We start from the raw sequence: 57,478 nt of genomic DNA, 5'->3' as shown, positions 1-57,478 counted from the left end.
GATCATCGCGTCCTGGCCGCGCCGGGTGCGCGAGCGCGGGCCGCGCTGCGACGCCGTACCGAAGAACGCGTCCATGATGTCGGAGAAGTTGCCGAAGCCGCCGGCCCCGAAGCCGCCCGCGCCGGCCCCGCCCGACTGGGAGAGCGGGTCGCCGCCGAGGTCGTAGACCTGCTTCTTCTGCGGGTCCGACAGCACCTCGTAAGCGGCGTTGATCTCCTTGAACCGCTCCTGGGTCTTCGGATCCGGGTTGACGTCCGGGTGCAGCTCGCGCGCGAGCCGGCGGAACGCCTTCTTGATCTCATCCTGCGACGCGTCGCGGCGCACGCCGAGAACGGCGTAGTAGTCCGTGGCCACCTACGACTCCGCCAGGATCTGTCCGACGTACCGTGCCACTGCGCGTACCGCTCCCATCGTTCCCGGGTAGTCCATGCGGGTCGGTCCGACCACGCCGAGCTTGGCAACCGCCTCGCCGCCCGAACCGTAGCCGACCGACACGACGGAGGTGGAGTTGAGTCCCTCGTGGGCGTTCTCGTGGCCGATGCGCACCATCACGCCCGGATCCTTCGCCTCGCCGAGGAGCTTGAGGAGCACCACGTGCTCCTCCAGGGCCTCCAGGACGGGGCGGATCGTGAGGGGGAAGTCATGTCCGAAGCGGGTGAGATTGGCGGTACCGCCGATCATCAGCCGCTCCTCGTTCTCCTCGACGAGTGTCTCCAGGAGAGTGGAGAGCACCGAGGAGACCGTACCGCGGTCCTCGGGCTCGAAGGCCTCCGGCAGGTCCTCGACCAGCTTCGGCACATCCGTGAACCGGCGGCCCGCGACCCGGCTGTTCAGCCGCGCCCGCAGATCCGCCAGCGAGGACTCGCCGAACGGCGCCGGGCAGTCGACCATCCGCTGCTCGACCCGGCCGGTGTCCGTGATCAGCACGAGCATCACGCGCGCCGGGGCGAGCGAGAGCAGCTCCACGTGCCGCACGGTGGACCGGGTCAGGGACGGGTACTGCACGACGGCGACCTGCCGGGTCAGCTGCGCGAGCAGCCGTACCGTACGGGCCACGACGTCGTCGAGGTCGACGGCGCCCTCCAGGAAGTTCTGGATCGCGCGGCGCTCGGGCGCGGTCATCGGCTTCACGCCCGCGAGCTTGTCCACGAACAGCCGGTAGCCCTTGTCGGTGGGGATGCGCCCGGCGCTGGTGTGCGGCTGCGCGATGTACCCCTCGTCCTCCAGGGCCGCCATGTCGTTGCGGACGGTCGCCGGGGAGACGCCGAGGCTGTGCCGCTCGGTCAGGGCCTTCGACCCGACCGGCTCCTCGGTGCCCACGTAGTCCTGGACGATGGCGCGCAGTACCTGAAGCCTGCGTTCACTCAGCATTCGCGCGCACCTCCAGCATGTGTTCCCCTCGGGCCTCAGGTCGTCCGCCTGGCACTCCTCCCATGCGAGTGCCAGCCTTCCCCGGCCCAGTGTACGGCTGTCGGGTACACACTGGGCAAGGTCGGGCCGCCGTACCGGGTCGTACCGCTAGCGTCGCGGGTATGACCGTGACTTGGGAAGAGCTGGGGTGGGAACGGCTGGCGACCGGGGTGGGACGGTGCCGGCTGCCCGGCTGGGACTGCACCGCGGGCCTGGTGCTGGGCGCGGGTACGGCGCTGGCGGTGGACGCCGGATCGAGCCTGGCCGAGGGGGCCCGGCTACGGGCGCGGGCGGAGGAACTGGCCGGCGGCCGTGTGACCCATCTCGCTCTGACCCACCCCCACTTCGACCATGTCCTCGGGACGCCCGCGTTCGCCGGAACGCAGGTGTACGCGGCGGTGGGCCTGGACGCGGTGCTGGCGTACGAGCGCGAGGAGCTGCGCCTGGACGCGATCAGGAACGGGCTGGCGGTGGCGGACGCGGACGAGTCGGTGGCGGCGCTGGTCCCGCCCGGCCATCTGGTCTCCGGCGAGTGGACCCTCGACCTGGGCGACGGCCGGCAGGCGCTGCTGGCCAACGTGGGCCCCGGCCACACCGCGCACGACCTGGCGGTCCTGGTGCCGGGGGATCCGGAGGTGGTCTTCTGCGGCGACCTCGTCGAGGAGTCCGGCGAGCCCCAGGCGGGCCCGGACGCGATCCCCTCCCGCTGGCCGGACGCGCTCGACCGGCTGCTGGCGCTCGGCGGCGAGGACGCGCTGTACGTACCCGGTCACGGCGCGGTGGTGGACGCGGGGTTCGTGCGCCGCCAACGCGAGCAGCTGGCGGCGCGGTTCGGCGTGTCGTGAGCACGACTTCCCCGGTTCTCCTATCGTCATCCGAATGCGCCAGTACTCCGCCGACCTGACCCCGCCGTGGAAGAAGCCGAAGCCCGTGCCGGAGGTACCGGCCGAGCCGGGCCTGGTGGTGGAGGAGCCCGGCACCGGGTTCTGCGGCGCGGTGATCCGCTGCGAGGCGGGCACGGTGACGCTGGAGGACCGCTTCGGCAAGCACCGGGTGTTCCCGCTGGAGCCGGGCGGCTTCCTGCTGGAGGGGAGGGTGGTGACCCTCGTCCGGCCGTCCTCGTCGGCTCCGTTACGTCCCGCCCGTACGGCCTCCGGTTCGATCGCCGTCCCGCAGGCACGCGCGCGGGTGGCCCGGGCCGGGCGCATCTACGTGGAGGGCCGGCACGACGCCGAGCTGGTCGAGAAGGTCTGGGGCGACGACCTGCGCATCGAGGGCGTGGTCGTGGAGTACCTGGAGGGCGTGGACGACCTGCCGTCGGTCGTTTCCGACTTCTCTCCCGGTCCGGACGCCCGCCTGGGGGTGCTGGTGGACCATCTGGTGCCGGGTTCGAAGGAGTGGCGGATCGCGGAGTCGGTGACGAGCGAGCACGCGCTGGTGGTGGGCCACCCGTTCATCGACATCTGGCAGGCGGTGAAGCCTGCGTCGCTGGGCATCGAGGCGTGGCCGGTGGTGCCGAGGGGGCAGGACTGGAAGACGGGCGTGTGCCGGGCGCTGGGCTGGCCGTCGGAGAACACCGGGGCGGTGTGGCAGGCGATCCTGAAGCGGGTGGGGTCCTACAGGGACCTGGAGCCGGAGTTGCTGGGGAGGGTGGAGGAGCTGATCGACTTCGTCACGGGTAGCGGTGGGGCCTGACCTTCTCGTACGTGGCGAATTCGCTGGTGTCCAGTTCGACGCCAAGGGGCTCCAGTGGCGTGAGGTCGCCGAATTTGGTGATCCGCTGGCACCGATAGTCCGCGTACTCTCCATCGCCCGTCGGCTCGGTGAGCAGAACGCACTGGCCCATGATCGGGTCGATGATGAAGTAGGCGGGGATTTTTGCCGCTGCGTAGATCGAACGTTTGACTTGGTAGTCCCGGTCCACGCTCGTCTTGGAGACGACCTCCACAAGCAAGGTGATGACCTGGGGCGGCATCAGCCTTCCGTGACCGGGTCCGGCACCTCGCTCGATCACCACAAGATCGGGCTGCGGCTCGCTGGTCTCTTCAAGGATGGCGATGTCCTGGGTCTGAAGCCGCCGCCAGTGCCGCCGGGGGATCTGGTCCTGAACCGCCTCGACGATGTCGTTGTGGGCCACGTCTGGCCCCGCCATCATCACAATTACCCCCCGGAGGAGCTCGACTTTGAAGCCGTCGGGAACCTCAAGGTTCTCGAAGACCTTCACGATGCCGGTGGTCATCGGTCGGTCGTCCACAGCGGTCATCTCCGCAGCCCTCCGGTTTCCGCCACCGTGCGCTTACGGCGGCAGCCTACGAATCAGGTTAGGTACCGAACCGACGTTCCGCACCGATTCACTCGCCGGAGTGATCAGTCCACCAGGTCCCGCACCACCGCGTCCGCCAGCAGCCGTCCCCGCAGCGTCAGCACGGCCCGCCCCTCCTCGTACGGCCCTTCCTGGAGCAGCCCGTCCGTCAGCGCCCGGCGCGACGCCGCCAGCCCCTCCTCCTTCAGCAGGGACAGCGGCACCCCCTCCCGCAGCCGCAGTTCCAGCAGGATCCGCTCCACCCGCCGGTCCTCGTCGGACAGCAGCTCGCGGCCCGCGCCCGGGGACTTCCCCGACGCCAGCGCCGCCGCGTACGCGCCCGGGTGCTTCACGTTCCACCAGCGCACCCCGCCCACGTGCGAGTGCGCCCCGGGACCCGCGCCCCACCAGTCGGCGCCGCGCCAGTACAGCTCGTTGTGCAGGCAGCGGCCCGCCTCGGAGGTGGCCCAGTTGGAGACCTCGTACCAGTCGAAGCCCGCCGCGCCCAGCATCTCCTCGGCGATCAGGTACCGGTCGGCGTGGACGTCGTCGTCGGTCATCGGGATCTCGCCCCGGCGGATGCGGCGGGCGAGCTGGGTGCCCTCCTCCACTATGAGCGCGTAGGCGCTGACGTGGTCGGGGCCGGCGCCGAGGGCCGCCTCCAGGGACGCCCGCCAGTCGTCGTCGCTCTCCCCCGGCGTGCCGTAGATCAGGTCCAGGTTGACGTGCTCGAAGCCCGCCGCCCGCGCCTCCGCGACGCAACGCTCGGGGCGGCCGGGAGTGTGGGTGCGGTCCAGGATCCTCAGCACATGCTGCCTGGCGCTCTGCATGCCGAAGGAGATCCGGTTGAAGCCGCCCTCGCGGAGCGTGGCGAGGTACGCGGGGTCGACGGACTCCGGGTTCGCCTCCGTGGTGATCTCCGCGTCCGGGGCGAGCCCGAACTCGTCGCGGATCGCCCCCAGCATCCGTACGAGATCGTCCGCGGCCAGCAGCGTCGGCGTACCGCCCCCGACGAAGACCGTACGGACCTCGCGCGGGTCGTCGCCCAGCACCTTCCGCGCCAGCCGGATCTCGTCGGCCAGCGTGTCCGCGTAGTTGTCCCTGGAGGCGAGCACTCCGCCGGTGCCGCGCAGCTCGGTCGCGGTGTAGGTGTTGAAGTCGCAGTAGCCGCAGCGGGTGGCGCAGTACGGGACGTGCAGGTAGAAGCCGAGCGGGCGGGCGGTGGCCCCGGCGAGCGCGGACGCGGGCAGCGCGCCGTCGGCGGGGACGGGCTCGCCGTCGGGGAGTGCGGAAGGCATGCCTTCCATTGTCCAGCACCGGGGGCGTTACTCCGCCTGGAGCACCAGCAGGGCCAGATCGTCCTCGGGCAGGCCGCCGCCGAAGTCGTGGACCAGGCGGCGGATCCTTTCCGCGATCAGCTCGGCGCTGAGCCCGGCGCAGCCGGACAGGGCGTGGGCGAGCCCGTCGCCGTCGTCGAACTGGCGGGAGCCGGAGCGCCGCTCGGTCACCCCGTCGGTGACGCACAGCAGGCTGTCGCCGGGCCGCAGCTCCAGCGTCTCGCTGGTGTACGTCTCGTCCTCCACGACGCCGAGGAGGGTCTGCGGGCGGGCCGCGGTGCGCACGGTGCCGTCGGGGGCGAGGACCAGCGGCAGCGGGTGGCCGGCGGAGGCGAGGGTGCAGCGGACGCCGCCCTCGTGGGGGGTCAGCTCGCCGTAGAGGAGGGAGAGGAAGCGGGTCTGCGGGTCCGCGGAGGCCAGGGGGCGGCCGCCGGCCGCGACCAGGGCGCGGGCGGCGGCGTCGGCGGCCTCGGTGGCGTCGTCCAGGAGGAGCTGGTTGAGGCGGTCCAGGACGTCGGCGACCCGGTAGCCCTCACGGGCGAGCAGGCGCAGCCAGGGGCGGGCGAGGCCGATGACCACGGCCGCCTCCGGGCCCTTGCCCTGGACGTCGCCGACGGCGAAGCACCAGCGGCCGTCGCCCGCCGGGAACAGGTCGTAGAAGTCACCGCTGGGGCCGCCCTTGTCGCAGGGCTCGTAGACGAGCGCGCTGCGCATGCCGGGGATCTCGGCGACCGCGCCGGGCAGCAGGCCGCGCTGCAGGACGGCGCTGATGGTGGCCTGACGGGCGTACTGGCGGGCCGCGCCGATGGCCAGGGCGACCCGTCTGCTGAGGTCCTCCACCAGGCCGGTGACCTCGTCCGGAAAGCCCCCGGGGGCGCACCGGCCGATGACCAGCGTGCCGAGCGGCCGGCCGCCCGCGATCAGCCGGTACGACAGCGCCGTCCCGTCGGCGCCCTGCGGGCCGAGCGCGTGGCCGGGCCAGGGGTAGGGCTCGGGCCCGGAGCGCAGTCCGTCCGGCGGGCAGGGCGGCTCCTTCTCCAGGGCGCACCGCAGCTCCTCGATGCGGGTCTCGCTGGCGTGCCAGACCCGGGCGGGGCCGCCGCCGTCGCCACCCCGCACGGACGCCTCGTCCTCCAGCCAGATCGCGCACCAGTCGGCGAGCCGGGGCACGATCAGCTGGCCGGTGAGCGCGGCGACCAGGTTCTCGTCCAGCTGTCCGGCGAGCAGGTCGGATGCCTCGGCGAGGAAGGACAGGGCGCCCCGGCCGAGCCAGTCCCGGTCGCCCGCGGCGCGGTGCGGCTGCGGGGCGAGGTCCTCGGCGACCTCCAGGGCGGGGTCCGCGGCGGGGCCGTCGAGGGCCTCGCTGCCGCCCGGGGGCAGCCGCGCCCACACGGTCTTGGCGCCGGGGCGGTAGGTGACCCCCCAGGACTCGGCGAGCGTGGCGACGAGGCGCAGGCCGCGCCCGTACTCGGGGGTCTCGTACGGCCCCTCGCCGTTCAGGGCGTCCCGCGGGGCGCGGGAGGGGTGCTGGTCGCGCACCTCGACCACGAGCGCGCCGGTCTCCTCCAGCCGCCAGTCGACCTGCACATCGGTGCCGGCGTGCACGACGGCGTTGGTGACCAGCTCGCTCACCACGGCCATGGCGTCGTCGGCCAGCCGGGCCGAGACCCCGGGCACCTTGTCCAGCGCGGCCCGCAGCAGCGCGCGGGCCGAGCCCGGGGCGAGGGGACTCCCGGGCAGCATGGCCTGGCCCTGGGTCTCGCCGGGCTGGGTCGCGCTCTCCCGCTGCGTCGGTATGGCCGCCATGGCGCCAGAGTGACAGACCGAGGGCACTTATAAGCGGTGAGTCACGGAAGTGGGCAGAAGAGAGAACCTTTCGAGCACCGGCGAGCAGGAAAAGGGGCGCGGGGAACTGCGCGACAAGCCACAGGCAACCCGCGGCCGCCGGCACTCCCCCAGCCGCCCCTCCGAAACCGCGCTAGCCCTCCCGTGTCCCGGCGTACATCTCCTCGATGAGGTGCTTGTACTCACGCTCCACCACGGGCCGCTTCAGCTTCAGGCTCGGGGTGATCTCGCCGTGCTCCACATCGAGGTCCCGCGGCAGCAGCCGGAACTTCTTGATGGTCTGCCAGCGCTGGAGCCCGGCGTTGAGCTGCCGCACGTACCCGTCGACCATCTCGACCGTCTGCGGGGCGGCGACGATCTCGGCGTACGGCCTGCCCTCCAGGCCGTTCTCCTTGGCCCACTCCTGGATCGCGAGTTCGTCCAGGGCGATGAGGGCGGTGCAGTAGTTCCGGTCGGCGCCGTGCACGAGGATGTTGGACACGTACGGGCACACCGCCTTGAACTGGCCCTCGACCTCGGCCGGCGCGACGTACTTGCCGCCGGAGGTCTTGATGAGGTCCTTCTTGCGGTCGGTGATGCGCAGATAGCCGTCGGGGGACAGCTCGCCGATGTCCCCGGTGTGGAACCAGCCGTCGCTCTCCAGCACCTCGGCGGTCTTCTCGGGCTGCTGGTGGTAGCCCTCCATGACGCCGGGGCCGCGCAGCAGGATCTCGCCGTCGTCGGCGATGCGCACCTCGGTGCCGGGCAGCGGCTTGCCGACGGTGCCGGTGCGGTAGGCCTCGCCGGGGTTGACGAAGGAGGCCGCGGAGGTCTCGGTGAGGCCGTAGCCCTCCAGGATGTGGATGCCGGCGCCGGAGAAGAAGTAGCCGATCTCCGGGGCGAGCGCGGAGGCGCCGGAGACGCAGGCGCGCAGCCGGCCGCCGAAGGCCTCGCGGAGCTTGCCGTAGACGAGGGTGTCGGCGACCTTGTGCTTGGCGGCGAGCCCGAACGGCACCGAGGCGGTGCCGGTGCGCCGGAAGTTGTCCTGGCTCGCCTTGGCGTACTCGCGGGCGACCTCGGAGGCCCACTGGAAGATCTTGTACTTCGCCCCGCCGCCCTCGCGGGCCTTGGCCGCGACGCCGTTGTAGACCTTCTCGAAGATGCGGGGCACGGCCGCCATGTACGTCGGCTGCACCACCGGCAGATTCTCGATGATCTTGTCGACCCGGCCGTCCACGGCGGTGACGTGCCCGACCTCGATCTGCCCCGAGGTGAGCACCTTGCCGAAGACGTGCGCCAGCGGCAGCCACAGGTACTGCACGTCCTCGCCGCTGATCAGCCCGGTCGCGGCGATCGCCTTCGCCATGTACGACCAGTTGTCGTGCGGGAGCCTGACCCCCTTGGGGCGGCCGGTGGTGCCGGAGGTGTAGATGAGGGTGGCGAGCTGGCCCTTGGTGATCGCGCCGACCCGCTCCTTGATCAGCTGCGGGTGCTGCTCCAGATAGGCCGCACCACGCCGCTCCAGCTCGGCGAGGGTGATCACCCAGTCGCCGGACTCGACACCGGCCGGGTCGATCACCACGACCTTGGTCAGTTCGGGCAGTTCGTCGCGCTTCTCCACGGCCTTGGCGAGCTGGGCCGCGTCCTCGGCGATCAGCACCCGGCTCTCGGAGTCGGAGAGGATGAACGCGGACTCGTCGGCATTGGTCTGCGGATAGACGGTGGTGGTGGCACCGCCGGCGCACATGATGCCGAGGTCGGCGAGGATCCACTCCACGCGGGTGGAGGAGGCGAGCGCCACCCGCTGCTCGGGCTGGATGCCCAGCTCGATGAGCCCGGCCGCGATCGCGTACACCCGCTCGGCCGCCTGGGCCCAGCTGAGCGACTTCCAGTCGTCGGGGCCCTGGCCCGCTGCTGGTGGAACCGGGTAGCGGTAGGCCTCGCCCTCCGGTGTGGCCGCCACGCGCTCCAGGAAGAGGGCCGCCACGGACGGCGGACGGTTCTCGATCAGGGTCTGTGTGTCGCTCACGACATCCTCCGGGGCCCGCGACAGTGCGGCTGACTCGGTGCGGCTGGGTTAACTCACGGTGGGGATTCAGGCTGTTGTTTAACTCGCGAGTAACTATCGAGCAGGGATCAGGGTAAGGGGCGACCGCCCGCTGCGTAAGGGGCTTCGGCCTGTCACTTTCCACGCAGAGCGACACTACGCACGCGTAGGGCCCGCCACGCTTTCGCACGACGGGCCCCCGCATGCCCGGTTTGCGGACGTCGCCGGTTGTTACCCCCGGTTACTTCTTGCCCTTGCCCGACCCCGCGCTGTCATCGCTGGAGAGGACGGCGATGAAGGCTTCCTGCGGAACCTCCACGGAACCCACCATCTTCATCCGCTTCTTGCCTTCCTTCTGCTTCTCCAGCAGCTTGCGCTTACGGGAGATGTCACCGCCGTAGCACTTGGCGAGGACGTCCTTGCGGATGGCGCGGATGGTCTCGCGGGCGATCACCCGGGAGCCGATGGCGGCCTGGACCGGCACCTCGAAGGCCTGGCGCGGGATCAGCTCCTTGAGCTTGGCGACGAGCCGTACGCCGTACGCGTACGCCTGGTCCTTGTGGGTGATCGCCGAGAAGGCGTCCACCTTGTCGCCGTGCAGCAGGATGTCGACCTTGACCAGGGAGCTGGTCTGCTCGCCCGTGGGCTCGTAGTCCAGGGACGCGTAGCCGCGGGTCTTGGACTTCAGCTGGTCGAAGAAGTCGAAGACGATCTCCGCGAGCGGCAGGGTGTAGCGGATCTCGACCCGGTCCTCGGAGAGGTAGTCCATGCCGAGCAGGGTGCCGCGCCGGGTCTGGCACAGCTCCATGATCGAGCCGATGAACTCGGTCGGCGCCAGGATCGTGGCGCGCACGACCGGCTCGTACACCTCGTTGATCTTGCCCTCGGGGAACTCACTCGGGTTGGTGACGGTGTGCTCGCTGCCGTCCTCCATGACCACGCGGTAGACCACGTTGGGCGCGGTGGCGATCAGGTCGAGGCCGAACTCGCGCTCCAGTCGCTCCCGGATCACGTCTAGGTGGAGCAGGCCGAGGAAGCCGACGCGGAAGCCGAAGCCGAGGGCCGCGGAGGTCTCCGGCTCGTAGACCAGCGCGGCGTCGTTGAGCTGCAGCTTGTCCAGGGCCTCGCGCAGCTCCGGGTAGTCGGAGCCGTCCAACGGATACAGACCGGAGAAGACCATCGGCTTCGGGTCCTTGTAGCCGCCGAGCGCCTCCGTGGCGCCCTTGGCCTGGCTGGTGACCGTGTCACCCACCTTGGACTGCCGGACGTCCTTCACACCGGTGATGAGGTACCCCACCTCACCGACGCCGAGGCCGTCCGCCGGCAGCATCTCCGGCGAGTTGACGCCGATCTCCAGCAGCTCGTGCGTGGCGCCCGTCGACATCATCCTGATGCGCTCGCGCTTGTTGAGCTGGCCGTCGATGACACGGACGTACGTCACGACACCGCGGTAGGAGTCGTAGACCGAGTCGAAGATCATCGCGCGGGCGGGTGCGTCGGCGACCCCGACCGGCGCCGGGATCTCCTTGACGACCTTGTTCAGCAGCGCGTCCACGCCGAGACCGGTCTTCGCGGAGACCTTGAGCACGTCCTCCGGGTCACAGCCGACCAGGTTCGCCAGCTCCTCGGCGAACTTCTCCGGCTGCGCGGCCGGCAGGTCGATCTTGTTCAGCACCGGGATGATCGTGAGGTCGTTCTCCATCGCCAGGTACAGGTTGGCGAGGGTCTGCGCCTCGATGCCCTGGGCGGCGTCGACCAGGAGGATGGTCCCCTCGCAGGCGGCCAGCGACCGCGAGACCTCATACGTGAAGTCGACGTGCCCCGGGGTGTCGATCATGTTGAGGATGTGGGTCGTGCCCTGGTCGGGGCCCTCGGTCGGGGCCCAGGGCAGACGCACCGCCTGGGACTTGATCGTGATGCCGCGCTCGCGCTCGATGTCCATCCGGTCGAGGTACTGAGCACGCATCTGCCGCTGCTCGACCACACCGGTCAGCTGGAGCATCCGGTCGGCGAGCGTGGACTTGCCGTGGTCGATGTGCGCGATGATGCAGAAATTGCGGATCAGAGCCGGGGCGGTACGGCTCGGCTCGGGCACATGGTTAGGGGTCGCGGGCACGCAGGGTCCTGTCTCTTGAGGCGCCTTATGCCTCGGGTCGGATCGTTACGTAGTCTCCATGGTCCCACGGGCAGGGACCGGGGGCCGTTTTGGGCCGTCCGGAGGGCCACTGGTACTGTAGATGGCTGTGCCTCATGCCCTCTCAGCGCGAGGCACGACAGGAAATTTTGGATCACCGGTACGGGACCCGAGCGGCCCCGCACCAGAACCTGAAAAGGCTCCTTCGTGGCGAACATCAAGTCCCAGATCAAGCGGATCAAGACCAACGAGAAGGCTCGGCTGCGCAACAAGGCCGTCAAGTCCTCCCTGAAGACCGCGATCCGCAAGGCCCGTGAGGCCGCTGCCGCGGGTGACGTCGAGAAGGCCACCGAGCTGCAGCGCGCTGCCGCGCGTGCGCTCGACAAGGCCGTCTCGAAGGGCGTCATCCACAAGAACCAGGCCGCCAACAAGAAGTCGGCGCTTGCTTCCAAGGTCACGTCCCTCAAGGGCTGAACTCCTTTCTGATCTGACCGCCGGAAGGACCCAGAGCGGGCCCTCTCTCATCCGTTCCCGTCCGGCACCCACGAGCCTGTTCGCGGCCTGCGTTCGCCACGCGGGAACGGGCTCACCAGCTTGATCCGAAGGCCTCGGTACCTCTCCTTCCCCAAGGCAGGTACCGGGGCCTTCGGCATGCGCCCGGCTCAGCCCCAGAACCTGTCCCGCTCGTCGATGTCCTCGACGCACTCGTCGAGGTCCGTGATCTTGTCTCCCACGATCCGGAAGACCAGGCAGCCGTCCCCGTGGAACCGCCTGCCCTCGCGCTCCGCGGTGACGCGGTGCAGGGCCACGGCGTGCCCCCGGCCGTCGACATACACGCTGCGCAGATCGACACGGAAGCTGCCGCCGGTCTCCTGGAAGATCCGGTGGTACATGCCGATGACCGCGTGCTGGCCCTTGAAGTCGCCGGCCAGCGAGTGGCTGCCGGGCACGTGGTGGGTGACGTCCGCCGTCATCAGTGCCCGCAGGGCGTCCATGTCGGAGCGGAGGAAGGCCTCGTAGCCCCTGCGGACGAGGGTCGCGTGCGGGTGCTCAGCCATGATGATCGCCACCTTCCCGGTGCGTCGGCGATGTACGGCTGACACGTACGATTCTCCTCGCCGGCGACCGCCGGTCGACCGGATCAGCCGCGGCCTCTGGACCGCGCGGCCCGGGCGATCGTCACGACCGCCTTCTCCAGCGCGTACTCGGGATCGTCACCGCCGCCCTTCACTCCCGCGTCCGCCTCGGCGACCGCTCTGAGCGCCACCGCGACCCCGTCCGGCGTCCAGCCCCGCATCTGCTGCCGCACCCGGTCGATCTTCCACGGCGGCATGCCCAGCTCACGCGCCAGATCGGCGGGCCGGCCGCCCCGGGCCGAGGACAGCTTCCCGATCGCCCGCACGCCCTGCGCCAGCGCACTGGTGATCATCACCGGCGCCACGCCCGTCGCCAGCGACCATCTGAGCGCCTCCAGCGCCTCCGCCGTACGCCCCTCCACGGCCCGGTCGGCGACCGTGAAGCTCGACGCCTCGGCGCGCCCGGTGTAGTACCGCCCGACGACCGCCTCGTCGATCGTCCCTTCCACGTCGGCGACCAACTGCGAGACCGCCGAGGCCAGCTCCCGCAGATCGCTCCCGATGGCGTCGCAGAGCGCCTGGCAGGCCTCGGGGGTGGCCGACCGCCCGAACGAGCGGAACTCGCCCCGCACGAAGGCCAGCCGGTCCGCCGGCTTGGTCATCTTCGGGCAGGCCACCTCCCGCGCCCCCGCCTTGCGCGCGGCGTCCAGCAGCCCCTTGCCCTTGGCGCCGCCGGCATGCAGCAGCACGAGCGTGATCTCCTCGGCGGGCGAGCCGAGGTACGCCTTCACGTCCTTGATCGTGTCGGCGGACAGGTCCTGCGCGTTGCGTACGACCACGACCTTGCGCTCGGCGAAGAGCGACGGGCTGGTCAGCTCGGCGAGGGTGCCGGGCTGCAGCTGGTCCGGGGTCAGGTCACGTACGTCCGTGTCGGCGTCGGCGGCCTTGGCGGCGGCCACCACCTCCTGCACGGCACGGTCGAGCAGGAGGTCCTCCTGGCCCACGGCAAGGGTCACCGGGGCGAGAGGGTCGTCATTCGCAGTCTTCCTGGCCATCACTCAAAGCATCCCACGCGGCACTGACAACCAAGCGGCCCCGGCACCCTGACCGGTCCCGGAGCCAACCCCGAGTCCGCCTCGGGGTCACGGCTCCTCGCGCCAGCCGTCCCACTCCCCCGCGAACGCGTCCAGGTCGGCGGGGTCGAGCCGCTCGTGCTCGTCCCGCAGGACCACCAGCCACTGGGCGTCCTCGGCATCGTCCTCGCCGGCCAGCGCGTCCCGGACGAGCCGGGGCTCCTCGTCGATCCCGAACCGCTCCCCGAGCGCCTCGGCCGCCTCCTCGGCGGCGTCGCGGTCGGGCAGCACCAGCACGTGTCTCACATCGCTCACGGGTCCATTCTCCGGCACCGGGGACCGGGCGAAGGGCCAGGTCGGGGCGGGCGTGAGACGGCGGGCGCAGATCTATTCGGTCATGCCGGGACCGACCCTCATCAGCCCTTCCTGTCAGGGTTTCGCACAGTCGGCACACTGCTCAACTCGATCCCGAAACACTCCCGGTAGACCTTCAGCACCTCCTCGTCCGTCTCCAGCTCCCGCGTCTCCTTCGCGCCGTCCCCGGTGGTCGTCTTCAGCTTCCGGCCGCTGAGCGTGATCCGTCCTCCGTCCTCGGTGACCCGGGAGCAGACCAGCGACTGGGTGAAGTGCGACAGCGGCGACGTGCTGTGCCACCAGGCGCCGGCCGCGAAGTCCCCGAGCGCCCTGGCGCGGGTCTCCAGCCGGTACTGCGGCTTGCCGCCCTGCAGGACGTCCAGGTCCCCGGCGCCCTGCCCGGCCGGATCCGGTCCGGCCTCCACCACCTGGAACCTGCCGGCGGGATCGTCCTGCTCCCCGCGTTCCGCATAGGCCAACGGACAGTGGCTGTGCGCCCCGAACCCGACGTCGGCGAGCCAGGTGTCCCCGTCCGCCGTCCGCACCCGCAGCGCGAGATGGTCGTAAGGGATCCCGAGCCGCCCTTCCTCGTTGTACACGCGCCCCGCGAGCAGCTCCACCTCGTAGCCGAGGGCGGCGAGCAACGTGCCGAACGCGCCGTTCAGTTCGTAACAGAATCCGCCCCTCCGCGCCTCGGTCACCTTGTCCAGCAACCGCGTCTCGTCCAGCACGATCTCCTCTCCGAGATGGACCGACAGGTTCTCGAAGGGGACGGTCCGCAGATGGCGCAGGTGCAGCTCGCGCAGCGCCTCGCTGGTGGGCTTCTGGGGGCGTGTGATCCCGAGTCGGCGGAGATAGGCGTCGACCTGTGCTGATGTCATGGGCCCAGTCTGGGCGTCCGCCGGGATTCACGCTCTCGGTATACGCGGTCAGGCGTCGCGTCGACACCTGGGCTCCCGGTGCACGTGGCTAGTCCTCTCTCGTCACCCGCAGTTCCGCGTTCTTCTCTCCTGTCCCGCTGACCGCGAGCGACCCGTCCCGGTCGGTGCGCAGGACCACCGCGCCTCCGGTCCGCAGCGCGGCCACCGTCGCCGGCGCCGGGTGGCCATAGGGGTTGCCGGCACCGGCGGAGACAAGCGCCACCCGGGGTGCCGCGAGGCGTATCAGCTCCGGATCCTGATAGGCCGAGCCGTGATGGGCCACCTTCAGTACGTCCACTCCGGCCAGCTCGGCCACCGCTGGAGACCGCAACAACGCCTGCTGGGCCGGCGGTTCAAGATCTCCGAGCAACAGCAGCCGCAGCCCGCCCGTGCGCACGAGCAGCGCGACACTGGCATCGTTCGGCCCCTCCGGCTCGAAGGGGCCGCCAGGCCGGACCGGGAGCATCCGCGTGCCGGAGGGCGGCGCTGTGCCGGAGGACGGCAGCGTGCTGGTGGACGGCAGCGTGCCGGCGGATGGCAGCGTGCCGGAGCCGTTGGGCGGCTGTGTGCTCTGTGGCGGGGGCCACAGGACTCGCCAGCTGAGTGGTCCGGTGCGCCGTTCCTCTCCCGCGACGGCCGTCGTGACCGGGATGTGCCGTTCGGCCGCCGCTCTTCGGACGAACTCCGCCTGGTCCGCCGGTTCCGCGAACCCCGTGGTCTCGATGGCGGCCACCGAGCGGCCCCGCAGGACGCCGGGGAGGCCCGCGACATGGTCGGCGTGGAAGTGGGTGAGGACCAGGAGGGGGATGCGGGTGATGCCCAGCCTCCGCAGGCACTGGTCGACCAACGCCGGATCAGGTCCGGCGTCCACGACCACCCCGGCCCCCTCGCCCGCCGCCAGCACGGTCGCGTCGCCCTGCCCGACATCGCACATCGCGAACCGCCAGCCCGGCGGCGGCCAGCCCGTGATCACCCGGGTCAGCGGGGCCGGCCGCATCACCAGCAGCACGATCAACACCCCGAGCAGCCCGCACCATCCCGGGTGCCGCAGCAGCCTCCGGCCGGCCAGGACCACGGCCACGGTGACTGCCGCGAGCGCCAGCGCCCCCGGCCAGCTCCCCGGCCAGTCGACTCCCGCACCGGGCAGCGCCGCACCGGCCCGGGCGACCCCGGCGATCCACCCGGACGGCCAACTCGCGCACCAGGCCAGCCCTTTGGCCAACGGCATCGCAACCGGCGCAGTCGCGAGCGCCGCGAACCCCAGCACCGTGGCCGGTGCCACCGCCATCTCGGCCAGCAGGTTGCACGGCACCGCCACCAGGCTCACCCGGGCCGACAGCACCGCCACGACCGGCGCGCACACCACCTGCGCGGCGGCTGCCGCCGCCAGCGCCTCGGCGAGCCGTGGGGGAACCCGGCGGCGCCGCAGCGCCTCGCTCCAGCCCGGCGCCAGCACCAGCAGGGCGCCGGTGGCCAGCACGGACAGCAGGAAGCCGAAACTGCGGGCCAGCCACGGGTCGTACAGCACGAGCAGCAGCACGGCCGTGGCCAGCGCCGGGACCAGGGATCTGCGGCGTCCGGTGGCCAGGGCGAGCAGCGCGACCGCGCCGCAGGCGGCGGCCCGCAGAACGCTGGGGTCGGGACGGCAGACGACCACGAAGCCCAGCGTCAGCGCTCCCGCGAGCAGGGCCGTCGCCCGCAGCGAGAGCCCCAGGCGTGGGGCCAGGCCACGGCGCTCGGCCCGTTGGGCCAGGCCGGGCGGCCCGATGAGCAACGCGAGCAGGACGGTGAGATTGCTGCCGGAGACGGCGAGCGTGTGCGCCAGGTCCGTCTCCTCGAAGGCGTGGTCCAGCTCGGGTGTGATCCGTGAGGTGTCTCCGACGACCAGCCCGGGAAGCAGCGCCCGCGCGTCTCCCGACAGGTCTTCGGTCGCTTCCCGCAGCCCGGCTCTGAGCCGCCCCGCCAGCCGTTGCGGCCCGTTCGGCCTCGCCGCGATCCGTGGCTGCGGCCAGTCGCGCACGCGCAGCACGGCCGCGGTCCGGTCGCCACCCGCCATGGCGGGCGCCAGCCGTCCGGCCACCCGTAGCCGAGTGGACGGCAGCAGCCCGAGCCAGCCGGCTCGCCCATCCTGTCTCCGCCTTTCGGCGCCCGCGGTCAGCGGCTCCGGACTCCGGTTCCCCGGTGCGCTCCCCTCCGGTGCCGGGACCTCCATGTCGACGATCATCAGCACGGGCGTCCGGGTCCGCACACGCCTTCCGTCGGGCTCCTCGACGTTCCGCAGCTCGGCCCGCGCCAGCACCGCCACGGGCGCCGCGTGGTCACCGCGCACCCGTGGCCTGCTCAGCCAGGGATCGCCGCTCAGCTCGACCTCGGCGGTCACGGTCGCGAACCGCCGGGCCAGGTCGGGCACCGGCCCGCGCCGCACGTCGGCCCCGTGCAGCCCGGCGGAGACGGCCCCGGCGGCGACACAGAGCAGCACCGCGGCGACGGCGGAACGCGCCCAGCCGAATCGACCGCCCACCCACCCGGCTCGCTCCGCACGTCCGGCTGTTGCCGCTCTCCTGGCCGTCGGCACCTGTCCCTCTCGCCCGGCCCGCCCCGGTCGCCGCACCGACAGCAGGAGAACCCCGCCGACCAGGCAGACGACGGCCGTCCAGGCGGTCCACGCCGGCGGTGCGTCCAGGGTCAGAGCCGCCGTGGCCCAGGCCGCGAGCGCGGGCGGCACCAGGCGCAGGTCCATGGGGCCGCTCCGCTCGGCCTGCGCGGTGCCGTCCTGCGCGGTGCCGTCCTGCGCGGTCCCGTCCTGCTCGGGCTCGGAGCGCGAGGAGACCTCGTCGAGGGCGCGGCTCATGGCCGTACCAGCTCGCGCAGATCGGTGAACCGGCGATCACCGATGCCATTGACCTCGCGCAGTTCGTCCACCGAGCGGAAACCGCCGTGCTGGGTGCGGTAGTCGATGATGTGCTGGGCCAGCACCGGACCGACGCCGGGCAGGGTGTCGAGCTGGTCCGCGGTGGCGGTGTTGAGGGAGACCGGCGCCGCCGGGCCCGGGCCGGCGGGACCGGAGAGCGGGCCGGCTGCCGGGCCGGGCGGAGCGGCGGCGCCGGCGGGGGTGCCGACGACGACCTGTTCGCCGTCGACCAGGAAGCGGGCGCGGTTGAGTCCTTCCGTGCTCACGCCCGGCCGGACCCCGCCCGCCGCTCGCAGCGCGTCGGCCACCCGGGCACCGGCCGGCAGCCGCCGGATCCCCGGCTTGCGGACCTTGCCGCTGACGTCCACGACGATCTCCGCGCCGGGTGTCGCCGATGGACTCACGGCCGCCGCGGCCGTGGCTCCCTCACTCTTCTTGGTGAAGGGCCCCTGCGCACGCACCACCTGAGGAGCGCTCACGGACTGGGGCCGACCCGCCCAGAAGTGCTGTACGGCGAACACGGCGGCGGCCACGAGCACCACGGCGAGCGCCACGACACCCCGCCGCTCCACTCCGTACCGCACCTGCAGCCACACCGGCATCCGCTCCCGCAGCGCCAGCCCGGCCCGCTCCCGCCAGTCCGGGGCTGCCGGTTCCTGCGGTTCCTGCGATTCCTGCGATTCCTGCGGTTCCTGCGGTTCCTGCGGTTCCGACAGCTCCGTGGTCACCGCCCTCGCAGCACTCAGGCCAGGCGCCGAGCCCGTGCCCGCTGCCGTCGGCGTCGCCGTGTTCGCCGCCCCGTCCAGGCCCGGCGGGGCGTTCCCCGATTCGCGCCACTGCACGGCCCGTTCGCCGAAGAGGACTTCCGCTCGGCGGCGCAGTTCCTCCGCGGGCGCGGGCTGGGGTGGGCGGTGGCGGGCGCGCCGGCGTTCGGCGGCGCGGGTGTGGTCAGTTGTGCGGCGGTGGCGGATGCGACCGTCGGAGGCGGGGCCACGGCCTGGGCCGCTGGTCGGAGTTGCTGTGCGCGAGCGAGATCGAAGTGCCATGCGACGAGGATGGGGCATTCCCGTGCATCGCGATGATCTTGGTCAATTCCGGTGGATTACCGGCTGGTTGTGGAAAACTCCGTCACCCACACGAGTGAGGCACGCCGGCCCCCGGAAGCCAAGTGCGAGGCCGGCCGCGGGAGTCCCGGTGTCATCGAGGCGAGACGACCGCGCCCAGCAGCCCGGGCCCGGTGTGTGCCCCGATCACCGCTCCGACCTCGCTGACATGCAGGTCGGCCAGGCCCGGAACGCGGGCCCGCAGCCGGTCGGCGAGGGCGGCGGCACGGTCGGGGGCGGCGAGGTGGTGAACGGCGATGTCGACCGCGGCGCTGCCCGCCCGCTCAGCGGTCAGCTCCTCCAGGCGTGCGATCGCCCGGGACGCCGTACGGACCTTTTCGAGCAGCTCGATGCGGCCGCCGTCCAACTGGAGCAGGGGTTTGACGGCGAGCGCGGAGCCCAGCAGCGCCTGTGCGGCGCCGATACGGCCGCCGCGGCGCAGATAGTCGAGGGTGTCGACGTAGAAGTAGGCGGACGTGCCCGCGGCGCGCTTCTCGGCCGCCGTGACGGCTTCGTCCAGCGTGCCGCCGGCCTCCGCGGCCTCGGCCGCGGCGAGTGCGCAGAAGCCGAGCGCCATCGCGACCATCCCGGTGTCCACGACCCGCACGGGCACCGGTGCCTCACGCGCCGCGAGGACCGCCGCGTCGTAGGTGCCGGACAGCTCGGCGGACAGGTGCAGGGAGACGATGCCGCTCGCGCCGGACTCGGCGACCCTGCGGTAGGTCTCCGCGAACACCTGTGGGCTGGGCCGGGAGGTGGTGACGGAGCGCCGCTTCTGCAGTGCCTGGGCCAGGGAGCGGGTCGAGATCTCGGTGCCCTCTTCGAGGGCCTGGTCGCCGAGGACCACGGTCAGCGGGACCGCGGTGATGCCGTGACGCTCCATCGTCCGGGGCGGCAGGTAGGCCGTTGAATCGGTGACGATCGCGACATGGCGGGACATGAGCTGGAGGTTACCTGCCGTAGCGCTCGCGCGGCAGCCCGGCCCCTGTGGTGCGTTCCTGGAGCGGGCCGCTCATGTGGTGGTCTCGGGGCGGGGCTTCTTCTGCCAGGGGGAGGTGGGGCGCCATGACGGCGGGGCGATCGCCTCGGGAGCGGGCTCCTCGGCGGCCCGGGACCCGGCCGGCTTCGGCCATGTCTGGTCCGTGGCCGGGCCGTCGGCGGGGGCCGGGGCGGGCGCCTCGGGCCATGGCGGGGGTGCCTGGCCGGGCTCGCTCCGCGTCCAGTGGCGCAGGGCGCCGGCCTCGATGTCGATCTGGGCGCTGAGGGTGCCCAGGTCGTCGTCGGCGAAGCGGCGGGCCCGGTCGCGGACGGCCCAGCGCAGGGAGTCCGCGGACTTGGTGATCCGCTCGGTGCGGCTGCGCAGCTCGGGCAGGCGCTCGGCGAGCGTGGCCCGGTCGGGCTCGGACTCCAGACGCTTGAGGTCGGCGTCCAGCTCGTGCCCGTGCACGCTGAGCCGCTCGAAGAGGCCGAGGGACTCCTTCAGCGACTCGTCCTCGGCAACGCCCGCGTGCAGCGTGTCCTGGGTGGCGCGCATGGACGTGCGCAGGTCGAGCCGCAGCTGGGCGATCTCGCCGGCCGGTCCGGGCTGGGCGAAGGACTTGGCGCGCAGGGTGTGGTCCTCGACGGTGCGGCGGGCCTGCGCGATGGTCCGGTCCACGCCGCGTTTGGCGGCGCCGACGGCTTTGACCGTGGCGTACGCGCCCAGGCCGACGAAGAGCAGGAAGAGCAGGGCGAACACGGTCAGCACTACTTCCATGACGCTCCTCCTCCGGCCGGCACGGCGCAAGCCGCTTCGCTCTCCACGGTAAACGCAGCGGGCAGGCCCGGAGTTCCGGAAGAACCCCGAACCTGCCCGTAGGGGACTACCCCGACGCCGGATCCAGCCGGTGCCCGGTCGTCACGCTGTAACGATGTTCACCAGCTTCGGTGCCCGCACGATCACCTTGCGGATGCCCGCGCCGCCCAGCGCGGCGACGACCTTCTCGTCGGCCAGGGCCACCTTCTCCAGCTCCTCCTCGGAGATGGCGGGCGGCACCTCCAGCCGGGCCTTGACCTTGCCCTTGATCTGCACGACGCAGGTCACGGTCTCGTCGACGACGTAGTTCGGGTCGGCGACGGGGAAGTCCCGGTGGACGATCGAGTCGGTGTGGCCCAGCTTGCGCCACAGTTCCTCGGCGATGTGCGGGGCCAGCGGGGCGATCATCAGCACCAGCGGCTCGGCCACGGACCGCGGCACCGCGGCACCGGCCTTGGTCAGGTGGTTGTTCAGCTCGGTGACCTTGGCGATGGCGGTGTTGAAGCGCAGGCCCTCCAGGTCCTGGCGCACGCCGTCGATGGCCTTGTGCAGGGCGCGCAGGGTCTCGTCGTCGGGCTCGGCGTCGGTGACGGTGACCTCGCCGGTGTTCTCGTCGACGATGTTGCGCCACAGCCGCTGCAGCAGCCGGAACTGGCCGACCACCGCGCGCGTGTCCCACGGGCGGGAGACGTCCAGCGGGCCCATGGCCATCTCGTACAGGCGCAGCGTGTCGGCGCCGTACTCGGCGGCGATCTCGTCCGGAGTCACCGCGTTCTTCAGGGACTTGCCCATCTTGCCCAGCAGGCGGCTGACCTTCTCGCCCTGGTAGTAGTACGCGCCGTCCCGCTCCTCGACCTCGGCGGCCGGAACCGCGATGCCGCGGCTGTCGCGGTAGACGTAGGCCTGGATCATGCCCTGGTTGAACAGCTTGTGGAACGGCTCGGCGGAGGAGACGTGCCCCAGGTCATACAGGACCTTGGACCAGAAGCGGGCGTACAGCAGGTGCAGCACGGCGTGCTCGGCGCCGCCGACGTACAGGTCGACACCGCCGTGCGGCTGGCCCGCGCGCGGTCCCATCCAGTACTGCTCGATCTCCGGGTCGACCAGCTTCCGGTCGTTGTGCGGGTCCAGGTAGCGGAACTCGTACCAGCAGGAACCGGCCCAGTTGGGCATGGTGTTGGTCTCGCGGCGGTACTTCCTGGGGCCGTCGCCCAGGTCCAGGGTGACGTTGACCCATTCCTCGTTGCGCGACAGCGGCGTCTCGGGCTGGGTGTCGGCGTCGTCCGGGTCGAAGGTGCGCGGGCTGTAGTCCTCGACCTCGGGCAGCTCCAGCGGCAGCATCGACTCGGGCAGCGCGTGGGCGACGCCGTCCTCGTCGTAGACGATCGGGAAGGGCTCGCCCCAGTAGCGCTGGCGGCTGAACAGCCAGTCGCGCAGCCGGAAGTTGACGGTGCCCTCGCCGATGCCCTTGCGGGCCAGCCACTCGGTGATGCGCGCCTTGGCGTCGACCACGCCCAGGCCGTTCAGCCGCACGTCGTCGCTGTCGGAGTTGACGATCTTGGCGTCGTAGGAGACGAAGGCGTCGTCCCAGGTGGAGGGGTCGGTGCCGCGGCCGTCGGTCGGCTCGACCACACAGCGGATCGGCAGCTCGAAGGCGCGCGCGAAGGCGAAGTCGCGGGTGTCGTGACCCGGAACGGCCATGATCGCGCCGGTGCCGTAGCCCATCAGGACGTAGTCGGCGATGAAGACCGGGATCTGCTCGCCGTTGACCGGGTTGATCGCGAACGCGCCGGTGAAGACGCCGGTCTTGTCCTTGGCCTCGGCCTGCCGCTCCACGTCGGACTTCGAGGCGGCCTGCGCGCGGTAGGCGGCGACGGCCTCGGCCGGGGTGGCGTGGCCGCCGGTCCACACGTCGTGCGTGCCCTCGGGCCATGCCTCGGGGGTGAACTTGTCGACCAGCGGGTGCTCGGGCGCCAGCACCATGTAGGTCGCGCCGAACAGGGTGTCCGGGCGGGTGGTGAAGATCGTGATGCGCTCGCCGTCGATCGGGAAGTCGACGCGGGCGCCCTCGCTGCGGCCGATCCAGTTGCGCTGCTGCAGCTTGATGGCCTCGGGCCAGTCCAGCTCCTCCAGGTCCTCCAGCAGCCGGTCGGCGTAGGCGGTGATGCGCATGTTCCACTGGCGCAGCTTGGCCTTGAAGACCGGGAAGTTGCCGCGCTCGGAGCGGCCGTCGGCGGTGACCTCCTCGTTGGCCAGCACGGTGCCCAGACCGGGGCACCAGTTGACGGGCGCGTCGGAGGCGTAGGCCAGGCGGTACTCGCCCAGGACGTCGGAGCGCTCGGCGGCGGTCAGTTCGTTCCACGCGCGCCCGTGGTCACCGGGTACGGCACGCTCGCCGCTCTCGAACTGGGCGATCAGGCCGGAGATCGGGCGGGCCTTCTTCGCCTCGTCGTCGTACCAGGAGTTGAAGATCTGCAGGAAGATCCACTGGGTCCACTTGTAGTACTCCGGGTCGATCGTGGCGAACGACCGGCGCTTGTCGTGACCCAGGCCCAGCCGACGCAGCTGGGCCTTCATGTTCTCCATGTTGGCCTCGGTGGACACGCGCGGGTGCGTGCCGGTCTGCACCGCGTACTGCTCGGCGGGCAGGCCGAAGGCGTCGAATCCCAGGGTGTGCAGGACGTTGTGGCCGGTCATGCGCTGGAACCGGGCGTAGACGTCGGTGGCGATGTAGCCCAGCGGGTGGCCGACGTGCAGACCCGCACCGGAGGGGTACGGGAACATGTCCATGATGAACTTCTTGGGCTTGGCGGCCAGCTCGGGATCGCCCGCCAGGTCGCCCGTGGGGTTCGGCGCGGCGTAGGTTCCGTCGGCGTCCCAGAAGTCCTGCCAGCGTGCCTCGATCTCGGCTGCCATGGCGGCCGTGTAGCGGTGCGGCGCGGCCTCCGCCGACGCGGCAGCGGTAGCAGCGGGGTTCGTCTCGCTCATGATCCTCAAAGCTCCATCGATCGTCTCTGCCTGCGGCTTGACATTCAAAGAAACGAAAAATCCCCTCACACAGGAGGGGACGCCGCGCCGATGCCGACCTCACGGTTGACCGGGGTCGGTACTGATCAGCGCGGCCCGCTAAGCAGAAGGCGTACGGCACGCATGGCGCTAGGGTACCGCAGCCCTTGAGCAAGCCGCGACGCGCTTACGTATCCCTGGTGGACATGTCACGAAGCCCGCCGGAACTGAACAAAGGTCAACAATTACTTCGCGTACCGTCCCCTAAGGGACACCGCCCCCGTCGCATTGTCTGTTGATAACAACGCAATAACTCAAACCCCGTACTGATCGGTATGGCGCCACTTAGAGTGCGGCAGCGGGACCGCTTTCCCGAAACTGCTCGGAGTTGCCCCCATGAACCCTCGTCGTAGTACCAGCTCGCTCCCCAAACCCGGCCGTTCGGCCTATGGGGTGGCGTCCGCTGTAGTCCTGCTGCTGATACCCGTGGTCGTGCTGGTCGGAGGCAGCCAGTTCCGCGAGTTCCTGAACTTCGGCGCGGGCGTGTTGTCCCTCGTCTCGCTGAGCTGCTCGGTGATCTGGGGCCTGTTCGCCCAGGACCGGATCTTCCTGAACACACGACAACGGATCGTCGGCCAGGCGGTGCACCGGACGACCGCGGTCGCCTCGATCGCGTTCCTGCTGCTGCACATCACCACGAAGATCGCGCTCGGCCACACCGAGCTGATCGCCGCGATCATCCCGTTCTCGCTCGGCGTCTCCGGGATCGCCGGCCTGATCGGACTGGGCTCGCTCGCGGGCCTGTTGATGATCTTCGTGGGCATCACCGGCGCCCTGCGCAGCAATTTCGCCACCCCGGCCCCGGTCGCCGCCCGTTGGCGGGCCATGCACATGCTGGCCTACCCGGCCTGGTGCGCGGCGCTGATCCACGGCCTCTACGCGGGTCGATCGGCCAAGCCGATCTTCGTGATCCTCTACAGCCTCGCCCTGCTCGGCGTGATGGGCGCGGTGGCGCTGCGCGCCGCGCCGCGCCCGGTCAAGCGCAAGGTCGCCGACCGGCTGGTGGCCCTGTTCGGCAGTTCGGAGCGGCCCGGACTCGACGAGCTGGACGCGAGCCGCTCCCGGGTGGCCGAGTCGGCGGTGCCCGGCTTCGAGCGCCGGCGGGAGCCGCGGCCCTCGGCCGCCGACACGGCGGCGGCCCCGCTCTACCAGACGCCGGTCGCCCAGCCCCCGGCCGCCGAGCCCGCGTCCGGTTTCGCGGCGGCCTACCGGGCGGTGTCCACGCCGGACCGCCCTCAGCAGCCCTTCGCGACCGACCGGACCGCCCGCATGGACCTGCCGCTGGATCTGCAGCCCACGGAGGCCATCCCGCGCGTGGACGGCCCCTCCAGCACCTCGGGCAGCTGGCCGATCCCGTCCCCGCCCCCGGTCGGCGAGGCCCCGCCGTCCGCGTACGACCCGCTCCAGGACACCGGATACAACATCCCGGTCTACGGCAATCCGGGCACTGCCGGATACGGCGGAAGTGACGTGTACGACACCGGTGAGACAAACGGCCTCTACGGCACGTACAACCCAGGTGACACGTACAACAGCGGTCCCGCCACCGAAACGCTGCCCGGTTCCTCATACGAGGCGCCGGGTTCGGGCGAACCTTGGAACACGCCTTCCGGAGGCTTTAAGTGAACGAGGCCCTGCCCGACGTACCAGAAGTCCGCGTGGTCGGGCTTCCCCAGCTCACGTCGGGCTTCGACCTTGTGGAGCGGCTCGATCTGCCCATGCACCTGAAGGTGCACGGGCCGCTCGACCCGCTGGGCGGCGAACAGCTCGCCCAGCTCGCCGAACGCATCAACCTCAAGGGCCGTGGCGGCGCCGGCTTCCCCTTCCACAAGAAGCTGCGCTCGGTCGCCGAGGCGGCGATCAAGCGCGGGGTGCGGCCGGTCGTCGTGGTCAACGGCAGCGAGGACGAACCGGCCTGCCGCAAGGACACGGTGCTGATCAACCGTGCCCCGCACCTCATCCTGGACGGCGCCCTGCTGTGCGCCGAGGCGCTCGGCGCGCGCACGCTCGTGATCGGCGTCACCCGGGAGTCCACACAGCGCTCCATGGAGGCCGCGCTCGCCGAGCGAGGCCTGAGCAACAGCCGTAGATCGGCGCTACGCGCGTGGGTGCAGCGCAATCCGGTGCGCATGGTCACCGGCGCCGCGGCCTCGCTGATCCGCTCGGTCGACGGCGGCCCGGCGATCCCGCCCGGCCGCAAGATCAGCGCCTCGCAGAGCGGCGTGGGCGGCGCGCCCACGCTGCTGTCGAACGCCGAGACGTTCGCCCAGCTGGCCATCGCCGCCCGCATCGGCCCGGAGCGCTACGGCAACACCGGCCTGTACGACGAACCGGGAACCGTGATGCTCACCGTGTCCGGCGCGGTCGCCCGCCCGATGGTGATCGAGGTCCCCACGGGCGTGCCGCTGCGCTACGTGCTGCAGCTGGCGGGCGCCCCGCCGGTGCCGCAGGGCGTGCTGACCGGCGGCTATCACGGCAAGTGGATCGACGCGGCGACCGTCAACGAGGCGATCGTCTCGCGCAACTCGCTCGACGCGGTGGGCGGTTCGCTGGGCGCGGGCGCGATCCTGCCGATCAGCCAGGACACGTGCCCGCTGGGCGAGTCGCTACGGGTCGCGCAGTGGCTGGCCGAGGAGAGCGCCGGCCAGTGCGGGCCCTGCTACCTCGGACTGCCCGCCGCCGCGCGCGGCATGGAGGACATCCTGAACGGCGGCGGACCGGCCGCCCTGGAGGCGCTGAAACAGGTCGCGAAGAACGTGAAGCGGCGCGGGGCGTGTTCGCACCCGGACGGCTCGGCGATGTTCCTGGAGTCGACCATCAAGGCGTTCACGGACGACCTGGCCGCGCACGTCCTCGGAAACGGCTGCGGACGGCCCGTGGAGGGTGTTCTGCCGCTCTTCGAGGGGGGCAGGGCTCCAACGGGCGTCCCGGGCGGCGCAGAGCCCGAGGAGACCGGCGGCAGCCGCCAGAAGATCTACGTCGACTGGACGCTCTGCCGGGGGCACGGGCTGTGCGCGGACATCCTCCCCGAGGTGTTCGAGCTGGGTGCCGACGGATTCCCGACGGTCGCCCAGGCACAGGTGCCGCGCTACGCGGAGGCGAAGGCGCTGCGCGCGGTGCGCCGTTGCCCGGCCCTCGCCCTGCGCATCGAGGAGGACACGCGCGGGCAGGCTCCCTCGCGCAACCTTCCGGTCGTCTCCCAGGGACGCGGCCGGCGCGCGCTGGGTCGCTGACACAGCGGAACGGCGGGTCACCCGAACCGGGTGACCCGCCGTTCCGCTCGCGCGTGTCATGTGTTCCGGAACACGCCGAAGGCGGATCATCCACCAGGATGATCCGCCTTCGATTTCTGTGGAGCTAAGGAGAATTGAACTCCTGACCTCCTGCATGCCATGCAGGCGCTCTACCAACTGAGCTATAGCCCCTTGTTTTGTTGTTTCGCCCGGTTCCCCCGGCGACGACGTAAACATTACAGGCCCGTCGGCGCAGCACCAAATCGGTTTCGGCTTCGTGCCGATACGGCAGCTAATGTCGGGTTTCATGGCCAAGATCGCGTCGCCCGCAGCGCACCGCCACGTCCCGGTCGCCCCGGTGGTGTGCCTGGTGTCGTTCACGGCGTTCTGGGCCGCTCAGCGGGCCGCGCACGTGTCGATGATCGACCTGATGGTCTACCGGGCCGAGGGTGCCGTCGTACGGGCCGGCGGCGACCTGTACGCGTTGCGCGCGACGGCCGCGCACCTGCCCACCACCTACCCGCCGTTCGCGGCCCTGCTGTTCACCCCCCTGCCCCTGCTGGACCTCGCGCTGCTGCGCCCGCTGGCGACGGCCGGCAACCTCGCGCTGCTGGTGGTGTTCGTCCGGCTGTCGCTGAGACTCGTCGGCCACGCGCGCGTGGAGACCGCCTGGTGGGTCTCGGCGCCGGCCGTGTGGTGCGAGCCGGTATGGACGACCCTGCGGTACGGCCAGATCAACCTGCTGCTGGCCGTCCTGGTGCTGTGGGACCTGACCCGCCGCCCCGCCGGCGGGTGCGACCGCTGGACGGGGGTGGGCCTCGGGCTGGCCGCGGCGGTCAAGCTGACGCCCGCGCTGTTCCCTGTGTTCCTGCTGGCCACGGGGCTCGTGGCCCGGCTGAAAGGCGGACGCCAAGGCCCGTGGCTGCGGCACGCGCGCGGGGCGGCCGTCGCGTTCGCCGGGGCGACCCTGCTGGCGGCGGCCGTCCTGCCGTACGACTCCTGGCGGTTCTGGACGGACATGGTGTTCCGCGCCGGCCGGGCCGGGCAGGCCCAGGACACCGCCAACCAGGCCCTGCGCGGCGCCCTGGCCCGCTTTCTGCACACGCCCGACCCGGGAGCCCTCTGGGCGGTCTCCGCGGCCGTGGTGGCCTTGCTGGGCCTCGCGGTGGCCGTGCGGGCGGAGTTGCGGGGGCGCCGGGACTGGGCGGTGTGCACGTGCGCGGTCACCGCCCTGCTGGTCAGCCCGGTGTCGTGGACCCACCACTGGGTGTGGTGCGTGCCGCTGGTGCTGCTGCTCTGGACACGCGGGCACCGGGCGGCGGCCCCGGGCACGCTGCTGGTCTTCTGCTCGTACGCCCCCTGGTGGGTGCCGCACGGGCACGGTCGGCCCGAACTGCACCTCGCAGGCGCGGAATTGACGCTGTCCGCCCTCTACGGAGGGGCCGGCGCGCTCTTCCTGGCGCTGGCCCGGACATCGTTGCCGCCAACCGCGCCCGGTGAGGTCCGGGTCAAGCCGTGACGAACTGGTAGAACCTCTTGAGCGTGCAGTGCTCCTCCAGGAGGCGGCCGTAGATCGGCTCACCCTCCAGTTCCCGGTACGTCTCGATCGGGTCGCCTTTTATGATCAGCGCCCGCGCGCATTCCTCGCACCAGTACTGGTAATCGGGATTGATCGGCTCCATGTCACGGACGATCGGTGTACCGCTCCCGCACCAGTCGCACTTTCGCCTGTGTGCACCCATCGATCAGCTCCAGCTGTGGCCGCAGGCCGTGCACACGTAGGAGATTCCGCCATTGTCGCCGAGAACTTGGGCCACGTGCGCGGAACCGCAGGAAGGGCAGCTCAACCGGGTGGTCGTATCCCGTATCAACGCCGCACCGAGGAGGTGGCCGACCTCCTCAAGGATGCTCGCAGGCATCGCTACTCCCTCCCGTCGGGCCGCGCCCCCTTCCGGCCGTTTGATTCTGCCACGGCCGGAGCAATACGGTCAGCGACGCCTCAGTACCAGTCCGGACACGGCCCCCACCGCAGCCGTTCCGGCCAGCGCCCAGGCGCATACCGAGAACGCCTCCGCAGAGCTATACGACCGCAGAGCCCCGAACGACTCAAGCCGGTTCAGGAACAGTGTGCCGAAAGCCGCGACGCCGATCAGCTGACCGAGTTGCGCGACCGTGGCCAGCAGCCCGCTGGCGTCCGCCGCGTCCTCGGGCCGCACGGTGGCCAGCGCACCGGTGAGCGTCGGACTGAACGCGAGCGCCAGCCCGGCGCCCGTGCCCACGTACCCCGCGTACAGGGCCGCTCCCCCGTCACCTCCACCGTGGAAGGCGAGCCCCACGACGGCGACGGACACCGCGGTGAGCGCGAATCCCGCCGGTGCGAGAGCCCGCTGCCAGGCAGGCGGCCACTTCCGCCAGGTGAGGCTGACCGCGCCGAAGGCGGCCGCGGTCGGCGCGAAGCCCAGTCCGGCCCGCAGGGCGCTGTAGCCGAGGCCGCCCTGGACGTGCAGGGTCAGCGCGAACAGGAAACCTGCGTTGACGGACATCACGGCGAGGATCCGGAAGACGGCCCGCCCGATGCCGGGATGCCGCACCACCCGGGGAGTGATGAGCGGGGCGCCGCCGCGCCGGGCCAGCCGGGACTCGTAGCCGCAGAACAGGGCGAACAGCACCACGGATGCGGCCAGCGACAGCCAGGACCACAGCGGCCAGCCCTCCTCCTGCCCGAGCACCAGCGGCACCGTCAGGAGCGACACGGCGGCACCGAGCAGCACCAGGCCGGGCAGGTCGAGCGCCCGGGCCCGCTCCCGTCCGCCGGGACGGCCCAGCGGCAGGACCCGTCGGCCCAGCAGGAGCAGCACGGCGCCGACCGGCACATTGACCAGGAACACCGGCCGCCAGCCGGCGCCGAACAGGTCGGCGCTGACCAGCACCCCGCCGACGACCTGTCCGGCCGCCGCGCCGACGGCCAGGACCGCCGAGTAGGCGCCGAGCGCCCGCGCCCGGGCCTCGCCGGTGAAGGTGCGCTGGATGAGGCTGAGCACCTGCGGGATCATCAGCGCCGAGCCCGCGCCCTGCACCAGCCGGAACACGATCAGCTCGGTCGAGCCCCGTGCCAGTCCGCAGGCGAGGGAGGCCGCGGTGAACAGGGCCAGTCCGGCGAGGTGGACCCGGCCGTGGCCGAGCCGGTCGCCGAGTCGGGCGCCGGTGATCAGCAGGACGGAGTAGGTGATGGCGTAGCCGGCGATCACCAGCTGCAGGTCGGCGCCCGAGGCGTGCAGCTCGGAACCGATCGTGGGCGCCGCGACGTTCACGATGAAGACGTCGAGGGCCGCCATGAACAGGGCGGCGAGCAGCGCACCGAGCAGCAGCCGGGGCCGATTGTCAGTGGCGAGTGCTTCACTGTCCGTGACGGGTGATGCGGCCCGGCCGGCGGTCGGAGCGTCACTGTCAGTGGTGGATGGTTCACTGATCGCAGGGTTCGGGAAGGGCTCGGTGCCCGGCCCGGTCCGGGATGTCGTCGTCATGGCGTCGAGCGTGACGACGGGCCGGTACCGGTGCCGAGTGCCCGCCGATGCTGGTACTGCCAGCACCTGGCAGGGGCGGGTCCGGGTGCCGACGATGGAGACGGGGAATGACGGGGGCTGGACGATGGGGACGAGGACACAGCGGCGCAGGCCGGAGCTGGCCGCCTTTCTGCGCAACAGGCGGGGGCGGGTCACACCGGCGGATGTGGGGATGCCACCGGGCCTGCGGCGGCGCACGCCCGGGCTGCGCCGGGAGGAGGTCGCGCAGCTCTCGGGCGTGGGCGTGACCTGGTACACGTGGCTGGAGCAGGGCCGGCCGATCAACGCCTCGCCCCAGGTGCTGGACGCGGTGGCGCGCACCCTGCGGCTGGACGCGCCGGAGCGGGAGCACCTGTACCGGCTGGCGGAGGTGCCGTTCGAGCCGGATCCGGGGGGCCTGACCCGGCGGATCAGCCCGGAGGTCCAGAGCATCATCGACGCCCTCGACCCGATGCTGGCCGTGGTCTACAACTCGCGGTACGACGTCCTGGCCACCAACGCGGCCTACCGGGACCTGTTCCTGGTGCCGGAGACCCTCGGGATCGGTGTGCCGAACGCGCTGTGGACGCTGTTCACGCTGCCGGAGGGCACCTGCCCGCTGGTGCACCGGAAGGAGGAGCTGCCGTTGATGGTGGCGACTCTGCGGTCGTCCTACGGCAGACATGTGGGCGAGCCGGCCTGGGAGGAGTACATACGCGGGCTGTCGGCGGCGAGCCCCTGGTTCGCGGAGCTGTGGGCGAGCGGTGAAGTGGTGCCTCCTGGACCCCGGGTGAAGACGTTCCGGCACGCGGCGGTGGGCGAGATGCGGATGACCTCGCAGTCGCTGTCCATCGACGGGATGCCCGAGTGCCGGATCGTGGTCTACACCCCGGACGACGAGGAGGCGCGGGCGAAGATCGCGCTGCTGCGGGAGCGGAGAGATCGGCTGCGGCCGCCGGCACACGGGAGCGAGGAGGTCGATGAGATCATCCGCAACTGAACGCGACTGAACGCAGAAAATCCCGCCCCCTGCGGGGACGGGATCCTCATCACCGATCTTTGACAACTCAACAGAGTGTCGATCAGTGGAGCTAAGGAGAATTGAACTCCTGACCTCCTGCATGCCATGCAGGCGCTCTACCAACTGAGCTATAGCCCCTGGCGTTCTTCCCGCTCGGCGGGGCGAACAAGAAGAACTTTAGCCTGTGACCTGCCAGAAAGTGAAATCCGGGGTCGGGGGCCCTCGGGACGGTCAGTCGTCGTCGCCGAGGACGGGCTCCGGGAGCGTGCCCGCGTTGTGCTCCAGCAGGCGCCAGCCGCGGGCGCCCTCGCCGAGCACGGACCAGCAGCAGTTGGAGAGGCCGCCGAGGCTCTCCCAGTGCCGGGCCTCCAGGCCGAGGAGCCGGCCGATGGTGGTGCGGATGGTGCCGCCGTGGCTGACGACGACGAGGGTGCCGTCCTCGGGCAGCTTCTCGGTGTGCCGCAGCACGACGGGGGCGGCGCGGTCGGCGACCTCGGTCTCCAGTTCGCCGCCGCCGCGGCGGACGGCCTCGCCGCGCTTCCAGGCGGCGTACTCCTCGCCGTAGCGGGCGATGATCTCGTCGTGCGTCAGCCCCTGCCAGACGCCCGCGTAGGTCTCGCGCAGGCCCTCCTCGCGGGTGACGTCGAGGCTGGTGAGGGCGGCCAGCTCGGCGGCCGTGTGCGCGGCACGCTGCAGGTCCGAGGAGACGATCGCGTCGGGCTGCAGGGAGGCGAGCAGCCGGGCGGCACGGCGGGCCTGGCCGATGCCGGTCTCGGTCAGCTCGACGTCCGTGGTGCCCTGGAAGCGGCGCTCCACGTTCCACGAGGTCTGGCCGTGCCGCCACAGGATGACGCGGCGGCCCCGGCCCTTGCGGTCGGTCACCTCACCGGTAGCGGTCATCACCACTCCCCGCCCGGCTCCTGGTCGGCCTCCGCGGCCTGCAGCCTCGCGTGCTCCTCGGCCTTGCCGCGGGTGGCCTTGGCGTCGGCGGGCAGCTCCAGCTCGGGGCAGTCCTTCCACAGCCGCTCCAGGGCGTAGAAGACGCGCTCCTCGCTGTGCTGGACGTGGACGACGATGTCGACGTAGTCGAGCAGGATCCAACGGGACTCGCGGTCGCCCTCGCGGCGGACCGGCTTGGCGCCGAGGTCCTTCTGCAGGCGCTCCTCGATCTCGTCGACGATGGCCTTGACCTGGCGGTCGTTCGGCGCGGATGCCAGCAGGAAGGCGTCCGTGATCGACAGCACGTCGCTCACGTCGTAGGCGATGACGTCATGGGCGAGCTTGTCGGCCGCCGCCTGGGCGGCGGTGTTGATGAGCTCAAGGGAACGGTCGGTGGCGGTCACTACATGGCTTTCCGTCGGCGGTCTTTTGCCATCAAGGGTCTCACGGACCGCCCGGCGCACCCCACGTGTTTACGGCAGCACGTGGGGTGGCCGCGGCCGCGCCCCGGAGGGGGAGGCGGCTCGTGGTCAGGACGAGGACGGCTTGTAGTCGCTGCCGAGGACCACCGAGACGTCGGCTCCGGAGGAGACACTGCCCTTGGCGACCGAGCCGGCCGGCAGGCCGAGGGTCTCGGCGACCTCGGTGGCGTTCGCCTTGTCGGCGGCGTCCGCGTAGATCACCTTCGAGGTGGCCCGGGTGCCGGAGGCGCTGCCTCCCTCCAGGAAGGTGAAGCCGCCGTTGAGGAGCACGACGCGGGCCTTCTCCGTGTCGTCCTTCACACCGGTGGCGTTCTGGACGGAGACCCGGACCGCGGAGCCGGCGTCGGGGCTCTTGGCGGTGCCGCCGAGGATGTCCTTCACCACGCTGTCGCTGGTCTGCGCGCTGAGCGTGCCGTCGGTCTGCACGGGCAGCAGGGCGGTCTTGTAGTCGCCGCTCTTGGCGAGGTCGGCCAGCTTGGCGAGGAAGGCGCCGAGGTCCTTGTCGGTGAGCGGCGGGTCCAGGATCTGCGCGAGGGTCTGCACAGTGGTGGTCGCGGACGACGGGTCGGAGGACATCTTCCGCAGCACACCCTGCATGACCTGGCCGAACCGCTCCAGCTGGGCGTTCTGGGACTCACCGGCGGCGCGGTAGGTGGCGTAGGCGACGGCCATCTTGCCGCTGAGGGTCTGGTCCTGGCCCTTGTGGACGAGGGGCGCGGCGCCCTTCTTCTTGGCCTCCGGGTCGGGCACGTCGGTGTCGGTGTCGATCTCGATGTTGCCGACGAGTTCGACGAGGTTCTGCAGGTAGGGGGTGTCGAGCCGCCAGGTGCCCTGGATGCTGGTGCCGAGGACCGTGTCGAGCTGGTCGCGGGTGCCGGAGGTGCCGTCCTCGTCCACGGACTTGGCGAGGGTCGTGGTGGAGCCGTCGTCGCCGGTCAGCGCGAGGGAGTTGGGCAGCAGGACCGTGGTGCCCTGCTTGGTGGTCGTGTTGTCGACCAGCAGCGCCGTGGAGGTGCCGCCCTTGCCGGTGTTGTGCAGATGGACGACGAGCACGTCGCGCTTCTGGGCGGCGACCGGCGTGGCGGTGCCGGTCTTGTCGTCGGAGGAGGACAGGCCGGGCAGCTTCCCCGCGAACCAGAGGTAGCCGACGCCGCCGACCGCAACGAGGGCGAGGACGACGAGGAGGGCGATGACCCGGCTGCGGGCGCGGCGGCGGGCCTCCTCGCGGCGCTCGGTGCGGTTCTCCGTGAACTTCAGCCAGTCGATGACGTCCTCGGAGTCGCCGTCCGGCTCCTCGACGAAGGCGAACTGCTCGGTGCGGTAGTCCGGTTCGTCCGGGGCCCCGCCCGCGGCGGGCTCGGTCTCCTCCGGGATCCGGGTGTCCTCCGCGGGGCCGGCCTGCTGCGGGATGTAGGCGGTCTGCTCGGCGACCCGGGACTGCTGCCCGCTGGTCGCCGCCTGCCCGTAGGGGTCGTAGCCCGTGGCGTCCTGGGTGGTGGCGTACGGGTCGTACGCGGTCTGGGAGCCGTAGGGGTCGTAGGCGGGCGGCTGTTGGCCGGAGCCGTAGGAGGGCGCCGACGGCTGCTGGCCGGTGGCGTAGGGGTCGTAGCCGTAGCCCTGCTGCTGGGCGTACGGGTCGTAGGTTCCCTGCTGAGCCTGCGCAGACTGTTGCCCGTGGGAGGCCTGTTGTGCCGGGACCTGCCGGTACACGGGCCGGCCGTACTCGTCGTAGCCGACGAGTTCGTAGGGACCGTCTCCGTACCCCGCGTCGTATCGGTCGTTCACCGGTGCCCCTCTCGGCTCACTCGCCGCGGTACAGCTCGCGCTTGTCGATGTAGCGCACGACTCCGTCCGGCACCATGTACCAGATGGGGTCTCCCTTGGCGACTCTCGCGCGGCAGTCGGTGGAGGAGATGGCGAGCGCCGGCACCTCGACGAGCGAGACGCCGCCTTCCGGCAGGCCCGGGTCGGTCAGGTGGTGGCCGGGGCGGGTGACGCCGATGAAGTGCGCGAGGGAGAACAGTTCCTCCGAGTCGCGCCAGGTCAGCAGCTGGGCGAGGGCGTCGGCGCCGGTGATGAAGAAGAGGTCCGTGTCCGGGTTGAGGGCACGCAGATCGCGCAGGGTGTCCACGGTGTAGGTGGGGCCGCCGCGGTCGATGTCGATGCGGCTGACGGAGAACTGCGGGTTCTCGGCGGTCGCGATGACCGTCATCAGGTAGCGGTCCTCTGCCGGGGAGACCTTGCGGTGGGACTTCTGCCACGGCTGGCCGGTGGGGACGAACACCACCTCGTCCAGCTGGAACTGCGCGGCGACCTCACTGGCCGCCACGAGGTGCCCGTGGTGGATCGGGTCGAAGGTCCCGCCCATGACGCCCAGGCGCCGCTTGCCCGTGTGGGCGGGGCCGGTGCCCGGCCCGTGCTGCTGCGGGTGCTTCACCGTGTCGTCGGGCGTCTCGTACGCCGGACCGGTAGGCATGTCCTGCTCTCCCATGCGTGCAGACCCTACCGGCCCGGCCTGGGACGTCCGCCCGGGGACGGGGTCCCCGTTCAGCGGTCGCGGTTGAAGCGGGTGGTGATCCACAGCAGCAGGAGCAGGATGACCAGGGCGCTGCCGCCGGTGACGGCCGGGTTCAGGCTGTTGTGGTTTCCGCCGTGCGTCTCGCCCTCGGCGGCAAGGGTGACCAACTGGGCTGCTGCGCTGTGGAGGCTCATCTTCGGCAGGACCTATCGCGTGTGGGCGGAATAAAGATGTCGGCTCATCGTAAGCGGGCGGCCCCGCGGCGATCACGCCGACTCCGCCGTTGGGGACGGAGGGCGCCGGCGGGGCAGCCGTGGCGGGGATCATCCCCACTCGGCAGGGGGATCATCCGTCGCTCGGCAGAGGGATCATCCGGCGTTCGACGGCGGGGAACTTTCGCCGCTCGTCAGTCGTCCTTCCGCTTGTAGCCGCGCAGCAGGAACCAGGCGGTCAGTACACAGCCGAGGACCATCACGATCAGCACGACGCGGAGCAGGTTTCCCGACCCGTGCTGCTGGACGGCACTCGTGGCGGCCTCGGTCAGCCAGGTGGCTGCGGGGTGGTGCTCCATGGCGTGGACTCCTTCGGGTGTACTGCCTGTCCACGGTATCTCCGCCTAGGCTGGGCCCCGCCTCGGGGGGCACGGCACTCACACGCACATGGGGGAAGACATGTCCGACGACGGCCACCAGCACACGGGGCACGAGCGCGTGCCGAGCAGGCAGCGCAGGCGCTTCCCGGGGATCTCCTCGCGGGCGTACGAGCACCCGGCCGACCGTTCGGCCCTGGTCGCGCTGCGCAAGCTGAGCGGGTTCGACACCGTCTTCAAGGCGCTCAGCGGGCTGCTGCCGGAGCGGAGCCTGAGGCTGCTGTTCCTGTCCGACTCGGTCCGCGTCTCCGAGCGGCAGTTCTCGCACCTGCACGACATGCTGCTGGACGCCTGTTACATCCTGGACCTGGAGAAGGTCCCGCCGATGTACGTCACGCAGGACCCGCAGCCGAGCGCGATGTGCATCGGCCTGGACGAGCCGATCATCGTGGTCAGCACGGGGCTGGTGGAGCTGCTCGACGAGGAGGAGATGCGGGCGGTCGTCGGGCACGAGGTCGGGCACGCGCTGTCCGGGCACTCGGTGTACCGCACGATCCTGCTGTTCCTGACGAGCCTCGCGCTGAAGGTCGCCTGGATCCCGCTGGGCAATCTGGCGATCATGGCGATCATCACGGCGCTGCGGGAGTGGTTCCGCAAGTCGGAGCTGTCCGCCGACCGGGCGGGCCTGCTGGTGGGCCAGGACGTGCGGGCCTCGATGCGGGGCCTGATGAAGATCGCGGGTGGCAACCATCTGCACGAGATGAACGTGGACGCGTTCCTGGAGCAGGCCCAGGAGTACGAGTCCGGGGGCGATCTGCGCGACTCCGTGCTGAAGATCCTGAACGTGCTGCCCCGCTCGCACCCGTTCACCACCGTGCGGGCCGCCGAGCTGAAGAAGTGGGCCGAGTCGCGGGACTACCAGCGGATCATGGATGGTCACTACCCGCGGCGCAGCGAGGACAAGGACACCTCGGTCAGCGACTCCTTCCGCGAGTCGGCGGCCAGCTACGCGAGCGATGTGAAGACCTCCAAGGACCCGCTGATGAAGCTGGTCACGGACCTCGCGGGCGGCGCGGGCGACCTGGGCGGCCGGGTCCGCCGCGGCTTCGACGGCTTCAGGAACCCGCCGCCGGCCAAGGGAGACGCGCCCGGCGGGGACGAGGAGTAGGCGCCTCGCTCAAGCGCCGGGGGCTTCCGGGGCCGGCAGCGAGGGGTCGGTGGCCGACGCCGGCAGGGCCCCGGGACCGACTGATTTCCGCGCGGCGGTCGCCGAGCTCCCTGATCCCACCCTCCTCAGCAGCCCTCCCCCGGCTCACACCGTCGGCTGAGCCCCAGTGGCCAGCGTCCCGCACAGGGCCGTCGCGCTGTCCGTCTCGTAGGGGTTGGTGCCCGCGGGGCCGCCCGACTTGGCTGTCTGGCCGGCCAGGAGGGGGCGGAGGTAGGCCGAGGAGTCCTCGGCGCAGGCGAGGGGGCCCGCCTGGACGTAGGAGCTGATCAGCTGGACCTGGTGGGTGCGCAGGTCGTCGTGGTCGAGGCGGAAGGTCAGCTCGCGGCGGACGGTGAAGAGGGACGCGGGGGCGTCGGGGGCGGCGCCGGCGGGGCGCAGGGCGTAGACGAAGGTGTGGTCGGCGGTGATCTCCAGTGCCGCCGAGTCGGCCTCGGTGGCGTGCAGGCTGCCAAAGACGCGGATCCTGTCGTCGGCCAGCTGGGCCCGGGCGGGGTCGATGCGGACCACCCAGCCCGTGGGCGCGTGCCGGCCGTCCGCCGCCGGGTGGTCGAAGCTCTGGTCGAACTGGTCGAGCTGGTCCGAGTCGACCAGGGCCCGGGCGGGGCGTACCTCGCGGCCGGTGAGCACCTCGGGGTAGAGGGAGGAGCGGACGATGTAGTCCTTGACGGTGGTGAGGGCGGTCACCACCTGGCTGTCGGAGAAGTGGGCGGTGCTGCGGGTGGCGGGCAGGGGTATGCCCTCGGCGCCGGCCTCGAACGGGGCGGCGGGGCTGTGCGCGTACAGGCGCTCGGCGTCGGCGGCGCCGGGCACCTTGCCCTGGGGGGCGAGCGGGATGACCGTCATCCGCAGGGCCTCCACGGGCCGCCGGGTCTGCGGGGAGCTGTAGGGGTGGCGGACGCCCATGTAGATCGCGGTGCCGAAGGCGACGGCGATCAGCAGGACGAGGATCAGGGCCTGCCGGGTGAGTCCGCGGTGCAGGGGCGGGCGGCGGCGTACGGCGGGCGCGTGGTCGGCCATGCGCTCCTGGGCGGAGGACTCCTGGAGGCGGGCAGCACGGACGAACGACTCGTCGAAGACGACGGATCGGTATTCGTCCTCCGCACCGCCGGGGCCGCCCTCGGGTGCCCCCTCCGGTGGGTCTCCAGGCCCGCCCATACTTTCAGAGTAGGTCTCGGCGGCCCTGGGTAAACGCCCTGCTACACGACAAGTTCTGACAGGTTCTCACCAAACGCGGGCGGGGCGCTCAGGGGGAGGGCGGGATGGCGGAGACGGCCGGCCGGGAGTGGTCGGCGGAGGCGGTGGGCGTGGCCGTGCCGCCCTGTTCGAGGCCGGTCGTGGCGGGGGCCGGTACCCGGTCGCGGCTGCCCGAGGAGCCTCCCCGGTAGACGGCGGCGAAGGCGAGGGCGACCATGCCGATGCCCATCACGACGGCGAGGACCCAGGCCACGGGTCGGTGCCAGCGGACCTGCTTGCCGTAAGCGCCGTAGGGGCCGTCGCCGAGGACGTAGGTGTCGTCCGGTTCGTCGTCGTCCCGATCTTGGCCGAATCCGACGCCCTCGGGGTCGTAGCCGTCGTCGTAGCGCTCGCCTCTGGCGCGGGCGCGGCGGGCCTCCGCCTCGGAGGCCTCGGCTCTGGCCTGGGCAGCGGCCAGGAGGCGTTCGACGGCGGTCGGCTCATGAACCGTGGCCGCCTGTACGAAGGCCTCGTCGAAGACCACGGAGGCGAACTCTTCGTCCGACACCCCGTGGTCGTGGTCGTCGTCGGGCTCCCAGCCGTCAGGGAACGGCGTGCCCCCCACGTCCTCCGGCACGGGTCCAGAGTAGACCTGGGGGGTCAATTTGGGCAGACGGTATGGAAATTCGTCTGACTGGTGAGACGCCTTTCGGACGCGCCGCGCCGGGCTCGGGGGCGGCTGAACGGGTGAGGATCAGCGGCGGATGTGGCCGTCACCGGTGACGATGTACTTCGTGCTGGTCAGCTCCGGCAGGCCCATCGGGCCGCGGGCGTGCAGCTTCTGGGTGGAGATGCCGATCTCGGCGCCGAAGCCGAACTGGCCGCCGTCGGTGAAGCGGGTGGAGGCGTTCACGGCGACGGTGGTGGAGTCGACCAGCTGGGTGAAGCGGCGGGCGGCCTGCTGGGAGGTGGTGACGATGGCCTCGGTGTGGCCGGAGGTCCACAGCCGGATGTGCTCGACGGCCCGGTCCAGCGATTCCACCACGGCGGCGGCGATGTCGTACGAGAGGTACTCGGTCTCCCAGTCCTCCGCCGTCGCCTCGACGACCGTGGCCTTGGAGTCCTTGGCGTAGGCCATGACCCGCTCGTCGGCGTGGACGGTGACGCCGGCCTCGGCGAGGGCGTCCAGGGCGCGCGGCAGGAACTCGGGGGCGATGTCCTGGTGGACGAGGAGGGTCTCGGCGGCGTTGCAGACGCTGACCCGCTGGGCCTTGGAGTTGATCAGGATCTCGATGGCCGTGTCGATGTCGGCCTGGGCGTCGACGTAGACGTGGCAGTTGCCGGTGCCGGTCTCGATGACCGGGACGGTGGACTCGTTGACCACGGTCTGGATCAGGGAGGCGCCGCCGCGCGGGATGAGGACGTCGACCAGGCCGCGGGCGCGCATCAGCTCGCGGACGGAGTCGCGGCTCTCGCCGGGCACGAGCTGGACGGCGTCGGCGGGCAGCCCGGCGCCGCCGACGGCGTCCCGGATCACCCGGACGAGGGCGGTGTTGGACTCGTAGGCGGAGGCGGAGCCGCGCAGCAGGACGGCGTTGCCGGACTTCAGGCAGAGGGCGGCGGCGTCGACGGTGACGTTCGGGCGGGCCTCGTAGATGATGCCGACGACGCCGAGCGGGACGCGGACCTGGCGCAGGTCGATGCCGTTGGGGAGGGTGGAGCCGCGGACGACCTCGCCGACCGGGTCGGGCAGCTGGGCGACGTCGCGGACGTCGGAGGCGATGGCGCGGACCCGCTCGGGGGTGAGGGTGAGCCGGTCGACGATGGCCTCGCTGGTGCCGTTCTCGCGGGCCTTGGCCACGTCCTTGGCGTTGGCCTCGACGATCTCGGCGGTCCGGACCTCCAGGGCGTCGGCGATGGCGAGCAGCGCGTCGTCCTTCACGGCGCGCGGGAGCGGCGCGAGGTCGGCGGCGGCGGCCTTGGCCCGGTAGGCGGCCTGGGTGACCGGGGACATCGAGTCGTACGGCGAGAGCGTGGTCATGAGGGAAGGGTAGTGCGCGGGACGGGGCGCTCACCGCTCATCCCAAACCCCGAGACAAGGTCTCAGGAACGCTCAAAAGGGATGTACCCCTACGGGTGTCGCCGGTGGGGGCCCGTAGCCCTCCGCGATGCGCTGGTGGTAGGTCTCGCGGTCGATGACCTCCAGGCCGACGATCTCCCAGGGCGGCAGTCCGGCGCTCTGCCGGTGCTCGCCCCACAGACGCAGCGCCACGGCGGCGGCGTCGTGCAGGTCGCGGGCCTCCTCCCAGTACCGGATCTCCGCGTGGTCGGTCGCGTATCTGCTGGTCAGCAGGAAGGGGTGGTCGTGGGCGAGCTGTTCCAGGGCCCGCCGCAGCTCGGGCAGGGGGACCTTCTCCCCGGAGACGCTGAGGGTGACGTGCCACAGCCTGGGCAGGTCCTTGGGCTCCTCATAGGTGTCCCCGGCCGCGACGCTCGTCAGAGCACCGCGGGACGCCGCCCCAGGGCGCACTCGTCTCACAACGGCCTCCTTCACGCATGGCTCGCTCGGCTCGTATGGCGCGTATGGCTCGGTCGGCCCCTTGACGGAACGCCTCCCTTCACCATGTCCCCGAGACAAAGTTGAGCAGGCCGCAAGGCTCCGCGTGGTGGTTTTACGGAACGTCCCCCACCGGGGGCGTTCCTTACGCCCTGTTTTACGAGTGGTTTTGCGAGAGTTACGGGTGCAGCAGCACGAGGTCGTCCCTGTGTACGACCTCGCGTTCGTACGCGGGGCCCAGCTCGCGCGCCAGCTCTCGGGTCGAACGCCCGAGGAGCCGGGGGATCTCCTTGGCGTCGAAGTTGACGAGCCCCCGGGCCACCGCGCGGCCCGCCGTGTCGCGCAGTTCGACGGGGTCGCCGGCGCTGAACTCGCCCTCCACGGCGGCGATTCCGGCGGGCAGGAGCGAGGTGCGGCGCTTCACGACCGCGTCCACCGCACCGTCGTCCAGGGTCAGGGCGCCCTGCGGGGTGGAGGCGTGCTGGAGCCAGAGGAGCCGGTCGGCGGAGCGCTTGCCGGTGGGGTGGAAGTAGGTGCCGGTGTCGCCGCCGGCCAGCGCCTCGGCCGCGTGGACGGCGCTGGTCAGCACGACCGGGATGCCGGCGGCGGCGGCGATGCGGGCGGCCTCCACCTTGGTGACCATGCCGCCGGTGCCGACGCCGGCCTTGCCCGCGCTGCCGATCTCGACGCCGGCGAGATCCTCCGGACCCTTCACTTCCGCTATCCGGGAGGTGCCGGGCTTGCCGGGGTCGCCGTCGTAGACGCCGTCGATGTCGGAGAGGAGGACGAGCAGGTCGGCGTGGACGAGGTGGGCGACGAGGGCGGCGAGGCGGTCGTTGTCGCCGAAGCGGATCTCGTCGGTGGCGACGGTGTCGTTCTCGTTGACGATGGGGAGGGCGCCCATGGCGAGCAGCTTGTCGAGGGTGCGGGAGGCGTTGCGGTGGTGGGCGCGGCGGCTCATGTCGTCGCTGGTGAGCAGGACTTGGCCGACGCGGACGCCGTAGCGGGCGAAGGAGGCGGTGTAGCGGGCGACGAGGAGGCCCTGGCCGACGCTGGCGGCGGCCTGCTGGCGGGCGAGGTCCTTGGGGCGGCGGCGCAGGCCGAGCGGGGCGAGGCCGGCGGCGATGGCGCCGGAGGAGACGAGGACGATCTCCTTCTCTCCCCCGCTGCGGCTCTTGGCGAGGACGTCGACGAGGGCGTCGACGCGGTCGGCGTCCAGGCCGCCCGCGGCGGTGGTCAGGGACGAGGAGCCCACCTTGACGACGATCCTGCGGGCTTCGCCCACGGCCTGCCTTGCCCTTGCCACGGTGCCTTCGTCCCCTCGCGCGCTGTCGGCTGCCTGACCGGCAATCTACGCGAAGTGGATCGGTCGGCGCGCACCGGTCCACCCCCCGGACAGGCGTGGCGTAGTCGTTCGCTCACCGTTCGCGTACGGCAAAAAGGTTGCGTTGGTTGCGTGTAGAAATTAAATATTGTTCCAACATAGATTGAACTTTGTGTCACCTACCGTTCGCCCTGTTCGCCCCGTGCAGCGCGTTCTGCTGCGCTCGGGCAAAAGCCCGTACGACGTGCTGTCCGTCGAGGAAGCCCTCCACCGGGACGTCATCGCCACCAACTCCGGCAACCTGATCTTCAGTGACGCCGCGCACAAGATCCTCCAGACGGCGGAGACCGAGGTGGTCTCCAACGGCATCGGTACGGACGTGTCGGCGGCGGCCCGGATCAACGAGGAGTACGACGCGTTCGTCGTGCCGCTCGCCAACGCGTTCCGTCCCTCGTTCGAGGGCCGGCTGAAGCGGCTGACCCGGTTGATCGGCAAGCTGCGGATCCCCGTGGTGGTGCTGGGTGTCGGCGCGCAGACCGGACTCGGGTACGACCCGGCGCGGCTGAAGCCGATGGAGCAGACCGTGCGCGAGTTCTGCGCGGCGGTGCTGGACCGCAGTGCCTCGATCGGGGTGCGCGGCGAGTTCACCGAGCAGTACCTGCGGGACATGGGCTTCAACGACGTCGAGGTCATCGGCTGCCCGTCGCTGTTCCTGTACGGCCGCGAGCTCGACGTACGCAAGCGGGTGCCCGGTCTGACCGCGCAGTCGCGGATCGCGGTGAACGGTTCGCACAATGCGGTGCAGAAGCAGGGCCTGGACCGGATCATCGCGCGTACCCACGCCCGCTACCCGAACCTGTGCTTCATCGGGCAGAACATCAGCGACGCGCGGCAGCTGCACTGGCGCGACCTCAGCGACCCGAACGCCCGTGTGCAGGCGATCCCCACCCACCCGGACCACCCGATGTACCGGGAGGACAAGGTACGGGTGTACGTCGACCCGGTCACCTGGATCGACGACCTGCGGTCCTTCGACTTCTCCTTCGGCTCCCGCATCCACGGCAACATCGCGGCACTGCTCGCGGGGACGCCCGCGACGGTGCTGTGCGGGGACTCGCGCACCCTGGAGCTGTGCCGGTACTTCGAGATTCCGCACCGGCGGCTGGACGAGGTCGCGAAGGACCCGGAGGCAGCGGATCCGGCCCGGCTGTACGAGCAGGCGGACCTGAGCGGGCTGGTCGGGGGGCACGCGGAGCGCTTCGACCGGTTCGTGGGGTTCCTGGACAAGAACGGGCTGCGGAACACCTTCACGCACGGCGACGGCGGCGCGGCCTTCGAGCAGAGGATGCGGTCGCTGACGTTCCCGCCCGGCATCCGGCCGTGGAACGACACCGACCTCGCCTCGCTGAGCAGCCGGTTCGGCTGGCTGCACACCCAGGTGACCGAACTCACCCAGGACAACGCGCAGTTGCGGCGGGAGCTGGCGAAGGCGCAGAAGGCGAAGCAGAAGGCCGCGTCGCCGATCCCGGCCCCCGCGGCGTCCGTCTACCGCCGCGCGCGGCGCGTGGTGGGCCGGCCCCTGCGGCGCGCGCTGCAGTCGGGCAAGCAGTAGCGGCCTCCGGCAGCGCGAGGGGGCCCGGACACAGCGGTCCGGGCCCCCTCGCCTCCGGGCGGACCGCTCAGGCCGCCGCCGCTCCGAAGCCCTTGCCCGGCAGCATCCGCCGAACCGTCCGCCGTACCTTGCGCAGGGCGCGGCGCGGGAAGGAGTTGGCGACCGCCTCGCGGTAGCCCTCGAAGGCGCGGGCCTCACGGGGGTCGGCGAGGTAGATCTCGTCGGGGATGCGGGCCGTTCTGGACCGGAAGTGCGGGTAGATCAGGTACAGGCGGGTGCCGCGCTTCTCCAGTACGGCGGCGGCCTGCTTCTTCGCCTTGACGAACTTGACGACGTCCAGGAGCAGATCGGACCGCTGCATGGCGACCAGGTGCAGCCGCAGCCGCTCGTGCACCTTGAGGCGGCGGGCCACGCCGGGCGTCCAGTAGGCGTCCATCAGCGGCTTCGCCAGCTCGAACTTGTGCCGGCGCACCTCTTCGCTGTCGGTGAGGAACTTCGGCCCGAACTGCGGCAGCAGCGTGATGAGGAACGGCCGGACCATGAGGAGGTCGCGCTTCTCACCGGCCGGGACCATGTCGGCGATCAGCTTCATCAGGGCGCGCGCGGAGTCGAAGCGCAGGGTGTAGCTGCCGGACTTGGTGACGTGCTTGCCGTCGTCGCGACCGACCAGGTAGTAGCAGGTGTAGTCGGCGACCACGGAGACGCCGCTCGCGCGCAGGTACGCCTCCAGCGTGAACAGGGCGTCCTCGCCGGTGAACAGCGACTCGTCGAAGCGCATCCCGTGCTGCTCCAGCAGGGAGCGGCGGAACAGCTTCTGGGCGCTGAGCGTGAACTTGATGTTGGAGGTGAAGACGTCGGCCCGGTCGAGCGTCTTGCCCCACATGGACTTCGGCGCGGTCCGGTTGACGCCCTCCACCCGGCCGAGGACGACGTCGGTGCCGTTCTTGTCGGCCATGGCGACCATGCGTTCCAGTGCCTCGGGGCCGAGCCGGTCGTCGGCGTCGAGGAAGAAGACGTAGCGTCCGGCCGCCTTGCCCAGGCCGACGTTGCGCGGGCCGCTGGGGCCGCCGGAGTTCTCCTGCCGGATGACGGTGACCGGCATGGGAGCGCGCGCCGCGAACTCCTCCAGGCACTCCCCGGTGCCGTCCGTCGAGCCGTCGTCGACCGCGATGACCTCCATACGCGCCGGGTCGATGGTCTGCGCCTCGACGGATGCCAGGCATTCGACCAGGTACGGCATCGCTTCGTACGCCCCGATGATCACACTCACATCAGGCTGCGTCACGACGGTCACTCTTCCCCCTTGTCACGGAAAATTTCCCCCGTATCGCCTCAATCGCAATTTGTTAGACGGACACCCCGGGCAAGCGGTTGCCCCTCCGAGGGTGAGGAGTGGTGCACATCACAGGCTCTTCACAAACGGTACGCGTGCTCGGTAAGAGCCGCTCAAAATCCGTTGAGAGCCGGGCAAGACAGGGGCCGGGCAGGACGAGGGCCCCCGAGGAGTGCTCCTCGGGGGCCCGGTGCTCACACGGGGACGGTCAGCCCGCGCTCACGCCGTCCGTCTCCCCGGCCGACACGACGCGCTGGCCCGGCACCGCGTTGGTCAGCTCGGCCGCCTCGGCGGGGTCGGCGTCCGCCGTGCCGAGCCGGGACTGCTGGCCGACGTTGCGGGCCTCGGCCTTGAGGGCCAGGTCGGCGACCGCGCCGTTGAACTGGTCGATCGACGGCGGCTCGTCCGGGCCGAGCAGGTACTGCTTCAGCTCCGTGCGCGCGTCCGCGAGCGGGTCGGCGGACGGGTCGCGCACGGCGTCCAGCAGGCCGTCCAGCTCGGCCGCGCTGTTGGACAGGATCACCGCGGCGCGCACGGCCGTGTTGTGCCGCTTGAACTCCTCGACGCCCAGCTCGGCGGAGTCGGTGACGGCGTACGGCTTGCCGCTCGCGATGAAGTCGGAGACCACGGAGGAGATGTCGGAGACCATCGCGTCGGAGACGTTGAAGCAGTCGTACAGGCGCGGCTGGGCGCCCGTGATGACGCGGTGCTCGTACGACGGGAAGGAGCGCCAGTAGGCGTCGTTCCACTCGGCGCGCAGCCGGGCGATCTCCTCGTGCTTGTGCACGTCGACCATGCCGTCGCGGGTGGCCACGGCCTCGTCGCCGCCCTTGCTGCGGCCGGAGCCGGCCAGCTCGGCGAGCCGGGCCTCGATGCCGGCCAGCTCGGCCTTGGCCCGGTCCATGGCGGCGCTGTCCGTGGTGAAGCGGGAGTCGGCGGCGCGCTCGGCGGCAGCCTTCTCCACCAGGGCGGCGATGCGCTGGTGGGCGGCCTTGGCGTCCTTGCTGACGGTGCCGGTGAACGGGTGCGGCTTGTACAGGACGCGGACCGGCGGGTCGGCCGTGACCAGCTTGGTCACGATGCTCTCGCCGGCGAGCACGATCGAGGTGTTGCCGGGGTTGCCGTCCCAGCCCTCCCAGGTGGGCGCGTACAGCACGGTCGGGATACGGCCGTCGGGCACGCCCTGCCAGCTCTGGATGGGGGCGAGCTGCGGGCGGCCGACCTCCACGATGTCGTCGTCGCGGACGCCGACGTCGGCGATGGCGTAGCGGTCGCGGCCGGCGCGGCCGGCGGTCCACACCTCGTCGTACACCTTGCTGTACGGGTTGACGCTGGCGAGCTTGTCGCTGTCGCCGTGGCCGATGAAGACGTGCTTCATGGTGGGCACGCGCAGCAGGTGGATGTTCTTGCCGACGTTGGCGGCGTAGAGGGCGACGCGGACGGTCGACAGGTCCAGGTTCATCAGGTGCACCCCTCCGGGCACGCAGATGACGGGGACCGTGGTGGGCGCGAGGTTGTTCAGGATGGCGCGCTCGCGCAGGATGATCAGCGGCCGGGTGTCCAGCCGCTCCATCGTCTCCAGCCACATGTTGACCTGGTAGGCGGAGTCCTTGGAGCCGGAGAAGTACAGGACGGTCTCGGGCTTGTAGCCGGCCAGCCACTCGTCGACGGCGGCGAGGACGGCGTCGGCGCGCGGCGGGACCTTCCGGCCGCGCACGTACGGCATGAGGACGAGGACGTACAGGCAGCCGAGGCCGACGGTGAGGCCGATGCCCGTGAAGCCGGCGACGGCGGATTCCAGCTGGGCGGAGACGAGGACGCCGACGACCGCGAACAGGTCGAGGTGGAGCATCTTCTCCGCGGAGCGGTGCAGCAGCCGGCGCGGCGGGGCGTCCGGGATGCGGATGCGGGACTTCAGGTCGACGTTGCGGGTGGCGACCGGCATCCGGCGGCGGTTGCGGATCAGGGTGACCAGGGCGCCGTGGGGCGCCTGGAGGCCGTAGAAGGCGATGAAGCAGGCGACCGCGCCGTAGAAGATCAGGTCGTCCGAGAGGGACAGGCGGGCCAGCAGCAGGATCAGCAGCAGCTGCCGGATCAGGAAGCGGATCGACAGGCCCGCCCGGACCTTGCTGAGGCGGTTGATCAGGTAGCTGCCCTTGCGGTGCAGATAGTGGTCCGCCAGGTACGTCACGGCGGCCAGGGCCGCGAAGGCGGGAACGCTCGGGACGAGCGCGGCCAGCATGAGCGCCGGGAAGCCCAGCATCACGAGGGCCGCCGCGGCCAGCTCGGCCGCGCTGCCCACCCGGGCGACGCGAATAGCGGTGGATATCACGGAGAAACCTGCTCTGGGAGGGGGGAGTGCCGGTTTTGTTCAGTAAGGCGGGAGGTGCCGGTTTTTCACAGGGTGTGCGGATTTGCACGATGTACGGATTCAGGCCCCTGCGAACGCCCGGTGAATGGACGCCCGCAGAGGCCTGAATTCCTGAAGCTATTTGGCCGCAATTATTACACGCCGGCCTGGCGGTCCAGCACCGCGGCGAGCGCCTGCTCGAAGCCGGAGGCCTTGGCGGCGCCCGCGGTCGGGTCCTGCTGGCGGACGTCGATGACGTGACCGGTCAGCTCCGACAGCAGCACGTCCAGGGAGGTGCGGGCCACGGCCTCGGAGGAGAGCAGGCTGCCCGCCGGCTCCTGGCCGAAGGCCTTGGTGCGCATCGGGGTGGCGGTGCGCTCCGGGTTGATGCAGTTGACGCGGATGCCGTCGCCGGCCCACTCGTCGGACAGCGCCTGGGTGAGGTTCACCATGGCGGCCTTGGTGGAGGAGTACAGGGAGTACTCGGCACGGCCGCGGGTGTAGCTGCTGGAGGTGTAGAGCAGCAGCTGGCCGTTGGTCTCGGCCAGGTACTTGTACGACGAACGGGCGATCTGCACCGGGGCCAGGTAGTTGACCTTCAGCGCCTCCTCGATGGTGGCGTTGTCGGTCTCGGCGAGCTTGCCGATGCGCAGGACGCCCGCGGTGTTGACGACGTAGTCGATCCGGCCGGTCTCCGCGTACGCCTTGGACAGCGCGTCGTCGACCTCCTCCGGGTTCTCCACGTGGGTGCCGGTGGTGGAGCGGCCCAGCGCGTAGACGTTCGCGCCGTAGGACTCGGCGAGTTCGGCGATGTCCTTGCCGATGCCGTAGGAGCCGCCGAAGATGACGATCGTCTTGCCGGTGAGCAGCTCGCGGTAGGCCTCCTCGCCGTTCTGCTCCGGGGCGGCCGTGGAGGCGAGCTGGAACAGCTTGTCGGCGATGAAGACGTCGACCGGCTGGGTCACCTTCATGTTGTACTCGTCACCCGCGACGACGTGGATCGGCACGTCCGGCAAGTACTTGAGGACCACCGAGCAGTCGTCGGTGGCCTGGAAGTTGGGGTCGCCGGCGGCGACCTCGTAGGCCCGCTTGATCGTGGACAGCTTGAAGGCCTGCGGGGTCTGGCCGCGGCGCAGCCGGGAGCGGTCCGGGATCTCGGTGATGAACTCGCCGTCCTCGCCGTGCGTGCGCGTGACGATGATGGTGTCCGCGGACGGGATGGCGACGTCCACCGCCTGGTAGCGGTCCAGCGCGGCCACACAGTCGTCGATGACGCGCTGCGAGAGCAGCGGGCGCACGGCGTCGTGGAAGAGGACGTTGAGGTCCTCGCCCTCGGCCAGGCCCTCGCCGAGGGCGGAGATGGCGCGCTCGGTGGTCTCGTTCCGCGTCGAGCCACCCTCGATGATCTTCTTCACCTTGGTGAAGCCGGCCTTGGCGACGATCTTCTCGATGTCCGGCACGTAGCCCGGCGCCATCAGCACGATGATGTCGTCGATCGAGTCGGTGTTCTCGAAGGTGGTCAGGGTGTGCTCGATGACTGCCTTGCCGGCGATCTTCAGCAACTGCTTGGGGATCGACAGACCCACCCGCTGACCGGTGCCACCGGCCAGGATCACTGCGGTGGTACGGGGCTTGGCTATGTGCTGGGACACAGGCTGACCTACCTTGGGGCGACAGGGAACCGGGAAATGGTCCCACTTCGGGTAACCGCAGTGCAAGGTGAGTGACCTCCGCTGCATATGTGCGCGCAACCTGTCATTCACCTTGCACTCCTGGTGATTGGCGGCGGCGGGTGTGAACGCCCGTGAATTTGCTGTGAGTAAGTCCACAGGTGCGTCCGCGGGGGCCCGGGGGCCGGGTTCAGCGCCGCCGCAGCCGCCTCAGGCAGCGGTGCCCGAGTACCCGCACGAGTTCCTTCGACGACGTCCGGTGCACGCCGCGCACGGGGGCCGCGCCGCCTGTCGCCGGGGCCGCGGAAGCCGCCGCGGCGAGCGCTCCGTAGAGCGCCCGGGCCGCGGTTTCGGGGGTGATCCGGGCCGCCGCCTCGACCGCCCAGCGGGGCGTGCGGATCTTCACGTCGCCGGGCGCGGGGGCGCACGCGTTCTTCATATGCGGCACGGCGCCGCCCCGGACAAGACGGGAATACAGCTCGTCCGGGAGTCCATTGCCGCGGAATTCCACATTAAGATTCCGCAGCATTTCGGTCTCGGCCAGGGTGAGTGACCGATTCGCGGTGTCCGGAGCCGGCCGCAGGAGATTCTCCGGCAGGCCGAGCAGCGTCTCGAAGGTGCGCAGCAGCCCGCCGCGGTCGCGGTCGTCCACCACGACGACGGTGACCCGCTCCGGCCCGGTCGCCCGGGCCCGGCGCTCGACCAGCCGGTCGTGCCGGTGCCGCCGCCAGAAGCTGGGGTCGGGTTTCCAGGCATGATCCGGGCGAGCGGGCGCAGCGTGACCAGGACGTGCACGCGGTCGCCGCCGAGCTGCTCCACGGTCCGGGCGACCGTGCCCTCGTCGGGCGCGTCGGCGAAGAACTCGCTGCTGATCACCGAGGTACGGCCGCCGGTGGCCCGCACCTGCTCCAGCAGCCGGGTCCAGTGCCGGCCGGTGGGCTCGGTGTCGGCCCGTCATCGCTGGCCGGGCGCAGGAGGCGAGGGCGGCCTCCGTCGGGTGCCGGGTGTGCGCGGGGAAACTCCACGCCGTGCTCGGGCAGCCGTTCCTTCGCCGCGAAGAGGGCGCCCCGGACGGCGGTGGTCCCGGTCTTGTGCGGGCCGATGTGCAGCAGCCTGAGGTAAGGCTGAGGGGAGCCTGGGATCCGGATGGGCCCCAGGCTCATTCGGGCGTCACACGAGCTGTACGCCGGGCTCGTCCGACTCCACCCGCAGCCGGGCCAGGGTGGTCGCCGTCGCCTGCGGCTTCAGCACCGTGTCGACGACCCGGACCCGCGCGTCGATGCCGTCGCGGCGGATGTCGAACAGGTGGTAGCCGCGGTGGGCGTCGATGAGCTTCCAGTGCGGGTTGTCCGCCTTCAGCGGGTCCCACTGCTTGTGGAAGGCGTCCTGGTCCTGGTCGCCGCTGCTGGAGATCGACGTACCGACGAACTCGGCGCCGACCACGTCCGAGTCGGGGTCGGCGTAGTCCGTCCTGAGGTCGCTGATCATCGTCAGGTGGCGGTCGCCGCTGAGCACGACCGGGTTGCGGATGTCGGCGAACTCCTCCAGCAGGGCGTTGCGCTCGGCCTGGTAGCCGTCCCAGGCGTCGTAGTACCAGAGCTTGCCGTCGCCGGGCAGCAGGTCGGTCTCGGCCATCATGATCTGCGAGGCGATGAGGTTCCAGCGGGCCGGGGAGTCCTGCAGCCCGTCGAGCAGCCACTGCTTCTGCTCGGCGCCGAGCATCGTCATCGACGGCGCCTCGGCACCCTCCTGCGTGGTGGCCTGGTCGCTGCGGAACTGCCGGGTGTCCAGGACGTTGAGCCGGGCCAGCCGGCCGAACTCCAGGCGGCGGTACATCTGGATGTGCGGGCCGTCCGGGATCGCGGTGGCGCGCACCGGCATGTGCTCGTAGTACGCCTGGAAGGCCGCGGCCAGCCGGGCCACGAACTTGTCGTGCGGCTGCTTGTCCGGGTCCTGCGGGATCTCGCCGGCCCAGTCGTTGTCCACCTCGTGGTCGTCGAAGGTGACCACCCAGGGGGCGTTCGCGTGCATCGCGGCGAGGTCGGGGTCGGTGCGGTACTGGGCGTACCGGTTGCGGTACTGGGCGAGGGTGTACGGCTCGCCCTTGCCCTCGTGCCGCCGTACGGCCGTCGCCGAGGGCGAGGACTCGTAGATGTAGTCGCCGACGAAGAGCACGACGTCGGGGTCCTGGGCGAGCATGTCGGCGTACGGCGTGAAGTAGCCGTGCTGCCAGTTCTGGCAGGAGGCGAGGGCGACGCGCAGCGAGCCGCCCCGCTGGTGCGGGTGGGGCGCGGTGCGGGTGCGGCCGGTGGACGAGAGCTGGCCGCCGGCCCGGAAGCGGTACCAGTACGGGCGGTCCGGGCGCAGGCCGCGGACGTCCACGTGGACGCTGTGGCCGAGCTCGGGGCCGGCCTGGGCGGTGCCGCGGCGGGCGATCCGGCGGAACCGCTCGTCCTCGGCGATCTCCCACTCCACCGGGAAGACCGCGTCGGGCATGCCGCCGCCGTTCAGCGGGTCGGGCGCGAGTCTGGTCCACAGCACGATTCCGTCGGGCAGCGGATCGCCGGAGGCGACGCCCAGGGTGAACACCCCGTCCGGGAGCGGGGTGTCGGCGGCACGGGCGGTGCCGGGCAGCCACAACTGGGCGGAGGCCGCGGCGCCGAGGACGGCGGCCCCGGCGGTCAGAAAGCGGCGGCGGTCGGGCGATGGTGCGGTCATGCGCTGACTCCCTTGCCACAGTGGCCACTTGGACTGGTCTGTCGGACATTCGGAAGTTCCCATGGCCGGACGGTCCGCCTGCTGAACCACTCCCATCGGGGGCATGACAAATGGGCAGACAACAGAAGACCCGTTGCGGCTCGGGGAAACCCTTGCGCCGCAACGGGCCTGACGGTAGATCGGAATCCGTCCCGCCGCCTACCGGCTCAGGAGCCGCGTCCGGCCCCAGCCGCCTCAGCCGTCCGCCCGCGGCTCAGGAGCCGGACCCACTCCTGTGCCGTGGCCGGGTCAGTGGCCGAGTGACGCGCCGAAGCGCGCCTGCGTGGCGGGCAGGCCGGCCGTGGCCGCGCCGAGCGAGAAGGCGCCCCTGGTGGTGACGCCTGCGGACGTCGCGGAGAGGACCCACACCGCGCCGTCGCCGGCGTTCTCCTCCGGGTCGCCGACGACCAGCCCGGCCTTCCTGTCGGCGTCGCCGTCGACCAGCGCGGTCGCCCGTCCGAACCGGTCGCCCTTCTCGGCGGTGCCCGGCACGCCCGCGGTGTTCTGGTGGAAGACCGCGGCGCCCGTGCCGGTCAGGCCCTTGGCGCTGCCGCGCAGCACCAGCACGCTGCCGGCGTCGGTCAGGCCGTCGAAGTCCTCGCCGGGCAGGCCGGTGGCGACGTCGGCGTACCCGTCGCCGTCGGTGTCGCCGATCGACAGCCCGGAGCCCATCCCGTCGTGGAACTCGCCGGCGCCGGGCACCCCCGCGGTCTCCTGGTTGATCCACACCGGCTTCAGCCCGGTGGAGGTGCCCTGCGGACCGCCGTAGACCACGCCCAGCGCCCCGCCCCTGGTGGGCATCTCGACGTCGCTGTCGTAGCCGTCATCGGAGTGGCCGACGACGATGTCGCCGTAGCGGTCGTGGTTGAGGTCGCCGATCGCCACCTCCTCGCCGCCGATCAGCCGGTGCCGGGTGTCCCACAGCAGGCCCTTGTTCGTGAAGCCCGTGGGGCCGCCGAGGAGCAGGGTGACGCTCCGGGAGTCCGACTCCTCCGTGGAGTGGCTGCGCACGGCGAGGTCGGCGGTGCCGTCGCCGTTCACGTCACCGGCGGCGAGCGACTCGACCAGCTCGGTCCCGTCGGGGTCGACGGTGAAGTACGTCGTCCGGGTCCCGCTGGTCCTGGCGCGGGTGAACGGCCCGTGCTGGACGGCACCGGCCGCCTTCGGGTCGGTGTCGGGGTGGACACCGAGACGCACCAGGTCGGGGTGCTTGTCGCCGTCCACGTCGGCGACCGTGAAGTCCCGCAGCGCGACGGCGTCCGGCAGCCCCGACAGCAGTGTCGGCGTGGCCGAGAGACCCTTCGGGCCGCCCCAGTTGACCTCGATGAAGGTGCCCTGGTCGGCGTCCATGGGGGTCCACGTCACGGTCGAGAGCAGATCGGCGTAGCCGTCCTCGTCGAGGTCCGCGATGCGCAGCCGGCTGCCGTAACCGCCCTCCGGCGACTCGGCGTTCTTCCGGCCCGGCCAGGTCAGCACCTGCTTGCGGGCGGTCGACAGGCCCTTCGCCGAGCCGTACAGCACGGTGATCGCGCCCGCGCCGCGCTGCTCGCCCAGGGCGGTGCCGGGGGCGCCGATGGCGAGGTCGGCGTAGCCGTCGCCGTTGAAGTCGTCGTGCGGGTGCTTGCCGCTCACGGCCGGTGCGGGGGCCGGGTGGGACTGGACCGCGTGGGCGGGGGCCGTGCCGGCGGGGATCGCGAGCGCGCCGGCGACGAGGGCGAGGCCGGTGGCGATCGCCGGCCGGGCACCGCGGGGGAAGGGCAGGGTCATGGTTGTCCTGAAAAAGTGGGTGAGAAGAGGTCAGTTGGGGAAGACGGAGCCGAGTTCGGCGCCGGACGCGACCGTGCCGAGCGTGCGGGCGCCGACGGTGAAGGACCCCTTGGCGCTCGTACGGCCCGGGAACACCCAGAACGCACCGGCGCGGGAGTCCTCCCAGGGCGCGCCGACCACCGGTTCGGCCTTGCCGTCACCGTTGCCGTCCACGAGGTGCACGGCGGCACCGAACCAGTCGTCCTTCTCCGCCGTACCGGGCACACCGGCGCTGTCCTGGCTGAACACCTTCGTCCCGGCACCGGTCACCCCGGAGGGGCCACCGGGTACGACGGCGAAGGTGCCGGGGCTGCGCAGCCCGCCGAAGTCCTCGTACGGGATGCCCGCCAGGATGTCGGCGCGGCCGTCGCCCGTCACGTCGCCGACGGCCAGCGCGCGCCCGAATCCGTCCCCCGCCTCCTGGGTGCCGGGCACACCGGGCGTGTCCTGGGTGATGACCTGTGGCCGGCCCGGGCCGAGGCCCTGCTTGCCCGCGTAGACGATCCGCAGCGTGTCCGAACCGACGACCAGGTCCGCGCGGCCGTCGCCGTTCAGGTCGCCGAGCGCCACGGCGTCGCCCTTCGGGCCGTACAGGTCCTTCAGCTCGACGGGGGCCCGCAGCCCGTCGCGGCTGCCGCGCGCGAAGAACACGCCGTTGCCGTAGTTGCCCTCGTCGTCCCAGTCGTACGTCCGGGCCAGCGTGACGATGTCGTCGATGCCGTCGCCGTCGGTGTCCCCCACCGCCGCGGCCACCGTGTTCAGGTCGCCGTCGACGAAGTCCGCGCCCTCCTGGGCACCCGCCGGGCGGCCGTCCCGGCCGAACGGGCCGAGCAGGACCCGCCCGCCACGCGCGAGATCCTGGTGCCCGTCGCCGTTGAAGTCGCCGGCGACCGTCAGCGGGTTCTGGTAGCGGCCGGTGCCCTCGGCGGGCAGCAGCGTTCCGGAGACGAATCCCTTCGGGCCGCCCCACAGCACGGTCCGGCTGCCCGAGCGGTCGACGCCGTCCTGCGTCCACTGCTCGCCGCCCGAGCCGACCAGCAGGTCGGTGAAGCCGTCACCGTCCAGGTCGGCGGTGACCAGCCGGTCCCCGAAGAGGTCGGCCTTCTCCACTGCTCCGGGGACGCCGGGGGACGCCTGCGTGTACACCTTCTTGGCCGTCAGGCCCGTGGCGGAGCCGTACAGCACGGCCACGTACCCGGCCCGGGCCTTGCCGCCCACGGTCGCGTACGGCGCGGCGACGGCCAGGTCCCCGTATCCGTCGCCGTTGAAGTCGGCGCGCACCTTCTTGGCGGGCGGTTGCGGGGCGGCGTCCGCCGCGGGAGCCGCGAACAGGGCACCGGCGGCCAGGGCGATGCCGGTGGCGAGGGCCAGGGTGCGGCGACGGACGGGGCGGCGAGGCTGGTCAGGCACGTCGGCTCCAGGAGTCGGGAAACAGAAAGTGCGGCACGAAGAGGACCAAGATCCTCTTCGTGCCGCACAGTTCGACTCACCGGGGCGGGCCCGGGTTGCCCTCACGGCCGCCACCAATTTTCCCGGCGTTCACCTTGCCGGACCGCCGACGCGGGCGAAGCGCGTTCCTACTCGTCGAACGGGTCGAACTCGTCGTACTCCCGCAGCGACTCGTCCCGCTCCGCCTGCTTGTCCCGCCGGCGCTGGGCCGCGGGCCGGGGCGCGTCGAAGCGGTGGTCCTCGCCACGGCGGCCGAGCATCTCCGCGCCGGCCATGAGCGTCGGCTCCCAGTCGAAGACGACCGCGTTCTCCTCGGAGCCGATGGCGACACCGTCGCCCGCGCGGGCGCCCGCCTTCATCAGCTGCTCCTCCACGCCGAGGCGGTTGAGCCGGTCGGCGAGGTAGCCGACGGCCTCGTCGTTGTTGAAGTCGGTCTGGCGGACCCAGCGCTCCGGCTTCTCGCCCCGCACCCGGAACAGCGGCTCGCCGCCGACCTCCTCGCGGGTGACGGTGAAGCCCGCGTCGTCCACGGCCTTGGGCCGGATGACGATCCGGGTCGCCTCCTCCTTCGGCTTGGCCGCGCGCGCCCTGGCGACCAGCTCGGCGAGGGCGAAGGACAGCTCGCGCAGCCCGATGTGGGCGACGGCCGACACCTCGAAGACGCGGTAGCCGCGGGCCTCCAGGTCGGGGCGGACCATCTCGGCGAGGTCCCTGCCGTCCGGCACGTCGACCTTGTTCAGGACGACGATGCGGGGACGGTTGTCGAGACCGCCGTACTGCCGCAGCTCCTCCTCGATGATGTCGAGGTCGGAGACCGGGTCGCGGTCGGACTCCAGGGTGGCGGTGTCCAGGACGTGCACCAGGACGCTGCACCGCTCCACGTGCCGCAGGAACTCCAGGCCGAGGCCCTTGCCCTGGCTGGCGCCGGGGATGAGACCGGGCACGTCGGCGATGGTGTAGACGGTCGAGCCGGCGGTCACCACGCCCAGGTTCGGGACGAGGGTGGTGAACGGGTAGTCGGCGATCTTCGGCTTGGCCGCGCTCAGCACGGAGATCAGCGAGGACTTGCCGGCGCTCGGGTAGCCCACGAGGGCCACATCGGCGACGGTCTTCAGCTCCAGGACGATGTCCTGGAGGTCGCCGGGCACGCCCAGCAGCGCGAAGCCGGGCGCCTTGCGGCGGGCGCTCGCCAGCGCGGCGTTGCCGAGACCGCCCCGGCCGCCCTGCGCGGCGATGTACGAGGTGCCGTGGCCGACCAGGTCGGCGAGCACGTTGCCCGCCTTGTCCAGCACGACGGTGCCGTCCGGCACCGGCAGGACCAGGTCCTCGCCGTCCTTGCCGGAGCGGTTGCCGCCCTCGCCGGGCTTGCCGTTGGTGGCCTTGCGGTGCGGGGAGTGGTGGTAGTCCAGCAGCGTCGTGACCGACTGGTCGACGGTCAGGATGACGTCACCGCCCCGGCCGCCGTTACCGCCGTCGGGGCCGCCGAGCGGCTTGAACTTCTCACGGTGGACGGAGGCACAGCCGTGGCCTCCGTTACCCGCGGCGACGTGCAGCTCGACGCGGTCCACGAAGGTGGTCATGGTTCAGTGCCTCCAGAAACTCACGGGTATTACCAATGTCAACACGCGAAAGGCGGACCCGCCTTCCCGATCGGGAAGTGAGGTCCGCCTCGCGAAAGCGTTCGGTGCTGAATCAGTCGATTCAGGCGACCGGAACGATGTTCACGACCTTGCGGCCACGGTGGGTACCGAACTCCACCGCACCGGCCTGCAGGGCGAACAGCGTGTCGTCGCCGCCACGGCCGACGCCGGCGCCGGGGTGGAAGTGCGTGCCGCGCTGACGGACCAGGATCTCACCAGCGTTCACGACCTGACCGCCGAAGCGCTTCACGCCGAGCCGCTGGGCGTTGGAGTCGCGACCGTTCCGGGTGGACGATGCGCCCTTCTTGTGTGCCATGTCTCCTCAGTCCCTTACTTCGCAGCCGTGGGGATCGACGTGACCTTGATCGCCGTGTACTGCTGGCGGTGGCCCTGCCGACGGCGGTAGCCGGTCTTGTTCTTGTAGCGCAGAATGTCGATCTTCTGGCCCTTGTGGTGGTCCACGACCTCGGCCTGGACCTTGATGCCGGCCAGCACCCACGGGTCGCTGGTCACAGCGTCGCCGTCGACAACGAGCAGGGTCGAGAGCTCGACCGTGTCGCCAACCTTGGCAGTGGAAATCTTGTCAACCTCAACGATGTCGCCGACAGCAACCTTGTGCTGGCGACCACCGCTGCGCACGATGGCGTACACGCGGATCTCTCTTTCGCTCGAAGAAACGGCACCCCCGCAGGCCAGCCGCCGCACAACACACGGGCGACCTCTCCCGGCCAGCCGTGCGTCCGGGAGGAAGAGGTTTACGGGGATGTGGCGGGTCAGTGGACACGCCGACGGTCAAGGTTACGGGGCCACGACCGAGAGGGTCAAACCGGGCCCCCGGGGTGTGCGGCCCGTCACTCGGAACGGGCCCCACGGGTGTGCGGCCGGCCCGGTCGGGGGGGGCCG

General features: G+C 71.3%; 48 protein-coding genes and 2 tRNA genes (1 of these 50 cut by a window edge). 9 read left to right on the top strand and 41 right to left on the bottom strand.

The features are described 5' to 3' along the window. Together dnaJ and hrcA are read right to left on the bottom strand one after the other, a co-directional pair. Positions 1-354, bottom strand: partial view of a molecular chaperone DnaJ gene (gene dnaJ, locus ABZ937_RS33040; protein WP_361697201.1) — the start only. Its footprint begins 783 nt before the window's first position; 354 of the gene's 1,137 nt are visible here — the first part of the coding sequence; the start codon lies at positions 352-354; its stop codon lies off the left edge, out of view. Next, on the bottom strand, positions 355-1,371 hold the full coding sequence (gene hrcA / locus ABZ937_RS33035) for a heat-inducible transcriptional repressor HrcA (RefSeq protein WP_361697199.1): 1,017 nt from the start codon (positions 1,369-1,371) through the stop codon (positions 355-357). A 161-nt stretch (positions 1,372-1,532) separates the two neighbouring features. Here hrcA and ABZ937_RS33030 point away from each other — a divergent pair, with 161 nt between their 5' ends. Then, a complete protein-coding gene (locus tag ABZ937_RS33030; RefSeq protein ID WP_361697197.1) occupies positions 1,533-2,255 on the top strand; it encodes an MBL fold metallo-hydrolase in 723 nt (240 codons plus the stop codon). 34 nt (positions 2,256-2,289) lie between these two features. Next, complete coding sequence (locus tag ABZ937_RS33025; RefSeq protein ID WP_361697195.1) at positions 2,290-3,105, top strand: DUF3097 domain-containing protein; 816 nt, start codon at positions 2,290-2,292, stop codon at positions 3,103-3,105. Here the strand turns inward: ABZ937_RS33025 and ABZ937_RS33020 are convergent. The 5 genes from ABZ937_RS33020 to lepA all read right to left on the bottom strand — a co-directional run bounded on the left by ABZ937_RS33020 (position 3,083) and on the right by lepA (position 11,036). Further along, positions 3,083-3,673, bottom strand: coding sequence for a Uma2 family endonuclease (locus tag ABZ937_RS33020; RefSeq protein ID WP_361697193.1), 591 nt, complete (start codon positions 3,671-3,673; stop codon positions 3,083-3,085). The two genes, ABZ937_RS33025 and ABZ937_RS33020, sit on opposite strands and share 23 nt — an antisense overlap. Positions 3,674-3,777: 104 nt before the next feature. Next, positions 3,778-5,010, bottom strand: coding sequence for a radical SAM family heme chaperone HemW (gene hemW, locus ABZ937_RS33015; RefSeq protein ID WP_361697191.1), 1,233 nt, complete (start codon positions 5,008-5,010; stop codon positions 3,778-3,780). Between the two features lie 27 nt (positions 5,011-5,037). Beyond that, on the bottom strand, positions 5,038-6,855 hold the full coding sequence (locus ABZ937_RS33010) for a SpoIIE family protein phosphatase (protein ID WP_361697189.1): 1,818 nt from the start codon (positions 6,853-6,855) through the stop codon (positions 5,038-5,040). A gap of 172 nt (positions 6,856-7,027) precedes the next feature. Continuing rightward, the gene (locus ABZ937_RS33005; protein WP_361697187.1) at positions 7,028-8,902 is read right to left on the bottom strand and encodes an AMP-dependent synthetase/ligase; all 1,875 of its coding nucleotides are present in this window, start codon (positions 8,900-8,902) and stop codon (positions 7,028-7,030) included. A gap of 259 nt (positions 8,903-9,161) precedes the next feature. Beyond that, positions 9,162-11,036, bottom strand: a complete 1,875-nt coding sequence (lepA, locus tag ABZ937_RS33000) for a translation elongation factor 4 (RefSeq protein WP_361697185.1) — start codon at positions 11,034-11,036, stop codon at positions 9,162-9,164. A gap of 225 nt (positions 11,037-11,261) precedes the next feature. Here lepA and rpsT point away from each other — a divergent pair, with 225 nt between their 5' ends. Then, positions 11,262-11,528 carry a 30S ribosomal protein S20 gene (gene rpsT, locus ABZ937_RS32995; RefSeq protein ID WP_067006864.1) on the top strand — a complete coding sequence of 89 codons (267 nt, stop codon included), beginning with the start codon at positions 11,262-11,264 and terminating at the stop codon, positions 11,526-11,528. Positions 11,529-11,716: 188 nt separating this feature from the next. On the opposite strand, the gene ABZ937_RS32990 is transcribed toward rpsT, so the two are convergent. From ABZ937_RS32990 to leuS, 9 genes are all read right to left on the bottom strand, one after another. Next, complete coding sequence (locus ABZ937_RS32990) at positions 11,717-12,112, bottom strand: nuclear transport factor 2 family protein (protein WP_361697183.1); 396 nt, start codon at positions 12,110-12,112, stop codon at positions 11,717-11,719. A gap of 83 nt (positions 12,113-12,195) precedes the next feature. Continuing rightward, positions 12,196-13,185, bottom strand: coding sequence for a DNA polymerase III subunit delta (gene holA, locus ABZ937_RS32985; protein ID WP_361697181.1), 990 nt, complete (start codon positions 13,183-13,185; stop codon positions 12,196-12,198). A gap of 87 nt (positions 13,186-13,272) precedes the next feature. Next, on the bottom strand, positions 13,273-13,518 hold the full coding sequence (locus ABZ937_RS32980) for a hypothetical protein (protein ID WP_361697179.1): 246 nt from the start codon (positions 13,516-13,518) through the stop codon (positions 13,273-13,275). 101 nt (positions 13,519-13,619) lie between these two features. Next, positions 13,620-14,438 carry an arylamine N-acetyltransferase gene (locus ABZ937_RS32975; RefSeq protein WP_361697177.1) on the bottom strand — a complete coding sequence of 273 codons (819 nt, stop codon included), beginning with the start codon at positions 14,436-14,438 and terminating at the stop codon, positions 13,620-13,622. An 88-nt stretch (positions 14,439-14,526) separates the two neighbouring features. Then, entirely contained in the window at positions 14,527-17,217 is a 2,691-nt protein-coding gene (locus ABZ937_RS32970; protein WP_361697283.1) for a ComEC/Rec2 family competence protein, read from the bottom strand. 107 nt (positions 17,218-17,324) lie between these two features. After that, complete coding sequence (locus ABZ937_RS32965; RefSeq protein WP_361697175.1) at positions 17,325-18,434, bottom strand: ComEA family DNA-binding protein; 1,110 nt, start codon at positions 18,432-18,434, stop codon at positions 17,325-17,327. Positions 18,435-18,585: 151 nt separating this feature from the next. Next, complete coding sequence (locus ABZ937_RS32960; protein WP_361697173.1) at positions 18,586-19,431, bottom strand: DegV family protein; 846 nt, start codon at positions 19,429-19,431, stop codon at positions 18,586-18,588. Positions 19,432-19,503: 72 nt separating this feature from the next. Beyond that, entirely contained in the window at positions 19,504-20,247 is a 744-nt protein-coding gene (locus ABZ937_RS32955) for a hypothetical protein (protein WP_361697171.1), read from the bottom strand. Positions 20,248-20,388: 141 nt separating this feature from the next. After that, positions 20,389-23,274, bottom strand: a complete 2,886-nt coding sequence (leuS, locus tag ABZ937_RS32950) for a leucine--tRNA ligase (protein WP_361697169.1) — start codon at positions 23,272-23,274, stop codon at positions 20,389-20,391. 414 nt (positions 23,275-23,688) lie between these two features. Between leuS and ABZ937_RS32945 the strand changes: the two genes are divergently transcribed. Then, positions 23,689-24,978 carry a cytochrome b/b6 domain-containing protein gene (locus tag ABZ937_RS32945; RefSeq protein ID WP_361697167.1) on the top strand — a complete coding sequence of 430 codons (1,290 nt, stop codon included), beginning with the start codon at positions 23,689-23,691 and terminating at the stop codon, positions 24,976-24,978. After that, complete coding sequence (locus tag ABZ937_RS32940; RefSeq protein ID WP_361697165.1) at positions 24,975-26,585, top strand: NADH-ubiquinone oxidoreductase-F iron-sulfur binding region domain-containing protein; 1,611 nt, start codon at positions 24,975-24,977, stop codon at positions 26,583-26,585. The genes ABZ937_RS32945 and ABZ937_RS32940 overlap by 4 nt, the downstream gene beginning before the upstream one ends. Before the next feature lie 119 nt (positions 26,586-26,704). Here the strand turns inward: ABZ937_RS32940 and ABZ937_RS32935 are convergent. Continuing rightward, positions 26,705-26,777: transfer RNA gene (locus ABZ937_RS32935), tRNA-Ala, on the bottom strand. A gap of 115 nt (positions 26,778-26,892) precedes the next feature. Here ABZ937_RS32935 and ABZ937_RS32930 point away from each other — a divergent pair. Then, the gene (locus ABZ937_RS32930) at positions 26,893-28,104 is read left to right on the top strand and encodes a glycosyltransferase 87 family protein (protein ID WP_361697163.1); all 1,212 of its coding nucleotides are present in this window, start codon (positions 26,893-26,895) and stop codon (positions 28,102-28,104) included. On the opposite strand, the gene ABZ937_RS32925 is transcribed toward ABZ937_RS32930, so the two are convergent. Together ABZ937_RS32925 and ABZ937_RS32920 are read right to left on the bottom strand one after the other, a co-directional pair. Next, positions 28,094-28,327, bottom strand: coding sequence for a hypothetical protein (locus tag ABZ937_RS32925; RefSeq protein WP_030653820.1), 234 nt, complete (start codon positions 28,325-28,327; stop codon positions 28,094-28,096). The two genes, ABZ937_RS32930 and ABZ937_RS32925, sit on opposite strands and share 11 nt — an antisense overlap. A 246-nt stretch (positions 28,328-28,573) precedes the next feature. After that, the gene (locus ABZ937_RS32920) at positions 28,574-29,938 is read right to left on the bottom strand and encodes an MFS transporter (RefSeq protein ID WP_361697281.1); all 1,365 of its coding nucleotides are present in this window, start codon (positions 29,936-29,938) and stop codon (positions 28,574-28,576) included. Between the two features lie 295 nt (positions 29,939-30,233). On the opposite strand from ABZ937_RS32920, the gene ABZ937_RS32915 reads away from it, so the two are divergent. Beyond that, on the top strand, positions 30,234-31,127 hold the full coding sequence (locus ABZ937_RS32915; RefSeq protein ID WP_361697161.1) for a helix-turn-helix transcriptional regulator: 894 nt from the start codon (positions 30,234-30,236) through the stop codon (positions 31,125-31,127). A gap of 86 nt (positions 31,128-31,213) precedes the next feature. Here ABZ937_RS32915 and ABZ937_RS32910 read toward each other — a convergent pair. The 7 genes from ABZ937_RS32910 to ABZ937_RS32880 form a co-directional block, all read right to left on the bottom strand. Then, positions 31,214-31,286: transfer RNA gene (locus ABZ937_RS32910), tRNA-Ala, on the bottom strand. A 93-nt stretch (positions 31,287-31,379) separates the two neighbouring features. Next, the gene (locus ABZ937_RS32905) at positions 31,380-32,048 is read right to left on the bottom strand and encodes a histidine phosphatase family protein (protein WP_361697159.1); all 669 of its coding nucleotides are present in this window, start codon (positions 32,046-32,048) and stop codon (positions 31,380-31,382) included. Beyond that, a complete protein-coding gene (rsfS, locus tag ABZ937_RS32900) occupies positions 32,048-32,491 on the bottom strand; it encodes a ribosome silencing factor (RefSeq protein ID WP_361697157.1) in 444 nt (147 codons plus the stop codon). Before rsfS ends, ABZ937_RS32905 begins: the two co-directional genes overlap by 1 nt. Positions 32,492-32,617: 126 nt before the next feature. Next, positions 32,618-34,354, bottom strand: coding sequence for an LCP family protein (locus ABZ937_RS32895; protein ID WP_361697155.1), 1,737 nt, complete (start codon positions 34,352-34,354; stop codon positions 32,618-32,620). Between the two features lie 16 nt (positions 34,355-34,370). After that, the gene (gene nadD / locus ABZ937_RS32890) at positions 34,371-35,045 is read right to left on the bottom strand and encodes a nicotinate-nucleotide adenylyltransferase (protein ID WP_361697153.1); all 675 of its coding nucleotides are present in this window, start codon (positions 35,043-35,045) and stop codon (positions 34,371-34,373) included. A 71-nt stretch (positions 35,046-35,116) separates the two neighbouring features. Beyond that, a complete protein-coding gene (locus ABZ937_RS32885; protein WP_361697151.1) occupies positions 35,117-35,281 on the bottom strand; it encodes a hypothetical protein in 165 nt (54 codons plus the stop codon). A 212-nt stretch (positions 35,282-35,493) separates the two neighbouring features. Beyond that, positions 35,494-35,658, bottom strand: a complete 165-nt coding sequence (locus ABZ937_RS32880) for a hypothetical protein (protein WP_361697149.1) — start codon at positions 35,656-35,658, stop codon at positions 35,494-35,496. Between the two features lie 100 nt (positions 35,659-35,758). On the opposite strand from ABZ937_RS32880, the gene ABZ937_RS32875 reads away from it, so the two are divergent. Continuing rightward, the gene (locus ABZ937_RS32875; RefSeq protein ID WP_361697147.1) at positions 35,759-36,844 is read left to right on the top strand and encodes a M48 family metallopeptidase; all 1,086 of its coding nucleotides are present in this window, start codon (positions 35,759-35,761) and stop codon (positions 36,842-36,844) included. Between the two features lie 144 nt (positions 36,845-36,988). Here the strand turns inward: ABZ937_RS32875 and ABZ937_RS32870 are convergent, their stop codons facing one another. The 5 genes from ABZ937_RS32870 to proB form a co-directional block, all read right to left on the bottom strand. Further along, positions 36,989-38,059, bottom strand: a complete 1,071-nt coding sequence (locus tag ABZ937_RS32870; RefSeq protein ID WP_361697145.1) for a hypothetical protein — start codon at positions 38,057-38,059, stop codon at positions 36,989-36,991. Between the two features lie 88 nt (positions 38,060-38,147). Next, a complete protein-coding gene (locus tag ABZ937_RS32865) occupies positions 38,148-38,741 on the bottom strand; it encodes a hypothetical protein (protein ID WP_361697143.1) in 594 nt (197 codons plus the stop codon). A gap of 90 nt (positions 38,742-38,831) precedes the next feature. After that, positions 38,832-40,118 (bottom strand): glutamate-5-semialdehyde dehydrogenase, encoded by a 1,287-nt coding sequence (locus ABZ937_RS32860; RefSeq protein ID WP_361697141.1) that lies wholly within the window; start codon positions 40,116-40,118, stop codon positions 38,832-38,834. 72 nt (positions 40,119-40,190) lie between these two features. Then, complete coding sequence (locus ABZ937_RS32855; protein WP_361697139.1) at positions 40,191-40,616, bottom strand: hypothetical protein; 426 nt, start codon at positions 40,614-40,616, stop codon at positions 40,191-40,193. A 196-nt stretch (positions 40,617-40,812) separates the two neighbouring features. Next, positions 40,813-41,919 carry a glutamate 5-kinase gene (proB, locus tag ABZ937_RS32850; protein ID WP_361697279.1) on the bottom strand — a complete coding sequence of 369 codons (1,107 nt, stop codon included), beginning with the start codon at positions 41,917-41,919 and terminating at the stop codon, positions 40,813-40,815. Between the two features lie 241 nt (positions 41,920-42,160). Here proB and ABZ937_RS32845 point away from each other — a divergent pair, with 241 nt between their 5' ends. Then, the gene (locus ABZ937_RS32845; RefSeq protein WP_361697137.1) at positions 42,161-43,570 is read left to right on the top strand and encodes a polysaccharide pyruvyl transferase family protein; all 1,410 of its coding nucleotides are present in this window, start codon (positions 42,161-42,163) and stop codon (positions 43,568-43,570) included. Positions 43,571-43,637: 67 nt separating this feature from the next. On the opposite strand, the gene ABZ937_RS32840 is transcribed toward ABZ937_RS32845, so the two are convergent. The 10 genes from ABZ937_RS32840 to rplU form a co-directional block, all read right to left on the bottom strand. After that, the gene (locus ABZ937_RS32840) at positions 43,638-44,810 is read right to left on the bottom strand and encodes a glycosyltransferase family A protein (protein ID WP_361697277.1); all 1,173 of its coding nucleotides are present in this window, start codon (positions 44,808-44,810) and stop codon (positions 43,638-43,640) included. A gap of 301 nt (positions 44,811-45,111) precedes the next feature. Continuing rightward, entirely contained in the window at positions 45,112-47,205 is a 2,094-nt protein-coding gene (locus tag ABZ937_RS32835; RefSeq protein ID WP_361697275.1) for a hypothetical protein, read from the bottom strand. Positions 47,206-47,408: 203 nt separating this feature from the next. Next, a complete protein-coding gene (locus ABZ937_RS32830; RefSeq protein WP_361697135.1) occupies positions 47,409-48,905 on the bottom strand; it encodes a bifunctional cytidylyltransferase/SDR family oxidoreductase in 1,497 nt (498 codons plus the stop codon). A 208-nt stretch (positions 48,906-49,113) separates the two neighbouring features. Further along, positions 49,114-49,575, bottom strand: coding sequence for a hypothetical protein (locus ABZ937_RS32825; RefSeq protein WP_361697133.1), 462 nt, complete (start codon positions 49,573-49,575; stop codon positions 49,114-49,116). 518 nt (positions 49,576-50,093) lie between these two features. Further along, entirely contained in the window at positions 50,094-51,641 is a 1,548-nt protein-coding gene (locus ABZ937_RS32820; protein WP_361697132.1) for an alkaline phosphatase D family protein, read from the bottom strand. 288 nt (positions 51,642-51,929) lie between these two features. Then, positions 51,930-53,447: an FG-GAP-like repeat-containing protein gene (locus tag ABZ937_RS32815; RefSeq protein WP_361697130.1), complete on the bottom strand. Its 1,518-nt coding sequence runs from the start codon at positions 53,445-53,447 to the stop codon at positions 51,930-51,932. Positions 53,448-53,477: 30 nt separating this feature from the next. Continuing rightward, entirely contained in the window at positions 53,478-54,896 is a 1,419-nt protein-coding gene (locus ABZ937_RS32810; RefSeq protein WP_361697128.1) for a VCBS repeat-containing protein, read from the bottom strand. A gap of 167 nt (positions 54,897-55,063) precedes the next feature. Continuing rightward, positions 55,064-56,515 carry a GTPase ObgE gene (gene obgE, locus ABZ937_RS32805; RefSeq protein ID WP_361697126.1) on the bottom strand — a complete coding sequence of 484 codons (1,452 nt, stop codon included), beginning with the start codon at positions 56,513-56,515 and terminating at the stop codon, positions 55,064-55,066. Positions 56,516-56,636: 121 nt separating this feature from the next. Further along, on the bottom strand, positions 56,637-56,891 hold the full coding sequence (gene rpmA / locus ABZ937_RS32800; protein WP_023550764.1) for a 50S ribosomal protein L27: 255 nt from the start codon (positions 56,889-56,891) through the stop codon (positions 56,637-56,639). A 14-nt stretch (positions 56,892-56,905) separates the two neighbouring features. Continuing rightward, complete coding sequence (gene rplU, locus ABZ937_RS32795; RefSeq protein WP_009188585.1) at positions 56,906-57,226, bottom strand: 50S ribosomal protein L21; 321 nt, start codon at positions 57,224-57,226, stop codon at positions 56,906-56,908. Positions 57,227-57,478 lie beyond the last annotated feature (252 nt).

It is taken from the genome of Streptomyces sp. NPDC046727 (genome assembly GCF_040645635.1).
In the GTDB taxonomy this organism is placed as follows: domain Bacteria; phylum Actinomycetota; class Actinomycetes; order Streptomycetales; family Streptomycetaceae; genus Streptomyces.
This window is presented reverse-complemented; position numbering and strand designations above follow the sequence as displayed.

Bases quoted from the DNA above. Each gene is read 5' to 3' on its own strand.
- ABZ937_RS32945 (WP_361697167.1), top strand. From the start codon at position 23,689: ATGAACCCTCGTCGTAGTACCAGCTCGCTCCCCAAACCCGGCCGTTCG.
- hemW (WP_361697191.1), bottom strand. From the start codon at position 5,010: ATGCCTTCCGCACTCCCCGACGGCGAGCCCGTCCCCGCCGACGGCGCG.
- nadD (WP_361697153.1), bottom strand. From the start codon at position 35,045: ATGCCTACCGGTCCGGCGTACGAGACGCCCGACGACACGGTGAAGCAC.
- ABZ937_RS32970 (WP_361697283.1), bottom strand. From the start codon at position 17,217: ATGGACCTGCGCCTGGTGCCGCCCGCGCTCGCGGCCTGGGCCACGGCG.
- leuS (WP_361697169.1), bottom strand. From the start codon at position 23,274: ATGAGCGAGACGAACCCCGCTGCTACCGCTGCCGCGTCGGCGGAGGCC.
- ABZ937_RS32960 (WP_361697173.1), bottom strand. From the start codon at position 19,431: ATGTCCCGCCATGTCGCGATCGTCACCGATTCAACGGCCTACCTGCCG.
- ABZ937_RS32860 (WP_361697141.1), bottom strand. From the start codon at position 40,118: ATGACCACGCTCTCGCCGTACGACTCGATGTCCCCGGTCACCCAGGCC.
- ABZ937_RS32965 (WP_361697175.1), bottom strand. From the start codon at position 18,434: ATGGCACTTCGATCTCGCTCGCGCACAGCAACTCCGACCAGCGGCCCA.
- ABZ937_RS32820 (WP_361697132.1), bottom strand. From the start codon at position 51,641: ATGACCGCACCATCGCCCGACCGCCGCCGCTTTCTGACCGCCGGGGCC.
- ABZ937_RS32885 (WP_361697151.1), bottom strand. From the start codon at position 35,281: ATGAGCCTCCACAGCGCAGCAGCCCAGTTGGTCACCCTTGCCGCCGAG.
- rpmA (WP_023550764.1), bottom strand. From the start codon at position 56,891: ATGGCACACAAGAAGGGCGCATCGTCCACCCGGAACGGTCGCGACTCC.
- ABZ937_RS32905 (WP_361697159.1), bottom strand. From the start codon at position 32,048: ATGACCGCTACCGGTGAGGTGACCGACCGCAAGGGCCGGGGCCGCCGC.
- ABZ937_RS33030 (WP_361697197.1), top strand. From the start codon at position 1,533: ATGACCGTGACTTGGGAAGAGCTGGGGTGGGAACGGCTGGCGACCGGG.
- ABZ937_RS32880 (WP_361697149.1), bottom strand. From the start codon at position 35,658: ATGGAGCACCACCCCGCAGCCACCTGGCTGACCGAGGCCGCCACGAGT.
- ABZ937_RS32840 (WP_361697277.1), bottom strand. From the start codon at position 44,810: ATGCCGTACCTGGTCGAATGCCTGGCATCCGTCGAGGCGCAGACCATC.
- ABZ937_RS32815 (WP_361697130.1), bottom strand. From the start codon at position 53,447: ATGACCCTGCCCTTCCCCCGCGGTGCCCGGCCGGCGATCGCCACCGGC.
- ABZ937_RS32990 (WP_361697183.1), bottom strand. From the start codon at position 12,112: ATGGCTGAGCACCCGCACGCGACCCTCGTCCGCAGGGGCTACGAGGCC.
- hrcA (WP_361697199.1), bottom strand. From the start codon at position 1,371: ATGCTGAGTGAACGCAGGCTTCAGGTACTGCGCGCCATCGTCCAGGAC.
- ABZ937_RS32925 (WP_030653820.1), bottom strand. From the start codon at position 28,327: ATGGGTGCACACAGGCGAAAGTGCGACTGGTGCGGGAGCGGTACACCG.
- obgE (WP_361697126.1), bottom strand. From the start codon at position 56,515: ATGACCACCTTCGTGGACCGCGTCGAGCTGCACGTCGCCGCGGGTAAC.
- ABZ937_RS33025 (WP_361697195.1), top strand. From the start codon at position 2,290: ATGCGCCAGTACTCCGCCGACCTGACCCCGCCGTGGAAGAAGCCGAAG.
- ABZ937_RS32975 (WP_361697177.1), bottom strand. From the start codon at position 14,438: ATGACATCAGCACAGGTCGACGCCTATCTCCGCCGACTCGGGATCACA.
- ABZ937_RS33020 (WP_361697193.1), bottom strand. From the start codon at position 3,673: ATGACCGCTGTGGACGACCGACCGATGACCACCGGCATCGTGAAGGTC.
- ABZ937_RS32955 (WP_361697171.1), bottom strand. From the start codon at position 20,247: ATGGAAGTAGTGCTGACCGTGTTCGCCCTGCTCTTCCTGCTCTTCGTC.
- ABZ937_RS32870 (WP_361697145.1), bottom strand. From the start codon at position 38,059: ATGGGCGGGCCTGGAGACCCACCGGAGGGGGCACCCGAGGGCGGCCCC.
- ABZ937_RS33010 (WP_361697189.1), bottom strand. From the start codon at position 6,855: ATGGCGGCCATACCGACGCAGCGGGAGAGCGCGACCCAGCCCGGCGAG.
- ABZ937_RS32915 (WP_361697161.1), top strand. From the start codon at position 30,234: ATGGGGACGAGGACACAGCGGCGCAGGCCGGAGCTGGCCGCCTTTCTG.
- ABZ937_RS32875 (WP_361697147.1), top strand. From the start codon at position 35,759: ATGTCCGACGACGGCCACCAGCACACGGGGCACGAGCGCGTGCCGAGC.
- holA (WP_361697181.1), bottom strand. From the start codon at position 13,185: ATGGCCAGGAAGACTGCGAATGACGACCCTCTCGCCCCGGTGACCCTT.
- ABZ937_RS32930 (WP_361697163.1), top strand. From the start codon at position 26,893: ATGGCCAAGATCGCGTCGCCCGCAGCGCACCGCCACGTCCCGGTCGCC.